The sequence below is a fragment of the Chryseobacterium sp. 2VB genome (genome assembly GCF_005503635.1).
GTDB classification, from domain to species: Bacteria; Bacteroidota; Bacteroidia; order Flavobacteriales; family Weeksellaceae; genus Chryseobacterium; species Chryseobacterium cupriresistens.
The window spans coordinates 1-57,671 of sequence record NZ_SCNC01000018.1; the positions used below are offsets into that span (position 1 = coordinate 1).

The window sequence follows — 57,671 nt, forward strand, 5'->3', positions numbered from 1 at the left end:
AGGATACGAAAGCAACAGGCATCCGGGTATTACAACCCTGTGGATTGGACTCAAATGTTTTAAAGATATAGCCAAAGCTTACAAAATCTTTAAAGATCTGTCCACACGATAGTCCAGAGGAGGGGAATGTTGAGTACCTATTTACTCATCGAGGTCGGTGCATTCCTAATCCCTACAACCTAACATCTACTGCCTGCAACCTCTCACCTATCTATCCTCCACAATCACTCTCCTATGCTCCCTGCCCCAGTTGATCATTTCCTGGATGATATTTCCAAAGGTTCGGCAGTATTCTGTGGGTTCATATTCTATTAAAACAGGAGTTTCGGGATAAACGGTGCGTTTTAGCAGTTTATTCAGTTCCATATCTTTCAGTTCTTTAGAAAGCATTCTGGTGGTAATTCCGGGAATACTCCTTTCAATTTCCCTGAAGCGTCTGTTCCCGTTACACAGTGAATTGATAACAGGAATACGCCATTTGCCTCCGATAAAATAAAGGGTATCCTGTAATGCCCTGAGTTCTTCATTCTGATCTCTTTCCATAATTGCAAAGTTAAGTGATATCACGAATGATACTGGTATACTCTGTGATACTGGTTACAAAAGTATACCATTTTGAAATAACTTTGTCAAAAAATTTACAATGAAAAAATTCAGTAACAAACTGGCTATCGTAACAGGAGGAAACAGCGGGATCGGATTCACTGCGGCAAAAGAACTTATTTCAGAAGGAGCAACCGTGATCATTACCGGAAGGCGAAAAGATGCTGTAGAAATAGCAGCCCGCTCACTTGGTGCCATTCCTTTTATCGCAGATCAGGCCAACCTTAACGATATTGATCTTTTAAAAGAAAATATTGAGAAACAATTCGGGAAAATAGACATCCTGTTTATCAATGCAGGAATTACAGGTACGTTGACTCCTATTGAAAAAATGGATACCGAAAATTTTGATCTGGTGATGAACATCAATTTCAGGGGAGCTTATTTTACTTTAAGCAAATTCATTCCATTATTAAATGATGGTGCTTCTGTCATCTTTTTATCTTCTATTGTGGCTTCTACCTATAAACCCAAAAGTTCCGCTTACCAGGCAAGCAAAGCAGCATTGAACTCCATTGCAAAAACAGCCGCCGCAGAATTAGCTCCAAGAGAAATCAGAGTAAATATGATAAGTCCTGGTCCTATACAAACCGAGATCATGAGTAAGGCGGGTCTGGATGAAGAAACGTTGAAAAATATTCAAAATCATCTTATAGATCAGATCCCATTAAAGAAAATGGGAACTGCTGAGGAAGTTGCGAAACTGGTTATTTATTTAGCCGACAACGATTCTTCCGGGTATGTCACCGGAACTGAAATTGTGATAGATGGTGGTATTACTTTATAAACAACAGATTTAATCAAATCCCGGTAATTGTGTTACCGGGATTTTTCTTGTAGATTTTCGGGGTTAAAAATTCCGGATTCGCCTTTTGATTTGTCCAGCTCGGACAGTTTTCCGTTTCACAGCATGTACTACCCGCCTACTTTTGATCCAGAAAAATAAAACAATACTCATTATGGATACCGTAAAGAAAAAAAGAAATCCCATTGCCATCGTATTTCTGGCTATACTAGGTATTTTCGGAGGGTTGCAGCTATTCAGTGCACCTTTGGAAGGGAGACCAGTTACAGGAAAAATTGAAGCCCCAAAGGAAGTGATCAGTATTCTTGAAAACTCATGTTTCAGCTGTCATTCCAATCAGCAGAATTTAAGCTGGTATGATAAACTTGCTCCTGTTTCCTGGGCTGTAAACAAAGATATCAAAAGAGCCAGAGAAGTCCTGAACTTCTCAGAATGGGAAAAGTTATCTCCTGCAGAACATCAGGGAAAGATGTATGCTATTCTCAATATGATGCAAAGTGGTAAAATGCCTCTCCATGAGTACACCCTTCTGCATCCCTCAGCCAGGATTACAGCAAAAGATATTGAAACGATCAAAAAGTATACACTTTCATTATCCTCAGTAGGCCTATCTGCTCAAAAAAAGATTGAGCCCCCTCAAGTCTCATCCAATGTAACTGTTCCGGCATCAGCAAAATTCCCGGTTTCTCCCAACGGGGTTCGATATACCGATGATTTTAAAAACTGGAAAGTAATCAGTATGAGTACGCTGTTTGATAACTCTATCCGCGTAATTTATGGAAATGATATTGCGGTAAAGGCTGTGGAAACAGAGAATTTTCACCCGTGGCCGGACGGAAGTGTAGTAGTAAAATCCGTATGGAAACAAGAAGAGCTTCCGGATGGGGAAATCAGACCCGGAAAGTTTATCAATGCGCAGTTTATGGTAAAAGATTCCAGACAATATAAAGATACTGAGGGTTGGGGATTTGCAAAATTTTCAGGAGATGATCTTCATCCGACAGGAAAAACGGCGTCCTTCGCCAAAGAATCCTGCATTGCCTGCCACAGACAACTCGCTGAAAAAACAGGATATCTATTTGATGTTCCCATGAAAGTAAACACTCAAAGACTCATTCAAAATTTACAGAAAAAATGAAAAATACAATCCTGATCTTATTGGTAAGCCTTGTTTCTCTTACCGCCTGCAGCAAAGAAAATAGTAATACGAATAATGGCCTTTCAAGGGTTGTTTTTGACCCGGGAAATCTCCAATTCATCTCCAATTCTTTAAACCCTAAGAAGAAAACGATGTCGGCATTGTACGGAAATGAAAAAGCACTGGAATCTTTATCACGGGAAAAGCAGGCACCTGAAGCAGGTGCTGTGATGAAACTGGTTACCTGGAAATACCATGACAATCCTCAGTATATTGGCGGAACCATCACCGGAGAACTGGTAAGTATCGAAACTGTTCAGGCAGACAGTGCCGGAAATGTCTCTTATGATCTTAAAAATGATCAGCCTGAGAATACTTTCTCAAACCCAAAAGAAAGAATACAGTATTTCATGAGCTACCGTCCTGTAGCGAGGCCATAATAAAATTTCTGTTTCACTATTTATCATAATATTTCCAATAAAAACATTAATTTAACCTTTTCAAATCAGCAGATTTCATGCAACAGCAAAAAATAAAAATCTCACCGGCCATCATCTGGATAAGCTCCATTTTCCTGGGAGTTCTATCTTCTGTACCCCAGCTGGCGTCTCATGAGTTCAACTGGAAAGAGGCCGCGGTAAACTCGGCCATTACAGCAGCATTTTCCGTCATCATGTGGTATATCAATATCTATATGCTGAACCGTACAGGAAAACGCAGACAGCATATCTCTTATTCCAGATTGATGGTGGTACTGGCTTTCGGGATGGTGATTATGTTTGGACTGGCATGGATTCAGCAGCTGATTCTGTCTCATATCAATTTTGGTCCTGTAATGCTGATGGTGGAAGTAAGGGGAATTTTAATCAACCTGGTTTGCTATATGTTTCTTACGCTGCTTCAGAACAACTATACAGGGCAGCAGATACAGCTTGAACTGGAAAAGATAAAGAGTGATAATCTGGGTGCTCAGTATGAATTATTAAAGCAGCAGATCAATCCGCATTTTCTTTTCAACAGTTTGAATACGTTAAAATTAATGGCAGAGACTCATGACGAAGAAACCGTTGATTTTATTGTAAAACTTTCTGATTTTTACCGTTTTACGCTGGAAAGCCGTAAGCTGGATCTGATCAGCGTTCAGGAAGAAATGAAAATCGTGGATTCTTATCTTTTTCTTCAGAAAGCCCGTTTTGGAGAAGGGATTAAGTTTACCAACGAACTTGGAAAAGAAACTGCTCAAACGCTTATTCCTCCTTTTACCCTTCAGCTATTGGTGGAGAACTGTATCAAACATAATATTGTTTCTCAAAGCAAACCTCTGCACATTACAATTTATAGTGCTGATGATAATATCGTGATCGAAAATCCTATACAGCGAAAAGTAACTCCTGAAGATTCTTTGGGAGTTGGGCTGGACAATATTAAAATGCGCTACAAACATTTATTGGAAAAGGATATTACCATTCATTCAGACGAAAAAACATTTCAGATAAAACTACCATTAATCCATGAATATAATCATTATTGAAGATGAATTCAGGGCGGCAAAATCCCTGCAGAATTTAATTTCAGACTTAAAACCGGAATCAAAGATACTGGGTGTTTACGACAGTATCGAAACAAGTATTGAAGGCTTAAAGGAGATCAAACCTGACCTTATTTTTATGGATATCCATCTTTCGGACGGACTCTCCTTTGAAATTTTCAAATCGGTGGAGATTACCTGCCCTGTGGTTTTCTGTACTGCCTTTGATCAGTATATGCTGGATGCTTTTAAAAGTAAAGGAGTTGATTATGTTTTAAAACCATTTTCCAGGGAAGATATTGCTGAAGCCCTGCGAAAAGTTGATGAACTGAAAAAATTCTTCCAGAAAAATGAACTTCCGGACCTGGAGTCTCTGATACAGAAAATCAGCCAGCCTGCTGCCGCAGGTAAGAGTAGTTTTCTGGTTTTTAAAAATCAGAAATACACCACCATTCCTACCGAAGACATTGCTTATTTTTATATTCATAATGAGATCACCCATCTGGTTACATTCACAAAGGAACAGTTTCCTCTTACCCAGCCTTTAGGGCAGGTGGCGGAACAGGTTTCCGATAAACAATTCTTCAGAGTCAACAGGCAATATCTCGTTAATTTTAAAGCGATTAAAGAAATGGAGCATTATTTTCAGCGTAAAATACTGGTAAAACTTACCGTTGAAACTCCCGAAAAACTTTTAATTAATAAAGAAAAAACGCATAGTTTCTTTACGTGGCTGGAGGACAGGTAGAGGAGAAAGGAAGCTGGAAGTACTTGAAGGCTTTATAATCAATAAAATTTTTATTTAAATATACTATAGCCCTGATTGAGATGATCAGGGTTTTCTATTGTTAATTTTTTAAGCTTCCTGGCTTATATTAAAAAATAAAAAGCTATTTCTTTTCACACTGCAAAAACTTCCAGCTTCCCGCTCCCATCTTAAAATACTTCCCCTCACAATTTCCGGATTCACCTCTTAATTTGTCCGGTTGAACCTGTTTTGTATTCTTTTGCCTTTATCAGGTGTCTACTTTTGAATCAAATTAAAAGACATGATACTAAAAAACTTAATTACAGTAAGCGCTTTTACCGCAGTATTATTTGCAGCCTCAGCATTTATTCATCAAAATAAAGATCAGAAGACAGCACAGCATTCCACTTCAGAAAATAATGGTTTCGCTGTTTTGGAACTCTTTACTTCAGAAGGCTGTTCAAGCTGTCCTCCTGCAGATGAACTAATGGGAAAAATCGAAAAGGAATACAAAGATGAGCCTGTTTACCTTCTCTCCTACCATGTTGATTACTGGAACCGACTCGGATGGAAGGACCGGTTCAGTACGGCTGAAAACTCTCAACGGCAACAGCAGTACAGCCGAATATTGAATTCACAGGTGTATACTCCACAGCTGGTAGTGAACGGAAAAACAGAATTTGTAGGATCTGATGAAAATAATATCAGAAATGCCATCCGAAAAGCTCTGATTACTTCTAAAAAAACACCTGTAGAGTTATCTGCCGCCATTTCTCAGCATAAAATTGATATTCAATATAAAACACCTTCCGCAGATCCTCAGAATATGTTGCTCATTAATCTGGTTGAAAAACATTCTTCCACAGAGGTGGGGAAAGGCGAAAATGAAGGACGCCATCTGCATCACTGGCAGATTGTCCACAAGCAAAACCTCATCTCATTGAATAAACAGCAGGAAGGAATCACAACATTTAAACTTCCGGAAGGCTTTTCTCCGGAAAACTGGGAAGTCATCGCCTTTATTCAGAATAGGAGAACGGGAGAAATCTCAGGATCAGCAAAAACAGCTTTTAAATAAAATACCACACAATTTAATTATCACTAAAAATTACAACAATGAAAACAAAAACTACAAAAATTATCTATTGGGCAGGAACTATTTTTATGTCATTATGGTTTGGAGCCAGCGGTTTCTTTGAACTGACAAAAAATCCGGTTGTATGGGATATTACGCGACAGCTTGGATATCCGCCTCATTTCATTTATATATTAGGAATTTTTAAAATCTCCGGAGTACTGGTTCTTTTGCTTCCCAATAAATTATTGAGACTAAAAGAATGGGTGTTTGCAGGAATGTTCTTTGATATTCTTTTTGCTTTCTTTTCAAAAATTGCGGTACTCGGTTTTCCGTCTACAGTAGATGCAATTGTTGCTTTTTCTGTGTTAACGGTAACTTACATCATGTTCAGAAAGCTGTATTCTCCTGAATTGGTATTTGGAGAAGCTTAATGATAAAACTCTAATTTTTTCTTATGTTTGAAACAGATCCTTCCATTGCCTGGGAGGATCTGTTGTTTATATATGATCAATAAATTGTGGTTAAAACCGAATAAATAAATGTTGATTATGAAAGCGGACTAAAGTCCGCTGCTATGGATGATTTATGTGTGGGATCGATTATGCTGTTTAGTTAACCACCCCGTCAAAAATTCTTTGAATTTTTGCCACCCCTCCGGAGGAATACTGAGCACGTATTTATTAATCCAGGTAACGTATTCCTTATCCCTAATCCTCTTTTTCTCTCACCTGCAACCTACGATCTGCTATCTGCAACCTATTCCCTAATTCATAAAACCTTCCGGAAACCATTCAAAGCCGGATGTTTTCTTTTTTGTGTAACCAAGGCCCGGCCAGGGTAAATGGTAAGCAAACGCTCTGATTCTGGTATCTGCCAATTGCTGAAGGAGTTTTTTTCTTGAAGCTGTTGCGATATCCAGATCAGTGTCCCCAAAACAGCCCCATTCAGGGTGTGGAAACAAGACAACATCAGAATGGATCAGATCAGCAATATAGATCAGCTTTTCATTTCCTGAAGAGATGGTTGTAACGGTTAATCCCGGTGTATGGCCAGGAGCTAACCGGAAACTAAAATAATCATACAATGTATGATTAAGGTCATAAAACTTCAGTTTGGGCTGAATCGTTTTCAAAATATTCTGAATTGCAGGAATAATCTGATTAAGAAATCCAGGTTGTGTTTTCAGTGCACTGTTGCTGAAATCTTTGATGGAAGCTTTCATCCAGAAATCATGTTCTGTTTTGGAGATGAAAATATCAGCATTGGGAAAAATAAACTGATTTTGTTTATCCACAACTCCGCCAATGTGATCCGGATGGGCGTGAGAGATGAAGACATCAGTAACATCTTTCGCGGAAAATCCTGCTTTTTGAAAGCTTTTCAATAAAAATCCGCTTCTTTCATCTGCAAAAATTCCCATTCCGGTATCCAATAAGATGAGTTTATTCTTTGTTTTAACCAATAGAATATTCATCGCCATATCGATATAATTTTCCGGTCTGAAATTGTTTTTAAGGATTGATTTCAATTCTGTAACATTTCCTCTGGGAGCGAATGAGTTCAGGTTTTCTTCGTGGATATATCCGTCCGTGAGAACAAATAGTTCAAGCTCACCAAGCCGCAGTTTTTTAAATCCGGAAAGATCATCTCCTGTTTTGACCGGACTTTTTTTCTGTTCTGCCAGTAAACCGGAAAAAGGAATCATACTTAATGTTCCTGCCAATAATCCGTTCTTTAATAATTCTCTTCTGTTCATAGTCGAACTCATTTTAAATATAAAACAAAAAAACTGAGCTTTTTCATTGTAAGAAGCTCAGTTTTTATCTAACATAGTCTTTAATTGTTCACCAGTTTCATTGAACCTTCATTGTATCTTTCCCCTACATTAGGGTATTTTTTCAGGATGGCATCAATGGTATCCAGATCTGATTGAGAAAGTTCAATATTGACGGCTGCAATGTTTTCTTCAAGATATTTGATTCGTTTTGTACCAGGAATCGGGATAATATCATCTCCCTGATTCAACACCCATGCTAAGGCAAGCTGGGTTCCTTTTACTCCTTTGGAAGCTGCCAACTCATTGATTTCGTTAGCCAGTTTGGTATTATTTTCAAGATATTCCTGCTGATAACGCGGTAATGATTTTCTGAAATCGTCATCACCCAGATTTTGTGCATCATAGATATTGGTGAAGAGTCCTCTTGCCAACGGTGAATAAGGAACCAAAGAAATCCCCAGTTCTCTGATGGCTGGTAAAATCTCATTTTCAACATCTTTCGTAAGGATAGAGTATTCTGACTGCAATGCTGCGATAGGGTGAATTTTATTAGCTTTTCTGATAGATTCTGCCGAAGCTTCAGACAATCCAAGATATTTCACTTTTCCTGCCTTTACCAATTCTGCCATTGCTCCTACCGTTTCTTCTACAGGAACATTCGGATCTACTCTATGCGCATAATACAAGTCGATTGTATCGATCTTTAATCTCTGAAGGCTTAAATCTACTGCCTGTCTTATCCATTCCGGAGAGCCGTCGAAATAAGTTCCCGGAGCACCGCTGTGGCTTGCTTTACCATCTTTAAACCTGAATCCGAATTTGGTCGCAATGAAGATCTTATCCCTGTTCGGTACTAAAACTTTAGAAATCAGTTTTTCATTTTCTCCATTGGCATACATATCTGCCGTATCCCAAAAGTTAACTCCTAAATCCAGAGCTCTGTGCAGGGTATTGATACTTTCCTGCTCGTCGGTAGGACCATATGCGAAACTCATTCCCATACATCCTAAACCAATTGCTGATAACTGTTCTTCTGTGTTTCCTAATTTTTTAAATTTCATGATAGGTATGATTTAATTTTACATGACAAAATTAGAACATCAGGAAGTCAACCCTGATATAGAATTCAAACTAAGAATTATAAAATTCAAACAACATCCATTCTTAAGGCATTGGGAGTAATTCCGGTTTGTTTTTTAAAATAATTGGTGAAATAAGCGGGTTCTTCAAAGCCTAATCCGTAGGCAATCTCAGCAATATTCCAATCCGTATGTTTCAGTAAGGCATTGGCTTCCTGAATAATCCTTCCCGTGATCTGCTGGCTGGTTGTTTTCCCTGTAATCTCTTTTACCGAACGGTTCAAAGAATTCACATGAATGGAAAGACTCCGGGCATAATCATTCGGGGTTTTTAATTTCAAAAAGGCCTCAGGGCTGTCGATAGGGAACTGTCTTTCCAACAATTCCATAAATAAAGAGGCAACCCTTTGTGAAGCATTCTGATAGGGTTCGAAACTTTCTGCCGGCTGCATTCTCATCGTCTCATGAATCATCAGATGAAGATATGCTCTCAGCATATCATACTTGTGAATATAATCCGACTGGATCTCCGTCATCATTTTGGTATAGATCTCAGCAAGTATTTTCTGCTGTTCTTCATTTACAAAGAAAACAGGTGTTCCTCCGATCTTGAACAGCGGAGAATCCTGAAGGTTTCCCATACGGCTTCCGTTATGCAGAAACTGATCTGTAAACAGGCAGAACCAGCCTTTCTGATCCTCATCATCCGCTTCCCAGGAATAGGGAATAATGGGATTGGAAAACAATAATGCAGGACGGTCTACTTTGATCCATTTATCAGCATAATGAAGCTTTCCTTTTCCTATAATTAATGAAATTTTATAATAATCTCTCCTGCTGTATGGGGTAAGAGGAGAACAGTATTCCCGTGAAAACACATTGAAGTGTCCCATTTTACTGACCCCGATACACTGCGATGCCAGATTGGGAGCATTTCTTTCATAAAAACCTTTAAGTGACTCGTGTGATTCCATAGATCAAAGTTATAAAAATCAAACAAATTAAATCACATCAGATATTGAAAAATAAATGGCTGACAAAAATGTCAGCCGTTATAAGTGATAGAGTTGATAATGGGTTTAATCCCAATCACCGTCATGTCCGTGACCGCGATGTTTATTTTGTTTTTTATAGTATTTCTCCTGATTTTTATAATACTTTTCCTGTTGTTTATGGTATTTTTTATAATCGTTTTTGTTTCTGCCATAGACGATTACCGGATTCTGACCTCTGTAATATTTCTTTTTAAAGAGGATATACTTTTCTCTACCCAGAATTCTTTCCAGCTCTGAATAACGGTCATTCCTCCATCTTCCAGGTTCTACTACGTAAACTCTGTTCCACGTATCATAATCACGGTACCTGTCATTCAACACATAAATCTGATTGGCCTGTGTTGTTGAAAGCACAAGATCAGTAATTACCCTTTGCCAGTTGATGTCCGAGATACTTCTTCTATAATCATTATAATAATCGGACTGGGCATAACTCAGACTAAATGTCCCAACCAATAATGCTGTTAATATTAATTTTTTCATTTCACACCACTTTAAAATTAAACATGAAGGGATAGTCAATTAAAGTGCCAATTCTTAAATATAAATACTAATATTTGTTAATAAAAATCATAAACCACTGATTTTCTTTGAAATATTTTCTGTTTTTTTTGTAAAATTTACAAACATTAACCATTCTAAAGTCATCCTCAGAACGTAAATAATTACCACCTATGAAATCTTTAAAAATATTAATAATCAATGAATTGTAGATTATTTTCAATATAATAAAACAGATCTATTTTAAGTTTCGGCTAAAGCCCTACGAGAAATTATATTGTATGGCGGGCTAAAGCCCACCTCTATTGATCCTGACATATGGATATTTAATGGTAATATCTTTTATCTTTTATCCTTTATCCTTTATCCTTTATCCATTTCTGTTATAAAATTTGTTAAGATTATTAAAAACTATTATCTGATATCATTTAATTTCGTAATTTTAATGAAGAGAATGTTTTTAAAGAATGGCCTCAAAATTATTTTTAATCAACCAAATCTTACATTGTTATGGAAAATATAAAGTTTCAGGTATCTCAATATCAGGATGAATTGCAGCTACTTATCGATGGGAAAAAGGCAGGTTATATGTCCATAGAGGTTGATGGAAGACTGCTTATTGTATTTTATACGAAACTTGATGAAGAGCGTGAGGGAAAAGGATATGCCAAACTATTGCTGGACGAGCTGGTACGCTATGCAGAAGAAAAAGATTTGCTTGTAGACCCGGAATGCGATTTTGTAAGACAGCAGTTTGAAAATCATCCCGCAAGGTATAAGGAAATCTGGCATGCCTGATCAGCTTTCCCACCAGGCTGTAAACTTTTGTTCTGACTGATTCAGATCTACCACCTCACCGATCATCGGGGTGAGGATATTCAATTGTTTTTCTTTTCCAAGGGTGGTTATCTTTTCTAAAGGTTCATTCCACGGATGAAGTGCAAGAGCAAATTTTGCAGCATGAACCGGGATGATACGCTGTGCTTTAAGATCAATAGCAGCCTGAATAACATCTTCCGGTAAGGTATGAATATACCGCCATGCCTCTCCATATTGTCCGTTTTCAAGGACAGCATAATCGAAAGGTCCGTATTGCTCGCCTATTGCTTTAAAATGGGAATCATAGCCGCTGTCTCCTCCCAGGAAAATTTTCTTAGTAGGTGTTATCAGTACGTAAGAACTCCAAAGCGTATCATTCTGTCTCACTTTTCTGCCGGAAAAGTGTCTGGCAGGAGTGAAAACAATTTTTATATCATTTTTCAGGGCAACTTCTGTTCCCCATTCTTCTTCAATAAGTTTGCTCTCAGGATAGCCCCATCTTTCCAGATGTGCCCCTACTCCTAAAGGAATAATGGCCATATCTGTTCTTTCTTCAATCGATTTTACCGTTGGGTAATCCAGATGATCAAAATGATCATGTGTAATGACCAGATAATCTATGCCGGGAATGTCTTCAGGTTTAAAAATATCTGAGCCTTTGAAAGCTTTATTAAAGTATTTGAAAGGTGAGCCGTAAAGGCTCAGAACAGGATCTATCAGAAATGAAACGCCATCTGTCTGCAGGTAATAAGAGGAATGCCCCAGCCAGATCAATACATCCTGATTTTTATCCAAATTTTTCAAATCGGTATGAAGAGCTGGAATTTCTTTCAAAGGTTTCAGCAGCGGATCTTTTTTTCCTAAAAAGAAATCATAAGTCACTTTTGACATTTTGTAGCCTTCTGTAAGGGAAGGTGTATGGCTGATATTCTGGAATTGTCTGTTTTTATAGAGTTTCGACTGCCTGATGCGCTTCAGCCTTTTTCCTTTTGGCACGCCGCCAAACGCCTTCATATTGATCACGATAAAAAAAGTTACCGTCAAAACAGCTATACACGTAATAATCCAATAAATCATTTGTACAAAATAAATATCAAATGTATTGACTTTTGTTTTTAAATGAAAATATATTCCATTTTACTCCATTTTTTAACTAAATTTATCATGTATTTTAAAAATTTATTATTCATTTAAGTCGGGATTAATTTTAAACTTTTTATTTTAGCACCCTAAAAAAACTCAGATACATTGAAAAATTATTCGGTAATATTTCTTCTCGCTATTTTTTCGTCTTGTGCCTCTGTAAAAAAACACAACGAACAGCGGGCTTCATGTATTCCACCGGAGCAACTTAAAGAGGATGTGGACTTTGCGTATTCAAAATTACAGCAAATGCACCCTCAATTATACTGGTATATTCCCAGAAAGGAACTGGAGCGTAAATTTGACAGTCTCAAGCAAACGATCACCGAATCTCTTACCCCACTTCAGTTTTATTTCAAACTTCAGCCTGTCATTGCCGGAATTCGTGAAGGACATCTTTCATTGAGAATTCCCAGAAAGAAATTCACGAAAGAAGAAATTAAAAGGCTGGAACATCAAAAAGGAATGTTCAGCCGTTTTGAATATTATATATCGGGAGACCGAATGTATATCATTCAAAACAAAGATTCTATTGAGCATATAAAGCCGGGAACTGAAATTTTATCCATCAATAATGTACCTGTATCTGATTATATAAAAAAGTACAGAAGTCTGATCAGCAGTGATGGTGATAATACCACTTTCCACCCGTATTTTTTAAAAGATCTGTTCTTTAATTTTTATACTGCCGAAAATGGATTTGACAGCAAAGCTACTCTTGAAACCCTATACCAGGGAGAAAAAAAGACGTATACCTTAACCAGAGAAACAAAATCTGACGCTGATCTTGAAAAGGATAAGGAAATGCAGAAAAAGACCCCGGAAAAGAAACTGAACGACTATGTAGCTTCCAGTAATTCTTATAACAGAAGTTTCCGGTTTCTGGATAAAGACAGTACTATTGCTTATATTAAGGTAAAAAGCTTCTCAAGGGATTACTCAGATAAGTTTTATAAAAAAGCTTTTGCCAGCATCAACCATTCAAAATCTTCCTACCTCATCATCGATGTCCGAAACAATTACGGCGGTTCATTATATGAAATCAATAATCTGTATTCGTATTTAGCTGATGAGCCGTTTACGCTGATAAAACCCTCTCAGCTAACTTCAAGAAATGCACCTTTACGCACCAATTATTTCAGAAAAAGTACTCCTTTAGAGTATGCTCTTAAAAGTATCGCTTATCCGAGTTTTTTTCTTGCGCAGACTTTCAGTACCTATAAAAAGGATGGAAAAGTATTCTACAAGATGAAAGCTGATAAACCTACAAAACCCAAAAAGGATGCCTTCCATGGAAAAATTTTTGTACTGATTAACGGAGGAAGTTTCTCGGCATCGTCTATTATTACCGCCAAACTTAAGAATGATAAAAGAGCAACGCTTGTGGGAGAAGAAACAGGTGGTGCCAATGACGGAACTGTGGCCGGATTTTATTCCTACCAGAAGCTGCCCAATTCTGAAATCAGATTTCCGATTGGGCTGCTTTTGGTGCAGCCTAATATTAATTTTTCAGATTCACGGAAAGGGGTTGTTCCGGACGTAACTATTACTGAAAATATGCAGGATATTATTGATCAAAAAGATCCGCAACTGGATTGGATAAAAAACGAAATTGCCAAAGAAAAAGAACATAAAGGGCAGTAATGAATATAGGTTTCGGCGGGCTTTCAGCCCGCCGAAAACCTCTTCTACCTTTTTAATTCTTCTAAAAGATTTTCAATATATTGGATGTATCTTCCATAATAGCGCTGATACCAGAACCTTCCAACAATATAAAGCAAAAATAAGCCTACGGTTACTGTACTAATTAACACTACTGCAATCTTCAGTTCACTCAAAGGTTTTGGCCACGGGATAAACTCCAGGACAATCAGGATTTCACATACCAGAAATGGGGCAAAACTGATATAGTATGAGAGGTAATACTGTTTGTTAAGATTAAGCTGCATCACGAGATCTTTCAAAGAATCATAAGTTTTAGGTGCGGGATTACTGATTTCATTGTACAATGTAAAGAACTTACTGAAAAAGAAAACGGTAACCAAAAGCATGGAGGCAATCAAAACTGTTATATACAACTGAAGTTTAAATGGTCTGCACACAGAGCACACCAGAAAAGCAAAGACAAAGATTCCTATCATCCACCAGAATTCCACACGCATGTTTTTACGTATCTTTTCCAGGGGGAGATGTAATTTATTCCTCTGTTCTATACTTATTTCAGGAGTTTCCTCCACAATATCTTCGTTCCAGGTATTTTTCAATTCATCGATATTCATTGGTTTACTGATTTTAATGTTGGTTGGTTTTTATTTGGCTTAAGATATCTTTAAGTTTATTTTTGGCCCGGTTCATTTTCACTCTTGCATTGCCCTCTGAAATCCCCATTTGTTCGGCAATCTGCTTTCCTGAAAAATCCTCCAGATAATAAAAAATAAAGGCCTTGTCGATAGGATTAAGCTGATGAATAGCCTGATACATTTCAGCCAGGCGCTCTTCTTTACGGTAATCATAGTCTTCCTGAATAATAATTTGGTTAGAAAAGTCTTCATGGGCGATAAAGCTTCTTCTCTTTTCTGATCTCAGGAAAATAATAGCTGTATTCAAAGCAATTCTGTATAGCCATGTTGAAAATTCACTTTCACCTCTGAAACCCGGAAATGCTTTCCAAAGCTGATAGGTAATCTCCTGAAAAAGATCATCGCGGTCATCCTTTTCAGTCATATACATTTTAGAAATCTTAAACAGAATTCCTTTATGCTTTTCAATCTGACTTATAAACTCTTGTTCTAATGAGGTCATGGGCATTTACTCTATAGAGTTAGTTTTCGTTTAAAAAAATTGTTACAGATTTTTACAAAAGAAATAAAAAAACCTGACAGAAAATACTGCCAGGTCTCATTGTGTGTTTTTTAAGCTTTTTACTATTTCCCCGGAATAGCATGAGTCGAAATAATTTTTTCTGACCTGACCAGTTAGGAGAAAAAAACAATCACCTGATATTTTTTCATATCAGGTGATTGTTTTTTGTGTATTTACTTCTTTTATTATTTAAAATCTAAGAAATCATCTTTTTCAAGATAATGGTTCAGAGCTGTGATAAGCTGAGAAGAGCTAATATCAGCACGCTGTCTGAAAGCAAGATCTACCACATCCTGAATATTTTCATCAGAACACATATAATGGAGCTTGTTATGAAAAACAAAATCAGGTAAGATTTCATTATCATCCCCACCAATATCCAAAGGATCTCCGATAAAAATTTTCATTCCGGGCTTAAATTCGTCTGCTGAAGAATAAACTGCATAATTATATTCCGGGTCGAAGGCTGCTTTCCTGTCCTGCTTGTTCTTTACAAGCTCCAGAAATTCTTCTATAGAATACATCTGATTTTTAAAATCATCCATGTAATATTTTTTTTACAACTCAATGTTCTAAAGATAGAAATTTTACAGAAGATACAGTCATTTCTAATTCAGTTTATTTAAAGCTCGCTGTAATGAACCGATATCCAGAAAATCAAATTTTGCTCCCACTATGATAATGATCAGCAGAACAACGGTCAGCAATAAAATGATAAAAAAATACATGGATACAAACCATATGACGGTATTCAGGATGTTTCCTTTAATTCCCATTTTATTCATGAAAAATTTCTGTGAACGTTCAAACCATGTTTTTTTCTTTTCACGTTTTGGTCTTACTTCAATTCCATTCAGTTCATCTACCCAACGCACTACATCATCAATGTATCTTCCGTACATATAATAGATCCAGTATCTGATAATGAAAGCAATCAACAAAAGGGTAATCAGAAGACTGATCCCGAAAATAGCCAGGTTATATTCCCTGTCAAAATGAAAATTGATCTGGATCAGAGACAAAAGAAATCCAAGCGGGATATAAGAAATATAATATGAGATATAAATTTCTTTCGAGATGAGAAGCTGCGTTTTGAGCGTAAACAGATCATAATTTGTATTGGTACTGTTTTTTCCAAGCAGCTTATACAATTTCAGGAAGCGGGAATAAAAATAAACAATAATAGCAACGGTCAGGATCGTGACAAATACTGAAATCGTTTTAATATTAGAATCCTTAGAGGCGAAAGGAAAACCTGTTAACAGCAAAGGCAGTGTTACAATCATCAGCCAGAATTCAGTTTCCATATTCACTTTCAGCATCTGCAGCGGAGAATGTATTTCCTTCTGTTTTTCCAGAGAAATTTCAGGGGATTCCTGTCCTGTATCTTTATTCCAAAGTTCTTTAAAATTTTCTAAATCCATAGTGTTATTTTTAATAGGAATCTGTTCCCTGTCTGGTAATGATCTCTTTCAGCTTTTCTTTTGCTCTCTTCAGCTTTACCCGTGTATTCACTTCAGTAATTCCCAGCTGTACAGCAATCTCTTTTCCGGAAAAACCCTCTAAAAAGAAAAATATGAGGGCTTTATCAATGGGGCTCAACTGATGGATGGCTTCATACATCCTCTTCATATTCATATCATCAGTATCATTATAAGGTTCCTGCCTGGCACTCAGCCCATCCACATTCTGATTTTGTATAAAACTACGTTTTTTTTCACTTCTCAAAAAAACAATGGCTGTGTTGAGCGCAGTTCTGTACAGCCATGTGGAGAAATCACTCCTCTTTTGAAAATCACCATATGATTTCCAGGCCTGGTAAATGATCTCCTGGTAGAGGTCATTCTGGTCGTCCTTATTATCCATATACATTTTAGAGATCTTGAAAATAACACCTTTGTGTTTTTCAATTTTCTCTAAAAATTCTTTTTCGGGTGAAGACATGATTTACACACTGATCCTTAGATGACATTTATAAAAAATGTCATCCTATTATAACACAAAACTCTAATTTCCGGTATTAAGTTAAAAAAATCCTCAACAAATCAAGGTGTTTATTGAGGATTTTTATTTTATGTTAAATACAGTTTCAGTCAGAATCAGAAAATATAATCTGTACTTAAAAAGTTAGAATCATGTTCTCTGACAATAGTATTCAACAGCTCTTTGTTGGAATCTGTCAGTTTTGCCGCCACCAGAGACCGGATGGAGAATGAACGGAGTGCATCAAAAACAGAAAGTGTTCCTTCCGCACTGTCTTTTCTTCCTGTAAATGGAAAAACATCGGGACCTCTTTGTGCCTGACAGTTGATATTGACACGGCTTACAAGATTTACAAAAGGATCAATCAGTCTTGCTACTTCGTGAGGATCTTCACTGAAAATACTTACCTGCATTCCGTGGGAGGCATTCACCTGATATTCTATAGGCTCTTCTATATCTTCGAAGGGAACAACAGGAATCACAGGACCAAACTGTTCTTCATGATAAAGTTTCATCTCACTGTTTACAGGATATACAACTGCCGGGAAAACAAAAGATTCATCTGTATAGCCTCCATCTTTATTCAGTACTGCAGCTCCTTTCTGTAAAGCATCATCAATACATTCTTTCAGATAAGCCGGTTTATTGACCTCCGGAAGTGGAGTTACTTTCACCTCTTTTTCCCATGGCAGCCCAGCCTTCAAAGCAGAGACAGCAGCACTTAATTTCTCTGTAAACTCCAATGCCACTTCTTTCTGAACAAATATCAGTTTCAATGCTGTACAACGCTGCCCGTTGAAAGAAAGTGCTCCTAAAATACACTCACTTACCGCTACATCAAGATTCGCATTTTTAGTAACGATGGCTGCATTTTTAGCATCCAGACTCAGGATGGCTCTTAAACGGTTCACTTTCGGGTGTAATTTTTTTAATCCGTTCGCCACTTTACTGGAACCGATAAAAGCCAGAACGTTCACTTTTCCGCTTTCCATAATCGGAGTGATGATTTCTGAACCTTTTCCATATAATGTATTCACCGTTCCTTTCGGGAAGGCTTCTTTGAAAGCGTTCAATAAAGGATAATGAGCAAGGACGCCATGTTTTGGAAGTTTAAACAGGATGGTATTTCCCATGATCAAAGCCGGAATCAATGTGGTAAAAATTTCATTGAGAGGATAATTGAAAGGTCCCATACTTAACACCACGCCAAGCGGAGCCCTTCTGATCTGTGCAATGGTTCCTTCTGCCTGTTGAAAGCGGGAAGATTCCCTGTCAAGATCTTTTAATGCATCAATGGTTTGGTTGATATAATCTACCGTACGGTCAAACTCTTTGGTAGAATCGGCCAGTGTCTTTCCGATTTCCCACATCAGTAGTCTGATAACCAGATCTCTCTGCTGGATCATCAGATATACGAATTTCTGCATGCATTTGATACGTCCTTCCACAGACATTGTCGGCCACTCGCCAAGTCCGTTATCATAGGCTTTTACACAAGCTTCGAGAACTTCCATCGCCTCGTTCGGACCAATATTCGGAATACTTCCCAGAAGTTTTCTTTCCAATCCGTTTTCTGTGGGGATGCATACCGGGGAATAAATTTCCGTGACATCTCCTTTCCACTCTACCAGTTCTCCATTCAAAAGATAGGTTCTCTGATGGATGACCGGAACTTTATATTCTTCCGGAATTTCGTTTTCTCCTTTAAAAATGCTGTGATGAAATGATGCTGTATTTTCTGAACTCATAAATCTTTCTATTTTTTTATGTGATAAGATTGAGATTGTCTCAAAATTTAAATTATTTGACTTTTGTCATTCTGACGAATGAAGAATCTTTATTGATTTTTATATGAGATTCTTCATTACATTTTATTTCATTCAGAATGACACCTTTGAAACAACCCTGTTTAATAATATAAAGGTAAAAGTAAATTGTGTTGAAAAAAATAATCTGACAATAGATTCGATCTATTTGAATTAAAATTAATCTTAGCTCCTGAAAAAAGAATAATTTAGCTTAAAAATAAATTTCATGTTTTCAAAATTAGTTTGCGGCACACTGCTATTCTTCTCTGCGGTGGGCTTTGCTCAAAAATCTAAAGCGATCAATACAGTTTTAATGGGCGGGAAAGAAGTTCATACTTATGCCAAATTGCCGGCACTGAATAAACCGGCTCCTAAATTTACCCTTACCGATGTGAATATGAATGACCAGACCCTGGACTCCTTCAAAGGAAGATACGTTATTCTGAATATCTTTCCGAGCGTAGACACCGGTGTTTGTTCTGCTTCTGTACATCATTTCAATGAAGAGGCTGGAAACCTTCCCAATACGGTAGTCCTTTGTATTTCCAAAGATCTGCCGTTTGCCCAGAAAAGATTCTGTGGCGCAGAAGGCATTAAAAACGTAATCATGCTTTCCGATTTCCGTTCAGACTTTGGCTGGAATTATGGTGTGGAACTGGTAGATTCTCCAATGAAAGGGCTTCTGAGCAGAGCAGTTGTGGTGATAGATCCTTCAGGTAATATTATCTATGAAGAACAAGTGCCGGATATTTCTCAGGAACCGAATTATGAAGCGGCTATTGCGGCTGTGAAATAATAAATGGCTTAAAAATAAAACTCAGCGAATTGCTGAGTTTTTTTATGTTATAATTGTTTTGTTGGAAAAACGCTAAGGCGAAAAATGACATTAAAAACTTTCTGTTGTAAGGCGCAAGGATTTTATCTCCGATAAAATTTCACACCACCACTGTCGTTGCGACCCGAAGGTGAAGCAATCTCAATATTCTCCCGCAGATTAGGCGGATTAAGCAGATAAATATAAAAAAGATCTGTGAGATTTGTGGGAAAGAATAACGTAATACTTACTGAAAACCTCACATTGAGCCAAAACGAAATGTTCTTGCAATTTCAAATAAAAAATGAAGCACAAAAACTTTATACTCTTGCAATTCTCCAACAAAAATTTTGCATATTTGTAGAAAATACGGGTCATGCAAAAAGAAAAACTACGCAATGCAAGAAAAGTAAAAGGCATCACGCAACAACAGATTGCAGATATCATCGCCACAGATGTCTCTAACTACAGCAGAAAAGAAAGTGGAGATGTAAGGATTTTCAATGATGAATGGGAAAAAATTGCCCGTTTTCTGGAAGTTCCCATAGAGGAAATCTTTGAAGAAGAGGAAGCAAAGCAGATCAATCATTTTGATAATATTACTGGAAGTAGTGGTTTTGGAAATAACATAAATGGTAATCTTTATTGTAACGTTCCAGAGTTCCTTCTAGAAAGCCAAAGAGATTATATAGAAATCTTGAAAAAAGAAAACCAGAGATTACAAGAGGAGCTAAATGCCCTTAAGAAAAAATAAAAAACTCAGCAAATTGCTGAGTTTTTTTACCGTAGTTGAAAACGCAAAGATCAAATTAAAGAAATACGGTGCTCAAGCGGGCAAAGAAGAATCAATCAAGATTGATTTTATGAAGCTGCCGTTTTACATCCCGCTTCATCAGTGGCGCAGCCACATCCCTTTGCTTCCTTATTTTAAAACGAATAATAATTAAAAGCTTTGCGTCAAAAAAACATTTTTGTTGGTAAACGCAGAGGCGCAAAATGATATTTAAAATATATTTTTTAAGGCGCAAGGATTTTATCTACGATAAAATTGAACGTTGGTTATTTTTAAAGGGTCATTCCAATAAAAAAATCTGTGTTATCTGTAAAATCTGTGGGAAAACAGACAACGCTCCACTTGCTGAAAAATCTTAATTTGTATTTACTTTTATATATTTATTCATCTATCAACAATATTATTCAAACCATGAGAATATTTTCTTTCTGAATTTAAAAATAATAAAACCAGATATGATCAATGATAAAACAGAAAACATAATACTTATCCAATTGAATTCTTCTGCTGCCTTCAGATTTCCGGGAATCCTTTTTTTATTTTTTACGAGTGTTTGAGAAGACAACTTCATTCTTTCTTTTAAAACAGGATTTTCTAAACCATATTTTTTGGCCTGCAGATAGCTTTTTTCAGCATCATATTTCTGGTTCATCAATAAAGCAATATTTCCAAGGTCAAATAAAAGCTGTGCTACAATTGGATCCTTAGGTTTTACAAAAGTCATTCTCTCATTCAGCTGATAAAAGATCTGCATTTTAAGCAATTGAAGATCATCCTTGCTTAATGTGGACTTAGGAGCTTTCCCATTCCCAAAATCTTTTCCAATAAGATCGGTGGATGAGATAGATTTGCCACTAATTTTAGCTTTTAAAATATTAAGGTGAATCCATTCAGATTTTAAGTGAGAATGAGGTTCTATCTTTACCGCGGTTTCAATCCATTTCAGAGCTTCTTTATTGTTTCCTATCAGCTCATAAGCTGTACCTATATTGGATGCTGTAGAGTATCTGCCAGGCTGTAAAGTTTCAATCCTCCTATATAGATCAATTGCTTCCTGATATCTCCCTAAAAGAATTAAGATATATCCTTCGTCCGACAAATAATCAACATCTTTTGTCTTATCATATCCTTTTTTCAGCTTCACCAAAAACTCTTCTAATTCTTCTTTACCACCAATCTGGTGTCCGTATGGAACTTCACCATCAAAATCAACATATAGTATCTCTTGATTGGCTAAAACCATTTTTTCTCCATTCAGGCAGGCAAAAGCAGATATTGAAAATAAAGTTCCGAAAAGTAGACTAAAAAGGTATTTTTTCATTTTTGTGTATATAAATTTCTAGTTTTTATTGAATTTTAAAAATAAAAAAACTTTACTATATTTTTAAATAGAAACTTTAATTTTATGTGGATGCCATTCAGAGCACAGGCCAAGGAAGCCAAAACTTAATTTTAAATTTCGGCTAAAGCCAATCATATTACGCACAAAAGAAAACAGGCTTCCTTCGACTATGCTCAGGAAAATAGCCCGTTCCTATTGATGTTGAGATTCTTCATTCCATTGCATTTCACTCAGAATGACAGTTTTCCTTATAAATATCAATTAAGATTCTACCACCATAGCTCCATCCTTCAAAATCAAATACTCCTGTCCCACTTCCTCAGAAATATTTTTCAAATCCTGCTCATCAAACACCTGAGGAATATAGCATTTCTCGTGGGCAAACAATCCGTAATGGATAGGCACCAGCTTTCTGGCGTGCAGAAGATGAACTGCAGCAAAGGCTTCTTTCAGATTGAGGGAAGCGGGAACTGGGCTGTATTCTAATCCAATGATCTCGAAATTTACTACTACTCCGTTTACGGGTAAGAAAGCGTAATCTATATTGGGATTTTCTTTTCCAAGCTTCCAGAACTGGTTGTGCCAGATGGTATCTCCTCCGTGAAAGATTTTAGTATCACCATCATCTACAATCCAGGAAGATTGTATTTCTCCCACTCCATCCATCGCAAATACCGGTTTGAAGGTGATATTGTTTTCTGTGAAGGTTTCATCAAGATTCAGGACGATCATTTCAACATCAGGTACAAGTTTTCTTACAATAGCTTCCAGTCCTGCGTAGACGATCAGTTTTCCATCTTTCTTTAAACATTTCCTGATGACACCTTTATCAAAATGGTCAAGGTGCATATGCGTAAACAGGATATAATCTGCCTGTACATGGTCTGAAAATTCTATGAGATTTTCTACAGCATCTCCCAAAACGGGTTTGTAATAAGAGAAATCTTCTACAGCATCTATTAAGATGGTTTTGTTATGTGAAGTGAGTTTTACACCTGCCCAGTTTAATTTTTGTATTTCCATATTCTTTTTTCAGCAAAGGAAGAAACTTACGGAAGGCCAGTCAATAAACAAAAGATAATTAATGAATAGGTATGTAGAAAGATAAACGCGATGTACGCAAAGAATATATTAATGATGGCTATTTTTTCGATCGCAAGGGCATTTCATTCAGCTAAAAAATTATACCATTGCTGAGCGACAGCGCCTTTGCGAACGTTGCGTTAAGGCTTACGAAGACAAGGCAATAAACAAAAGATAATTAATGAATAGGTATGTAGAAAGATAAACGCGATGTACGCAAAGAATATATTGATGATGACTAGTTTTTCGATCGCAAGGGCATTTCATTCAGCTAAAAAATTATACCATTGCTAAGCAACAGCACATTTGCGAACGTTGCGTTAAGGCTTACGAAGACAAGGCAATAAACAAAAGATAATTAATGAATAGGTATGTAGAAAGATAAACGCGATGTACGCAAAGAATATATTAATGATGTCTATTTTTTCGATCGCAAGGGCATTTCATTCAGCTAAAAAATTATACCATTGCTGAGCAACAGCGCCTTTGCGAACGTAAAATTAAAATGAAAAATCTTTGCGAGCGTTGCGTTAAAAATAACACTAATGAATACGCTTTCTGATCCGGCTTAAAGAAATAGGTGTAATGCCAATATAGGAGGCAAGGTATTTCAGAGGAATATTCTGAATGTAATGGGGTTTGTTCTTCAGCAGGTATTCATAAAGGTCCTGCGGAGTGTTTTTCAGCAGAAGCATTTCTCTTTTCATTGCAGCGTTGAGCTTTCTGCTCAGATAATAGTTCTGTACGAAACGGCAGTGTGGATTGACAGCAAACAGGTTTTTCACCTCATCCAGGGTGATTTCCCAGGCCAGTCCTTTGTTGATGGACTCGTAAACGGCATTAGAACTTTTTTCTTCAACAGTAAAAATATCGCCGGGAAAGTAGAATTCTGCACAGATCTCGGTATCGATATCTGAGGTGCTGCTGATGTAGTATTTACGGACAAGCCCATCTTCTACAAGATAGGCTTTGTTGTCAGTAAATATATTTTTCTTTGAAAATTCAACCTCAGCAAACTTCTCCCATACAGGATCACTATCCTCTACGTTCAGGTGTGAAAACAGTTTTTTGTTGATGGTTGCCAATGTTGAATTTTTATATTACAATAAGTTTTCGTCTACAAGGTTCGGAAGTGTTACTTTTAAGTTTGGTTCTGCTTCCATCGCTCTTTTAATGGCAAAAACAGCGCCTTCATTTCTTGCCCAGCTTCTTCTTGAGATTCCGTTGTTTACATCCCAGAAAAGCATGGATTTTAATCTTCTGTCGGCATCATCACTTCCGTCAAGAAGCATTCCGAAACCTCCGTTGATCACTTCTCCCCAGCCTACTCCGCCACCATTGTGAATGGAAACCCAGGTAGCTCCACGGAAACTGTCCCCAATCACGTTATGAATGGCCATGTCCGCTGTAAATCTTGATCCGTCATATATATTGGAAGTCTCTCTGTAAGGAGAATCTGTTCCTGAAACGTCATGGTGGTCTCTGCCTAAAACCACAGGTCCGATTTCTCCGTTTTTAATGGCTTTGTTGAAGGCTTCAGCAATTTTCATTCTTCCTTCTGCGTCTGCATAAAGGATTCTTGCCTGAGAACCTACCACCAGTTTGTTTTCCTGTGCACCCTTGATCCATTGGATATTGTCCTTCATCTGCTGCTGGATCTCTTCAGGAGAGTTCTTAACCATTTCCTCTAATACTGCACAGGCAATATCATCTGTCTTCTGAAGATCTTCCGGATTTCCACTGGAACATACCCAACGGAACGGCCCAAAACCATAATCAAAACACATAGGTCCCATGATATCCTGCACATAACTCGGATATTTGAATTCTCTTCCTAATGTCGGATTTTCTGCCATTACATCAGCTCCGGCTCTGGAAGCTTCCAGTAAGAAGGCATTTCCGTAATCGAAGAAATACGTTCCCTTTGCGGTATGTTTATTGATGGCTGCAGCATGTCTTCTCAACGTTTCCTGAACTTTTTCTTTGAACAACTCAGGGTTTTCAGCCATCATGGTATTAGATTCTTCAAAACTTTGCCCTACCGGATAGTAACCACCCGCCCATGGATTGTGAAGGGAAGTCTGATCTGATCCGATATCGATTCTTAAATCTTCCTGATCAAATTTCTCCCAAACCTCTACAACATTTCCAAGGTAAGCCAAAGACACTGTTTCTTTGTTCGCCTGTGCTTCTCTTACTCTTTTTACCAATGCATCAAGATCTTCATGAATCTCATTCACCCATTTCTGATCGTGACGGATTTTCGTGATCTTAGGATTCACTTCTGCACATACCGTAACGCAACCAGCAATGTTCCCTGCTTTTGGCTGAGCTCCACTCATTCCTCCTAATCCTGAAGTAACGAAAAGTCCTCCTTTCGGTTCTTTCTTGATTTTTCTGAAAGCATTTAACACAGTAATCGTCGTTCCGTGAACAATCCCCTGAGGGCCGATATACATATAACTTCCTGCCGTCATTTGCCCATACTGAGTAACACCTAATGCATTGAATTTCTCCCAATCATCCGATTTGGAATAGTTCGGGATCATCATACCATTCGTTACAACCACTCTTGGTGCATCTTTGTGAGAAGGGAATAATCCCATCGGATGTCCTGAATACATTACCAAGGTCTGTTCATTGCTCATTTCAGACAAATATTTCATGGTCAGCAGATACTGCGCCCAGTTGGAGAAAACCGCTCCGTTTCCACCATACGTAATCAGTTCGTGTGGATGCTGTGCTACTGCATAATCCAGGTTATTCTGAATCATCAGCATGATCGCTTTCGCCTGCTCAGATTTTCCGGGATAGTCTGTGATAGGCCTTGCCTTCATTTCATAATCCGGACGGAAACGGTACATATAAATCCTTCCGTAATCTTCAAGTTCCTGCTTGAATTCAGGAATCAGTTCTGCATGAAACTTAGGTTCGAAATAACGTAAAGCATTCTTCAATGCCAGTTTTTTCTCTTCTTCTCCTAAAATTTCTTTACGCTTCGGAGCATGGTTGATATTGGTCTCGTATGGTTTTGGTTGTGGCAGCTGATTAGGAATCCCCTGCTGTATCTGTTCTTGGAATGTCATATTACTATTTAAAGGTCTATGTTTTTAAACAATGTTTGAAGTTTTAAAGATATTCAAAATAGGAAATATAGGCAAGAGGCGTAGAGAAGAATGGTTTAAAGTTTAAGGTTTAAAGTTTAAAGTTTAAGGTTTAAGGTTTAAGGTTTAAGGTTTAAGGTTTAAGGTTTAAGGTTTAAGCAAAATTATGAAAACTGTAAATCGACTATCATTTGATATTAAATACTATATTTGAATAAATACCTCAATTCCCCTCCCCCGGAGGGGTGGATTTCAAAGTTAATAACTTTGAAAGACGGGGTGGTTAAAAACACAATCATGAAAGAAATCCTCACCGTCATCAACGGAATTCCTATCCGCAGGAATTTCGTTGAAAACCTGCCCTACAATCCCTATTTAAAAGCATTATCAAAAGAAAAACGTAAAGCCCGGATTTTGGGAGAAGTGATCTTCTGGAAAAAAGTCCGTGCAAAAAAATTCTATACCATTGATTTTGACAGACAAAGGATTATCGGAAATTATATCGTTGATTTTTATGTAAAAACGCTTGGCCTCATTATAGAAATAAACGGTTCAAGCCATGACGAAAAACAGATTTATGATGGGATAAGAGAGGAATATCTTGAATCTTTGGGGTTGTTGGTTTTTAGAATCAGTGATTTTGATATGAGGAATAATTTGAGTTGGGTGATGAAGGAATTGGAGGATTTTATTGTGCTGCACTATGGAACCACCCCGTCTTCAAAAATTTTTTAATTTTTGAATCCACCCCTCCGAGGGAGGGGAATTGCCCTTACCCATATTAGTTGTTATTTCACATAAAAAAACCTTACTGAAATTCAATAAGGCGGTTTTTTGTATTGTTAAAGTTTAGGTTAAAACATCATCGTTTTCTTCTTCATGGTCATCTTCATTATCGCTGAGACTCCAGTAATTGTTTTCTTCATCTTCTGCACCTATTTCTTCCATTTCATCATCGTCTTCGGCTCCCGGAATATCCAGGCCTTTATCGATTTTATCTTCATCAAAATCTTCATCCAGAATAGGATTTCCGTCGCCATCGAGCGAAATATGTTTTTCTCTCTTAAATATATCTTCATTAGGGCTATAATCCATCTGTTCTAATCTCTTGTTTTGCTCATTAATATTTTTCTCTGGTGCCATAGTATTTAAGATTTTAGGTTTATATTATCAGAACAAAAATAATTCCAAGTTATGATGATTGATGAGAATAAACGTCAGGATTTGCACAATGCGGCATTTTCTCATTTCGTGAAAAAGCGATGATATTTCCTGCTGCCAGTCTGGCCATTCCATTTCGGGCTTCAACAGTAGCGGAACCAATGTGAGGCAGTACACAGACACTGGAAAGCCCAAGAATAGGATCATCTGCAGACATTGGTTCCGGATTGGTTACATCCAGGCCTGCTCCCCAGATTTTTTTGTCAACGAGTGCCTGATACAGATCTTTTTGATTGTGAAACCCTCCTCTGGCTGTATTGATGAAAATCGAGTCCGGCTTCATTTGTTCAAATATTGAATAATTAAACAATTCTTTCTGTTCGGGGGTAAAATTAGCGTGTACACTCAATACATCCGAGCTTCTGATCAGTTCTTCGAAAGAAACATAAGCTGCTCCCAACTCGTTTTCTGCTTCTTCATTGTGATGGCGGTTGTGGTAAATGATGTTCATACCAAAAGCCTTTTTTGATTTTTCAGCCATTTCATACCCAATCCGGCCCAATCCAAAAATTCCCAGTGTTTTTCCATATAATTCCTGGCCCAGGGCATGTAGAGGATCAAATGTTCCCCAGTTATCATCTCTTACTTTCTGAAAATTATAGCTTGCTCTTCTGGCAACAGACTGCATCAGTAAAAAAGCAACATCTGAAGTAGCCCTGCTCAGAACATCTGGCGTATTTCCCACCGGAATGTGTCGTTGTGTCGCTTCTTTAATGTCAACGTGATCAAATCCTACGGAATAAAGAGCAATGGCCTTCACATTCGGGCAGGCTTCAAAGAAGTTCTTATCATATTTAAAATCTGCGCCAATACTTAAAATCGTATCTGTATTTTTACAGTAATTAAGCCATTCTTCATAAGAAAGGTTTTCTTTTTCCGGGATTATAATCTCCAGGCCTGCTTCTTCCAGCATTTTAATTCCTGTCTCGGGAATTTTTTTATTGATAAAAACTTTCATAGTACTGTGGTTTGGTTATTTTAAATAAAAAACCTCACTCGCAAAAAGTAAGGTTATTGAACTTTAATATTAAAAAATTATTTCTCTTCATCCGAATGGTCTTTGTTTTTCTCCCAGGCTTCAGAAGCAATTTCCTGAATTTCTGTCCAAACTTCTTTTGCAGATTTCTGAGCCTGCGCCATAAATCCTTGTTTGGTAGCTTCCTGATTCCTGCTTTTCATGTCATGAAGGTAATCTTTCACCTGCTGGGAATAGCTTTCTATACTGTATCCCGGGTTATTGTGCAGATTTTTCTGAAGATTACTAAAATCATGTGACGCCTTGAATCTGTTCGTGTCCATAATATTAAGATTTTAGTGATGGGGTTCTCATGTGAATCCAATTTTTATTCCGAAACAGATGTAAAATGTATTAAAAAAAGATTAAATCTTATTAATTATCGAATTTCAAAAACACAAACTATGGCTAAGAACAGATATTTGAGACCAGCAGTTTGACCAGTCCTTGTCTGTAATACATTATTGATTTGTATTTCCAAGCATCGGAACAAATTTATATGCTCCGAATTCTTCTTTTTCAAATTCTGTAGGGCCTACTTTGGTAAATCTGTATAAAACCTGTTCATCCGTTGGTCCCAATGGGATCACCATTATTCCACCGATGTTCAGTTGTTTTAAAAGTTCTGTGGGTAATGTAGAAGCGCCACAGGTTACGATGATTTTGTCAAAAGGAGCAAAAGTTGGAAGCCCGGCAAAACCATCTCCGAAACTCTGAAATTTTGGAAACAGATGAAGTTCTCTGAGTTTCTTTTTGGAAAAATCAAAAAGGTCTTTCTGCCTTTCCACCGTATATACATGAGCTTTCATCGCCATTAAAACTGCGGTCTGGTATCCACATCCTGTTCCGATCTCCAAAACTTTTTCACCTGGTTTTACCTTCAGCAATTCAGACTGTTCCGCTACCGTGGACGGATGGGAAATGGTCTGATGGGCGAGAATAGGAAATGCCCTGTCTTCATAGGCAAAATCTTCAAAAATACTTTCGATAAAAAGGTGTCTTGGAACTTCATTCATTGCCGAAAGTACATTTTCATCCGAAATACCAATTCTGTTTCGAAGGTAGTCTACTAAAATCTTTCTTTTTCCTTTATGTACAAACGAATCCTGCATTTGACAAAAGTAAGAAATTAGAAATTAGATTTCAAATCGGGACAAAGAATATCCCAAAAATAAAGCAGCCATTTTTTTGACTGCTGTGTTTTTATTATTAATTCCATTGTATCGGATAAGGCCCGTAAAAATCACTGAAGGTATTATCAGCACATCTTTTTCTCACAAAAAAGTTATAATTCACTGTTTTACTTAATCCTACATAAACAGCTTTTTGGCCTGCAAACACCAGATCTCCACTTGCAGGAGGAGCAAAACTTGTTGTCAAAACCGTTTCATATGCAGAAACTCCGTCATTTTCCCAGGTTACTGTAGCATCAAAAACAGAAGAATTCACAGAAGAGGTTGTTTTTGAATAGGTTGCATATTCTGGTTTTACGCAGGTGGTTGTAGTGCCTGCCAATACGGTAACAGGTCCTGCCCAATGGCTGCGCCCATTAGCTGTTCCACAATTTTTTCTCACATAAAGGTCATATTTGTTATCTTTATATAGAGGGAGATTATAGAAGTTCTTATTGGTGACCACTGTAGTTCCCTTTCCCAAAGAGAAACCCTGTTCCCCATACTGTACTTCATAATAGCCTTCTCCCATACTGATAAAGCTCCAGGAAATCCGATTATTTGTCTTTTCAAACATCAGATTTGTAGGAATACCACATTTGGCCTGTGGGTCATATGGACTATCTCCTATACATCCGGCAGTGCATAATCCGGAAAGGATTACAATCGAAATTATTCTCTTCATAGCTATTTTTCAGACCGTGAATTTACTGTAATTTCATTAATGAATAAACAGGTTCCATATTGAACATCTCCAAGTGAAAAGTCATGTATTTTATAAATGTACATTCACTATCTTTACAAAAATTTAATACAGCTATGTTAAAAGCAGGTTTGGTAGGTGCCGGACACTTGGGAAAAATACATTTAAAACTTCTTAATCAGTCAGATAGATATGAATTTGTAGGTTTCCATGATAAAGATGTTGAGAACGGAAAAAAATTAGAAGCCGAATTCGGATGTAAATATTTTGAAAATTTTGATGAATTGCTTGAGCAGATTGACATGCTTGACATTGTCACTCCAACTGTTTATCATTATGATTATGCTTTAAAAGCCATTGAAAAAGGCCTTCATTTCTTTATTGAAAAACCGGTAACCCAGACTCTTGAGCAGGCAGAAGAAATTCTTCGTTTGTGCCAGGAAAAAGGAATCAAAGCACAGGTAGGGCACGTTGAGCGATACAACCCGGCTTTTATTGCTACTAAGGAATACATCAGTACTCCAATGTTCATTGAAATCCACAGGCTGGCAGAATTTAACCCACGTGGTACGGATGTTTCTGTAGTATTGGACCTTATGATTCACGATCTTGATATTTTATTGAGTATTGCTAAATCTAAAGTAAAAAATATCCATGCAAGCGGTGTTTGTGTAGTCAGCAAAACTCCGGATATTGCCAACGCAAGAATAGAGTTCGAGAACGGATGTGTGGCCAACCTTACGACTTCCAGAATTTCTATGAAGGCGATGAGAAAAAGCAGATTCTTCCAGAAAGATGCTTACATTTCCGTTGACTTCCTTGAGAAAAAGGCTGAAGTGATCAGAATGAAAGATGCTCCTGAAAACCCTACTCCATTTGATATGATTATTGAAAATGCGGAAGGAGAAAAGAACCAGATCCTGTTTGAATATCCGAATATCCAGCCTAACAATGCTATTCTGGACGAATTAAATTCCTTCGCTGATGCGATTACTGGCGACAAAAATGTAGAAGTTTCTCTTGAAGATGGAACTGAAGCATTGAAAGTGGCATTAGAAATTATGAAACTGATCAGTTAAAAATACGCTGACTCTTAAGCGGCAATAGTACAAAGCTATCTTATAATCAGAATAATGGTTATGAGATAGCATTTTTTTTATCAACGCAAAGGTTCATTCTCAGCTCTGCAGTATATTGAATGAGCAAAGGTTAAATCGATTAAAAATCGATTTGATGAAGCGATAGTATTTATTCTGTTAATTTCTGCTTTGTATTTTTTAAGACTTTTAATGAAATAAAAACTTTTCATCAATAATTACGATTTATCAATAAAAAACCCTTTTCAAAACAAAAAAATAATATATTTGAAGAATAATTCAATAAAGCATTGAAAAATTTTGTTTTACATATATGGATATCCGGCAAACGCGATGATGTGAACTTTGATTCATCTCGTTTGATCACCATTCCGTATTATTTCTAATATTTTCCTATTATTTTAAACATTACAATCACTATGAAAAGAGCCATTCTATTATCCGCACTTTTATTGTCTCAATTTGGGACATCACAATTACTGAAGACTTCAGGACAAAAAATCGTTAATGATAAAGGTGAAAATATTCAATTGAAAGGCCTTGGGCTCGGCGGTTGGATGCTGCAGGAAGGATATATGCTGAAAACTGCTGATTTTGCAGGCCCTCAGTATAAGATTAAGGAGAAAATTGCAGAATTGATTGGTGAAGACGGAATGAATGAGTTCTACAAAGCTTACCTGAAAAATGGAATCACAAAGCAAGATATCGACTTTTTAGCCAAAGCAGGATTCAATTCGATAAGGTTGCCGATGCATTACAACCTTTACACCCTTCCTATTGAAAAAGAACCTGCAAAAGGAAAAGATACATGGCTGGAGGAAGGTTTTAAAATGACTGATGATCTTCTTCAATGGTGCACCGATAATAAAATATACCTTATTCTGGATCTGCATGCAGCTCCGGGAGGTCAGGGAAATGATGCGAACATCTCTGATAATGACAAATCTAAGCCTTCACTTTGGGCTAATGAAGAAAACCAGAGAAAAACGATTGCGCTTTGGAAAAAACTAGCTGAGCGGTATAAAGATAATCCATGGATTGGAGGGTATGACCTGATTAACGAACCCAATATCAATTTCACCGGGAAAAACCCGAATGGCACAGATGAAATGTCTAACGCTCCACTTTGGAAGCTTCAGAAAGACATCACTGCAGCTATTAGAGAAGTTGATAAAAAACATATTATTTTTATTGAAGGAAACGGATGGGGAAACAATTATAACGGGCTTCCGGCGATCTGGGATAATAATATGGCCTTCAGTTTTCATAAATACTGGAATTACAATGATGATCAAACCATTCAATTTGCGCTGGATCTCAGAGAGAAACACAATATGCCGATATGGCTTGGGGAAACTGGTGAGAATTCCAATGTATGGTTTACCGAGCTGATTCAGCTTTTGGGCAAGCATAATATAGGATACGCCTTCTGGCCGATGAAAAAGATTGATAATATCGCGGGAATTACCAATGTAAAAATCACGCCTGAATATGAAAAGCTGTTGGATTACTGGAAAAACGGAGGTGAAAAGCCTTCTAAAGAGTATGCCAAAAAAGCTTTATTACAGATTGCCGATAATTATAAACTGAACAATACGGAAATTAAAAGAGATGTAATTGATGCCATGTTCAGACAGGTTACAGAGGCTTCTACAAAACAATTCAGAAATCATCAGGCTCCGGGAAGAATATTTGCTTCAGAATATGATTTGGGAAGAATGGGGGCTGCGTATCTGGATAAGGATTTTATTAATCTCTGGGTAAGTGATCCGGCTAAAAGATCGGAGTGGAACTCCGGACAGCAGATGAGAAATGACGGGGTGGATATTTATCAATGTAATGATAAAGTTACCAATCAGTATTATGTAGGAAAAACAGAAACCGGAGAATGGCTTCAGTACACAGTTCAGTCCAAAGGAGACAAAAGTTATTCGATGGATATCAGATATTCTGCGGCCAACGATTCTAAAATAAGAATTGAAACGGCTTCAGGAAAAGTTTTAGCTACAGTATCATTGGCATCCACGGGTGGAAATGAAAACTGGAAAACGGTATCAGCAAAAAACATCAGCCTTCAAAAAGGGGAAAACAAGATCAGAATTGTCTTTGAAAATGATGGTGTTAATCTGAATTATTTTGAATTAAAATAGTAATAATTGTCTTAAATTGCAGCTCTCTTCCGGTCTTCAGAAGAGGGCTTTTTTAATGATCATATTATGAAAAAAACAGCATTCTTTTTCCTTTTGATTTCAGCATTTACCTTTGCCCAGACTTCTTTATTAGAACAGAAAATAAACTCAATCCTTAAGAACAAAAAAGCTACTGTGGGCGTTTCTGTCCTAGGTTTTGAAAATGGTTTTACATACAATAAAAACGCAGACAAAAAGCTGCCAATGCAAAGTGTATTCAAGTTTCACATTGCCGCAGCGGTTCTGAATGCCATAGACCAGGGAAAGCTTTCTCTGGATCAGAAAATTAAACTGGATCAGTCAAATTTACTCGAGAATACATGGTCGCCGCTTCGTGATCAATATGCCGGGAAGAATGCAGAAGTTCCGTTAAGTGAAGTGATTGAATATACGGTTGCCAAAAGTGATAACAACGGTTGTGATATTCTTCTCAGGTTATTGGGAGGTACCCAGACTGTTCAGAAATTCATGGATTCCAAAGGGGTACAAGGTTTTCAGATCAAATATAATGAAGAAGACATGCATAAAGACTGGAATGTTCAATATGAAAATTACAGTACTACAAAATCAGCAGTCGATATCCTCAAAAAATTCTATGACGGGAAGTTACTTTCCAAAAAATCTACAGATTATCTGATGAAAGTACTATGGTCTACTTCCACAGGATTGAATAAAATGGTGGAACAACTTCCCAAAAACACTCCCGTGGCAAGAAAAACGGGAGCTTCCGGGAAAAATAAAGCAGGTTTGACAGGTGCGGAAAATGAAATAGGAATCATTACTTTACCGAATGGAAAACATTATGCATTAGCCGTATTTGTCAGTAATTCAACGGAAACGGATGCAGTCAACTGCAGGATGATTTCAGATATTTCCAGAGAGGTTTGGGAATATTTTAATAAGTAAAATTTTAAGCTTATTTTTAAAGCGATTTAACATGAAAAAAATAATAATAACAACGGCTCTGTTTGCTTTCACATTCTTTTACGCTCAGAAGAATCAGAATTATTTAGAGATCAGCTACGGAAGTGTATGCTGTGGCCCTGCCTCTGATAAACCTGTGATGAGCTTTCTGAAAGAATTTAAGAACAAAAGCCAGATCAAAAGCCTGGAAGTCCTGATCCAAAAAGGCATGGGAAGAGAAGGTGAATATACATTGTATGTTGGCACCGACTTTCTTACAAAGAATCAGAAAAAACGATTGATAAGAGGTTTAACGGCTACTGTTTCCAACCAGAATAACAGTAAAAAAAACCAGAGTGTAGGAAATGTTACCTTTGACTCTACAGCTGTTGTCACACAATCGGATCTTACAGACGCAAAAAATTTAACTATCTATAAAAAATAAAGGAAAAATGATTAAAAACATTGTAGTTATCGGAGCGGGAACCATGGGGAATGGTATTGCACATACTTTCGCACAAAGCGGTTTTAAAGTAAATCTTGTAGATGTATCCCAGGAAGCTTTGGACAGAGGTTTAAAAACCATTACTACGAATCTTGACAGAATCATTGCAAAAGGAAACCTTACAGAGGAGCAAAAAGCTGAAACTCTAGGTAACATCACTACTTTTACAGCATTGAATGATGCTGCAGGTTCTGCAGATCTTATTGTAGAGGCAGCTACAGAAAACCTTGATCTTAAATTAAAGATCTTTGGTCAGATGGATGAACTGGCTCCTGCCAACTGTATCCTTGCAACTAATACTTCTTCTATTTCTATCACAAAAATTGCTGCGGCTACCAAAAGAGCTGATAAAGTAATCGGAATGCACTTTATGAATCCGGTTCCTATCATGAAACTGGTAGAAATTATCAAGGGATATTCTACTTCCAAAGAGACTTTTGATGCCATTTATGAAATGAGTAAAACTTTGGGTAAAGTTCCTGTCGAGGTAAATGATTATCCAGGTTTTGTGGCCAACAGAATTCTAATGCCAATGATCAATGAGTCTATCGAAACCCTTTATAACGGAGTGGCTGATGTAGAAGAAATTGATACGGTAATGAAACTGGGAATGGCTCATCCGATGGGTCCGCTTCAACTGGCAGACTTTATTGGTCTTGATGTATGCCTTGCCATTCTGAACGTAATGTATGACGGTTTCAAAAATCCTAAGTACGCTCCAAACCCATTGCTTGTGAATATGGTGACAGCCGGAAAACTGGGTGTAAAATCTGGAGAAGGGTTTTACGATTATTCTGAAAGCAAAAAAGCTGAAAAAGTTTCAAAAATGTTTTTGAAGTCATCTTAAATCAATAATTTTATTTATCTTTGAGAAAGTTAAAACATTAAAAAAATGAAATTACCAAAGTTTTTATTAGCAGATAATTCGGAATTTCCAGAGGATCTATTCGTAGTTCATACAGAATATCCAAGATTTATCCTAAACGTTGAGGAAGAAGAAGTTGAGTGGTTAGATGATCTTGAAGGTGATGATGAAGAAACGATGGCAGACGAGGCTACTAAAGTAGTAGAAGCAGCATTCAAATGGTGCGATGAAGAGTTGGCTAAGTACGACGAAGAAGAGGAAGATTAATAACACTCTAAACATAAAAAGGAACTCAATTGAGTTCCTTTTGTTTTTTATTCTGATTTTGTGAATTTCAATAGCAAAAGATTGTCTTTGTACAATTCTAAAGTATTTCCGGAAACCACATATTTGTTAGCTTTTCCCATCATATCCATAAAGTTCTGTTCTACCCCGATGTTGCTGCACATCATTTTCGTAGATCCCATCTGTCCCGCTGCAAAACTTCCTGTAGACGGATCTATTGTAGCTGTTCCGAAATAGTTGTTACATCCTGCATTTCCAGTGATCTTTTCTCCTTCAATATTTAATGTTGGAACTTTACCTTTTACCGTTTCAGCCAGTGTCCATTTTGTGCTGGCAAGAGCAGGCTGAGCTTTTCCTACTTTAGATGCAGACGGGCTTGTCATGGATCCACATGAAGCCAATACTGCCGCTGTACATATACTTAAAAAAAGATTTTTCATTTTTTTCTTTTTGAATTAACCCAAATTTACGGAAATTATATTATTTAAACGGGTTGCCGTGAATTTTATTATTCTTTAACATTTGATATTTTGAATATTTTTCCGAGCAAAAGATCTTATTATGCGGTCATAAGTTGGAAAACGCAAAGACGCAAATTTGTTAATATGCAAAGAGTTTAAGGCGCAAAGATTTTATCTCCGATAAAATTTTAATACTATACCCTTGTCATTCCGAGCAAAGCAAGGAATCTATACTATAATTGGTTTATAAAATATATTGAGACTCTTACGGAGTGATAAAGACTGTGGATAGATTGTTTTTATACAAAATTTCCATTTTAAACACGAATAACATTAATATTTTCACTAATATCACTAATGCAATTCAATAGGAACGGGCTTTAGCCCGTTTTTCTATCCACAAAAATTCATTTGGCTTTAGCCCAAGCCTAACAAAACAACAACGCAATAAAACAAAAAAACGGACTTAAACAAGTCCGTTTCTATTATGTTGAAATATATATTTTCAATGATTAAGATCTCAACTCAGCGTTGAATTCTTTCTGGAAAGCTTTGATCAGAGAATCCATTACCTCTGTAATCTCTTTTTCTTCCAGTGTTTTTTCTTCGTTTAACAGTTCGAAGCTCATGGCATAAGACTTCTTACCTTCAGGAAGATTTTTACCTTCATACACATCGAACAGATTAATGTTTTTAATGAATGGAGATTTGTTCTTCTTAGCCGTCTGGTATAAATCCTGATAGTTAACTGTTTTATCAATCAATAAAGCTAAGTCTCTTCTGATTTTGTTAAACTTCGGAATATCTTTGAATTTCAATTCATTTTTAGAACGTAACTCCTGAGCAAATTCCAGTTCAATTTCTGCATAGAAACATTCCTGATCAATATCAAAGTCTTTCAATAAGGCAGGCGCTACTTTTCCGATTCTTACCAATGCTTTACCATCCGCTTCATATACCAATGCATCAGAGAATCTGTCATCAGTTAGAGCTACTTCTTTGTAATCTACAGCCAATCTTTCCAATAAAACTTTTACATACGCTTTAAGGTTATAGAAGCTTACCGCAGATTTTGGCTGAAGCCAGTTTTCTGCAACGTCTCTTCCGGAAACCAGTAATGCCAGTTGTTTTCTTTCTTCGTATTTATCTTTTTTGTGATAAATTTTTCCTAATTCGAAGAATTTGATATCCTGATTTTTTCTGTTGATATTGTATACTGTATTCTGAAGAAGTCCTTCCAATAAAGACTTTCTCATGAATGCTAAATCTCCGCTTAAAGGATTCAATAGTTTTACAGCATCTGTTTCATCTTTTACAGAAGTTAAAGAGTTGTTCATTACTTCATTGAAACCAAGGCCTTGTAAAGTTCTTGCCCAGCTGTTTTCCAGTTCATCCTGATCGTTAGCACTTAGCTTAACAGGAGTAAATGAAATCTTCTGTGGAGCATCAATTTTATTGTATCCGTAGATTCTTAAAATCTCTTCAATCACGTCAATTTCTCTTGTTACATCTGCTCTGTATGCAGGAACTGAGATTTCGAAACCGTTTGGAATTTCATTTAAAACCTGAATTTCCAATGCTTTTAAGATTTCCTTTACTTTTTCTCTGTGGATTTTTGTTCCTAAAATCTGTTCAATTTTAGAGAATCTCAGGATCACATAGTTGTCTTCTATTTTCTTAGGATATTCTTCCAGTAAGTCACCTACCAATTTACCTTCAGCAATTTCCTGAATCATTTTAATAGCGTGAGTGATGGCTGTTCTGGTAAGATTCGGGTCCACTCCTCTCTCAAATCTGAAAGAAGCATCTGTATTCAAGCTATGCGCTTTTGCTCCTTTTCTCACTGCAATCGGGTTGAAGTAAGCACTTTCAAGGAAGATTGTTTTTGTAGTATCAGATACTCCTGAGTTCTCACCTCCAAATACTCCGGCAATACACATCGGCTTATCTTTACCGTCTTTGATCATGATTTCAGAGCCATTTAATGTTCTTTCAACACCATCTAAAGTCGTGAATTTCGTTCCCGGTTTTACTACACCTACTTTCACTTTTTTATCTGCAATTTTATCTGCATCAAATGCGTGAAGCGGCTGTCCGTATCCGTGAAGAATATAGTTGGTAATATCTACAACGTTATTAATCGGGCTTAATCCGATCGCTCTCAGTCTGTCTTTCAACCACGATGGTGATTCTGCAACTTTTACATCTTCAATAACCGCTCCGATATATCTTGGACACAATTCTGCATCTTCAATTTCCAGTTTAAAATCATGAGTTCCTTCATTATTCAAAACTTCAGAGGCTACTTTATTAAATTGTGACTTCAGTTGGTTCGTAGAAAGATAAGCGTGTAAATCTCTTGCAACACCATAGTGAGACATGGCATCTGTTCTGTTCGGTGTCAATCCGATTTCAAAAACCTCATCATTGGTCAACTCAAAATAGTCTGCAAAGTTTTTCCCTACTTCATATTTTGTTTCATCCAGCACCATAATTCCTCCGTGATCATCGCTAAGACCTAATTCGTCTTCTGCGCAGATCATTCCCTGAGAAACCTCACCTCTGATTTTGGCTTCTTTAATTTCAAAAAAGTTTCCGGTTTTGTCATAGATTTTTGTTCCGACAACGGCTACAGGAACAGTTTGCCCCGCTTCTACGTTAGGAGCTCCGCAAACAATGTTCAGCACTTTTCCGTTTCCAACGTCTACAGTTGTCTTCTTCAGTTTGTCAGCATTAGGATGTTTTTCGCAGGTAAGTACTTTACCTACAACAATTCCTTCCAGGCTGCCTCTTACACTTTCAAATTTATCTATCCCTTCAACCTCAAGACCTATATCTGTAAGGAATTCACCGATTCTTTCAGTTTTTGATTCCGTTTTTACAAAGTCCTTCAGCCAGTTGTTTGATATTTTCATTTGTTAATCTATCTACTTATTTAATTCGTCAGATGAGTTCTAGATTCCACCTGCTCTATTTTGAAACTTTTATTTGAAATCCCACCCCTTTTCCGGTGTGATTTTTCGAGCTACAAATGTCGTGTTTTTTTGAGAAATAGAGAAATTTACAAGCGATTTTAAGATAATAAATTTTCGTTAATCTTTGTGCTGCTGATTCGGGAATCTATTGATCCGACGGTCTTACCAGCTTCTTCAGGCTGTCAGAAAATAATACCAGGCCTGCAGCCATCATGATAATATCTTTCAATACGAGACGTCCTGCTCCTGACAGATACGGAAATCCATATTGAGGTGTCACTCCATCTCCGCCCAGATTGGGGACGTAAACTTCAGGAGTAGTGATCAGGAATGACAGGGTAACCAATGACATTAAAAATGTTAAAGCACCTCCAATTGTTCCAATTTTAGGAAACCAAATCCCCAATACTACCAAAACTCCTATTACAACGATCATTGTCCCTAAACCGTAGGAAAAGGCATATGTTCCGTTTTCCTTATGCCAGTCAATATTTTTCTGAACTACCTTTCCTTCCGGATTTTTGTACAAAGTATATTCTTTAACCGATTTTTGATCTTCATTAAGCACTTTATGGTTTGCATTTTTGTAAAAAAAACTCATCATAGGGCTGTTGGCAACGAAAGGGACAATTCCGTCAGCTTCATAATGAAAGGCTTTCAAGCCTCCAATCCAGGCCATAACGATGAAAATTGAAATTCTGAGGAAATTGAAAAAGTACGTATCCCATTGTAATAATTGGTGATAAAGTCTGCTGTTTTTCATGTGATTTATTTTTTACCAAAGGTATTCACATGCCTGCAGCACCAACATAGACATTTCAGGACATTACATGGACATTTTCGCCACCACGGAGATCCCCACTTTTTCTCTGTAATTTTTAGGAGAGCAGCCTACTGACTTTTTGAAATACCTGCTGAAATAAAATTCATCTTCAAATCCCAGTTCAGAAGCAATCTCCCTTACAGATCTGTAAGTTAAATGCAACAATTTTTTGGCTTCCAGAATAATTCTCTCATTGATAAGCTGAGTGGGTGTTTTGGAGAATTCTTTCTTTACTGCCTTGCTTAATGTACTATTGGTAATGTTCAGTTTATCGCTGTAAAATGACAGTTCTTTTTCTGTTTTAAAATACGTTTCCAGAAGTTTCTGAAATTCTGCAGCATTTTTATTAGAAAGCTTTTCATTAGAAATTATGCTGTTTTCAATACTGCTTTTCTGTTTGCTTCCAATGGCAAGAATGAGCTGGATATAGGTTTTGATAATGGATTCCGAAAACGGATGCTTTTCACCTTCTTCTTTTTTGATATGATTAAAAAGCTCAAGAATATAATTGAAGTTTTCTTCTGACAGCTCAACCCCGGGATTCAGATAGATATTATTGAAGAGAAGTCCGTTACAAGCCACTTCTTCTTTATGATATTCTATACAATAATAATCCCCATGAAAAAAAAGCACATGGATATCCTCATCAGAATGCGAAGCCAGCTTCACCTTTTGATAAGGGGAAAGAAAGAGAATATTATATCCACTGTAAGAATAATTAATGCTATCTACTGAGAAAACACCGGAACCTTTCCATAGAAACACGCTGTAATTTTCAGTTTTGAACTCTGCGGAAAAATCTGAGGTTTGGTAAGACTGTATTTTTATTTCCATGATGAGTTGATTTAAACACTAATGACGCTAATGATTCACAAATAACACTATTTATTTAATATTCTTTTGAATACGCCTTTCTCTTATTATACTTTTGCCTTGAAGCAAAAGTATACAAAAGTTCAAGACGGGAATCATCCGCTAAAAATTTGAATGTACTCCTAAAATTTCCAAACTCGCATGGATCGTCTGGTTCTTCTTCGGTTCAATAGTATATCCCATGCCCAGACAATGGAATTTTTTTGGCGGACTACATTTAAATTTTCTTAACGCTCCTGATTCCTAAGTCGATTAGACCCTACAAAAAAAGCCGGAAAATTCCGGCTTTTTATTTGTATACAAAATCAATATTACAATCCGATTACCGGCATTGATAACATTAAGATATTTTCGTTTTCTTCAAGACCATCAAGAGGTTCGATGATCCCCGGTCTGTTAGGCTGAGACATTTTCATGGTAATATCATCAGATCCTAAAATCGTCAGCATTTCTGTTAAGAATTTTGAGCTGAATCCGATATTGATATCTTCTCCGTTGTAATCACAAGGAATCTGCATGTCTGCTTTGTTGGCATATTCAGTATCTTCTGCATGAAGGTGAAGAATATTTCCGGAAAGCTTGAATCTCACCTGATTGGTAGATTTGTTGGACATGATAGACGCTCTTTTGATTGCTCCCAGCAACAGGTTTCTGTTGATGGTCAATACATTTGGATTTTCTTTTGGAATTACCGCAGTATAGTTCGGATATTTTCCGTCAATCAGTCTGCAGATCCAGATATGCTTACCAAAAGTAAACTTAGCCATATTCTCATTGAAGTCGATGGTAACGTCTTCATTGGAACTTGCCAGGATATTTTTGAAAATGTTAAGAGGCTTTTTAGGCATGATAAACTCCATCGGCTCAGCATTCATCAGGTCTGCTCTTTTGTACACCACCAATCTGTGGGAGTCTGTAGAAACGAAATTGGTTTCATTTTCTCCAAACTGGAAAAGCACTCCTGTCATTACCGGACGAAGAGAGTCGTTACTTGTAGCAAATAGTGTGTTTGTCAAAGCTTCAGACAAAACTCCTGCCGGCATCGTTACACTTTGGGAAGCGTCAAATTCCGGTAATTCAGGATAGTCATCAGCATTGTCTAATGCTACTGCGAAATTATCTTTTTCATCTAAAATCTCAAGCTGGCTTCCGGTACCTTCTGCATTGTCTTTTACAACAAATGTCAGAGGCTGTTCACCATATGTCTTGATAAAATCCTGAAAAATTTTAGCAGGAACAGCAAATTTACCTGTATCATCAGACTTTACTTCCAGGGAAGTAACAAGAGTTGTCTCGCCGTCAGATGCTGTAATGGTAACATTATTTCCGTCTAATTCAAAAAGATAGTTTTCTAAAATCGGTCTCGATTGAGAGCTTGATATTACGCCACTTACAGTTTGCAAAGCCTTCTGCAGTTCACCACTTGAAATAATAAATTTCATAGATTTATAAAATAAGTTTCTACAAATATAATAAATAGATACAACAAAGAAAAGAATAATATGGAGGAGTTTTTAACAAAGATCCTTAATTTGTTTTGAGCCTTGACATTATGCTTTGATTTCTGCGAAGATTCATTTTTTTATCAAAATACAAAGACTATCTTTGTGTGAAAAGTTCACAATCATGCAAAAACCTCCTATTCATAAAAGTTTTCTCAATGCTTTCAGGGGTGTTTTGATGATGATAAAAACGGAAAGGAATTTCCAGATTGAACTTCTGGCATTTTTTGTCAATCTCTTCCTTATTTTTTATTTCAACCTGAGCAGCACAGACACCACTTTGGTTATTATCGCCTCATTCGCTGTTTTAAGTGCTGAAATTTTTAATACCGCTATTGAAAAGATCTGTGATATCATTCAACCTGATTTCGACAAAAGAATTGGCTTTATTAAGGACATTGCAGCAGGTGCTGTAGTTCTTACAGCTATTGCAGCGGTGATTGTCGGAGTCTTGGTGTATGGGAAATATGTTTTCAGTTAAAATTGGGGAATTGTTGACAAATATTGTTTAACCACCCCGTCAAAAATTCTTTGAATTTTTGACACCCCTCCGAAGGAGGGGAATATCACGTCTTCAGTTCAAAGGTTGTGAAGGCAGGTTCTTTCACTTTTTGTTATTTTACAGCGATGAAAATATCTACTTCGGCATCTGAAGGATTTTGTGCTTTTTCTCCATACACTTCAAAATCGGCGGTAAATGTTCTGTTCAAATTCATTTCCCAGATTTTTATCCATTCGTTGATAACCAACCCTTTTGAAAGGTCTCCTTTTGTGGTAAATTTCAGATATTCTCCTCCATCAAAAGTATAGCCAACCATTCCTTCCGGGATGTTATCAAGGTTTTCGACTTTACATCCAAGAACCGTTGTATAAGGTTTTGTATGGTCTTTTTCGTAATCTGTATAGATGGAATAAATGGTATTGTCTATTTTATTTGGAATTGAATTGACAATATTCTCGCTGATCATTTTCTCCCATAATACCGGAATATCTTTTCCTGCCTGTCCATTTTCATTGGTTGTTCTTACAGAGATCCCGATCACCTTAAAAGGTTCTATTTTTACGTTATTCATTTATTGATTTTTTGTTAGCACAAAGATAAAAACAGGTTGTGACAAGGGTATGTCAGTAGTTTTTTTAAGTTTGGGCTAAAGCCAATGGATTTATTTATAAGATAAGTGGGCTAAAGCCCAATTCCATTGAATATTAAATTGGTCATATTAGTAGAAAAGCACCTATTAAGTCTAAAAGTTACTTCATTTGCGAAATCTGCGAGAGAACATTCAAGCTTAGATTCCTTGCCTTGCCCGGAATGACAAAGACCTCGTTGAAACTTTATATGAGACAGTGGGATTGCTTCGCTTTGCTCGCAATGACAGTATGGGGATGTTTTAAAAGATGAGAAACTATTTTCCGACATAGATAAATCCTTTTTTCCCGGATTTAAAGACTGTTTCTATTCTTTTATAATCATCTACTTCGTATTCATCTGCCTGAAGAATTTCTTCTTCTCTCACCTCAAAAAGTACTCCTTCTACCTGATCATTATCATTCCCTGAAAATTCAAGTACAGGATGGTATTTCTGACCGCTTTTCCGAAGTACTTCAGGATCTGTAATTTCAAGCATACTTAATTTATAGCCTGATAAGATATCTTTTTCACCTTGTAAAATTCTTCCAAAAGTTTCAAGCTGTACCTGCTCTTTCTGCAGGGTTCCATAAGAAAATAAATTAGGCATTACAGATACTTTTCAATGATTGGAATTGCGATTTCGGCCATCATTCCATAGCCTTTTTCATTAGGATGCACACCGTCTGCAGAAAGCAGAATTTCTTTATCATCCAGGAAAGCAGAATAAAAATCTATATATCCCAATGAGTCTTCTGCTGCAATATTTTTCAAAATTTGATTGTAAACAACCACATCCTCGTTGATTCTTTTCTTCCCGGAGCTGACTACTACTCCATCTATTTTTTGAGAGAAAGGAAGAATGCTCACAAGATAAATAGTATTGGAAAACTGCCTGGCATGGGCAATAGCTTCTTTGATATTACTCCTGAATTTACCAGGTTCTACAATTTGTACTCCATCTTTTACCGCAAGATCATTGGCTCCATAACTCAGAAAAACGATATTTCCATCAGCAGAATTTCTTGCAGCCAGTTCATGAGGAATTCTTTTGAGTAATCCTTCTGTGGTTTCTCCTCCTATTCCGAGATTGAACAGGATCAGTTCATCTCCGTTTCCTTCATGAAATTTCTGCAGGGCATATCTTTTCAGAATATCTACCCAGCCGCCAAAAACTCCGTCATATTCTCCGTAGGTAATGCTGTCACCGAAGAACAGCCCATAAATAATTTTCTTCATTCAACTTTATTGTTTCCTGTTTTGTTGAAGTAAAAATAGTGAGAAAAATTCTTAATATCTTTCAAATTGCATAGTTTTTAACGCAAAAGACGCAAAGTTTTTATATTAATTTTTTCGTTCGCAAGGGCTTTTCACTCAGCAATAGACGTATTTATATCCTTGTTGAATGAAGTGAATTGAACCATTAAGGTTTTGTAAGAGATGAAGAATTATTAAGGCAACAGCTAAAGCTATTATGAAGCAGAATGCCTTATCCATCATCGATGAATCTTAACTTTCCTTATAATCTTTATTATTCTTAATGGTTAATAATATATTCTGTTTTTTTGACGCAAAGGCTTTTATTGTGAGTATGTTGATTCAAGGAAGCAAAGAAGGAATCAACAAGTTGATTGGATGAAGCTATCTATAAGATATCAACATTTAAAAATCTCCCCTCATTACTCATTACTCATTACTCATTACTCATTACATCATTCTAATATCAGCGTAATATTCGTATGTAATTTTATAATTTCAATCAGGATTTCAAAAAGCGTTTGTCCTTTTCCTTCAGTCAATTCATTTAATTTCTGTTGAATGAGTTCTGTGTTGAAGGGTTTTCCCTGTCGGATTTTGTTTTCATAGAATTCAGGGTGGCATTAAAACCAAAGTCTTCTTTTGACTTTTCTGATTCTTTCCAGATGATTTCAATTTCTTCTTTGCCTTCGATTACTCCAAAACCACCATAGAGAATATCATCAAAGCCATCCAGAGTTCCTACTTTCCAGTCTGTATCCTTCATGAGAACGTTGGAAGCTTCTTCATAGAAGCCTCCTAGAGACGAAAAATGACCGCCATGGATGACGATCATTTTTCTTGTATTGTTATTTGAAGTATTCAACACCGTTTTTGAATATATTGTGATAATTCGCGGTTGGTATGTTCTTCATGAGACCTTCTGCAAAACGCTCCGGGTGGCCCATTCTTCCGTAGATTTTTCCACATGGACTTGTGACTCCTTCAATTCCGAATAAAGAGTTATTAGGATTGAAAGGCATTCCGTGTGCGATGTTTCCGTCAAGATCAATGTATTGGGTTGCAATCTGCCCGTTTTCATACAATTTCTTAATCTCTTCTTCTGAAGCCATGAAACGTCCTTCTCCGTGGGAAATCGGAATTGTGAAAGTCTGGTCTTTCATTCCTTTTAACCAAGGGCTTTCGTCATTCACCACTTTTACAGTAACCATCTGAGAGATGTGTCTTCTGATTGCGTTGTGAGCTAATGTCGGAGAGTTTTCGTCCAGATCCTTGATTCTTCCGTAAGGCAGCAATCCTGATTTCACAAGCGCCTGGAATCCGTTACAGATCCCGATGATCATCCCGTCTCTGTCTAGTAATTCATGAACTGCATTTTTCATTTTCTCGTTTTTCAGAACGTTGACAATGAATTTTGCAGAACCATCCGGCTCATCACCTGCAGAGAAACCTCCTGAGAAGGCCAGAATCTGAGAAGTTCTGATCTCTTCTACCCATGCATCAATGCTTTCATCCAATAACTGGTGATTGATATTGATTAAAGGCAAGCTGCTAACTACGGCACCTTCTTTCTGGAATGCATTCAGCGTGTCATACTCACAGTTAGTTCCCGGGAATACAGGAGCAAATACTTTCGGCTGTGCAATTCCGTGTTTTTTAATGATGATATTTCTTGGATGGATTGAGTTTGATTTTTCATCAATTTCAACCGTGATCTTTTCTTTTTCTACTGTCGGGAAGAGATTCTCGAAAGTACCAGTAAAACTGGATTCGAGATTTGAAATTTGAAATTTGAAATTGTTGATGCTCAAAATTTCATCCTCAACTACTTTTCCAATCAACTGAAGGTTTACAGAGCTTAATTCTTCTTTAGCTTCAATGATTAAGCTACCGATATTTTTAGCTAATAAAACAGCTTCGTCAGCATTGATTTCAGCTCCTAATCTGTTTCCGAAACTCATTTTTGCTAAAGCTACTGCCAAACCTCCTTCTTTCACTGTTTTTACAGAAACAATTTTTCCTGCTTTGATGTTTTCGAAAATGAATTCAAAAACTTCTTTTAAAGCAGTATAGTTTGGAAGTCCGCTTTCCTGAGCAATGTGATTGAAGAAATACAGTTTGTTCCCTGCACTTTTCAATTCAGGAGAGATGATATTTTCTTTATCTCCGTTGGCACATGCAAAAGAAATCAAAGTCGGCGGAACATTCAGATCCTGATACGTTCCACTCATGGAATCTTTTCCTCCGATCGCTGCAAGACCTAAATTGATCTGTGCATCATAAGCTCCTAAAAGTGAAGCCAAAGGTTTACCCCATTTTTCAGGGTTCTGTCCCAATTTTTCAAAATATTCCTGGAAGCTTAGTCGGATGTTTTTATAATCACCTCCCATCGCTACAATCTTCGCTACACTCTCTACTACGGCGTAAGATGATCCTAACAGTGAGTTTTGTTTTGAGATTTCAGCATCGAATCCCCAGCTTGCCAGAGAAACGGTTTTAATATCTTTTGCTCCTAAGATCGGTAGTGTCTGCACACTTCCTTCCATAAGGGTCTGCTGATATTTCCCTCCTAAAGGCATTGCAACTGTAGTAGCACCAATTGAAGAGTCGAACATTTCAAGCAATCCTTTCTGGGAAGCTACATTTTTATCTTTTAAGATGTTCAGAAAGTTTTCTGCTGTGAAAACTTTTGTTTCTTCTTTTACTTCTTCAAGGTGAGTGATTTTCACTTCCTGAGATTTTGAACATCCGTTGGTATCTAAGAAAGCTCTTGAAAGGTCTACAATTTTGTCTCCTTTCCAGAACATCTGCATTCTTCCGGAATCTGTCACTTTTGCTACTTCTACGGCAACAATGTTTTCAGCTTCACAGAATCTGATAAATTTTTCTTTATCCTGAGGATCAACTACTACAGCCATTCTTTCCTGAGATTCGGAAATAGCCAGCTCGGTTCCGTTTAATCCTTCGTATTTTAATGGTAATACATCAAGGTTTACTTCTAAAGAGTCTGCAATTTCACCGATTGCTACAGAGACACCTCCTGCTCCGAAGTCGTTTGATTTTTTGATCAGCTTTGTTACCTCAGGATTTCTGAATAGCCTCTGGATTTTACGCTCTTCTACAGCATTTCCTTTCTGAACTTCAGAGCTCATCGTGTGGATAGAAGTTTCGTCCTGCTCTTTTGAACTTCCGCTTGCTCCTCCTACTCCGTCACGACCTGTTGCTCCTCCTAAGATAATGATTGAATCACCGTTAGCAGGTTTCTCACGTCTTACCCAATCTACAGGAACAGCTCCGGTAACGAAACCAACTTCCATTCTTTTAGCTTTATAGCCTTCGTCATAGATTTCAGAAACCATTGTCGTAGCAAGACCAATCTGGTTACCGTAAGAAGAATACCCGTTGGCAGCCTGTTTCGTAATGGTTTTCTGAGGTAATTTTCCTGGTAATGTTTGGTCAACCGGCTCCAAGACATCTGCAGCACCTGTTAATCTCATTGCCTGGAAAACAAAAGATCTTCCGGATAACGGATCTCTGATAGCACCTCCCAAGCAAGTTGATGCTCCACCGAAAGGTTCAATTTCCGTAGGGTGATTGTGTGTTTCGTTTTTGAATAATAAATACCAAGGTTCTTTTTTACCGTCATATTCTGCTTCGATCTGAATGGTACATGCATTGATCTCATCAGAGATAACAAGATTATCCAGGTTTCCTGTTTTATGGAAATATTTACCGCATACTGTGGCAAGGTCCATTAAGGAAATTGGCTTCAGCTCACGGCCTAAGAATTTTCTTTTTTCGATATAATCATTGAAAATAGTTTCCAATGTGTGTTTGAACTGACCTTCAAACTGAATGTCTGACAATTCTGTCTCGAAAGTAGTGTGACGACAGTGGTCGCTCCAATAGGTGTCTAATACTTTTAATTCTGTTTCCGTAGGATTTCTCTCTTCAGTTTTGAAATATTCCTGAATGAATTTCAGGTCATCCAATCCTAATGCAAAGCCGTGATTATTATAGAAGTTCTCAAGTTCTGCATCATTGAAATTGATAAAATTTTCGTGGATGATTACTTTTGACGGGGTTTCATCTGCAGGAATATCCAGAATGGATAAGTCTTTTTCCTGAGATTCCACTTTGTTGATCAGAAGGTCTTTGATTTTAATCAAATCAGCTTCAGAAACTCCTTCAAATTCGATTAATTTTCCACTTCTTACTTTTGATTTTTCATTTTCAGTCAGTAAAGCGATACACTGCTGTGCAGAATCTGCTCTCTGATCATACTGACCAGGCAAAAATTCCATTCCGAAATGAATAGCTTTTGCAGGGTTTTCTGTGTGTAAAATATCAGTAACAGGGTCTACGAAAGTGTTGTTCACCACTTTCTCAAATTCTCCGTCATTCAGGTTGAAAATATCATACACATTGTATACTTTCACACTTTGAACTGCCGGAACCACCGCTTTTACTTCATCAAAAATTTTTGGACTTTCAACATCGAAAATTCCTCTTTTTTCTACGAAAATTCTTTTGTTATTAGACATTAGATGTCAGATTTTTAATATTAGATTTATTTTTTATTTTCAAATTTATTTCTTGCTATCTCTATTGAACGATGCAATTTTTCAAGCAAAACTTTTTCTGAAGGTAAGATAAGTAAATATTCTGCTACTTTTATATTATCCCCTTCCAGATTCATGAGTTCTATATGTTCGGAATTTTTCCCGGAACAAAGTATTAAACCAATGGGAGGGTTTTCACCTTCTACTTTTTCATATTTATTAAGGTATGAGAGATAAAGCTCCATCTGCCCTTTATGGCTGGCTTCAAATTCACCTAATTTCAATTCGATAACGACTAAAGACTTTAATTTCCTATGATAGAAAAGCAAATCCAGATAGTAGTCTCTATTATCTATTGTGATTCTTTTTTGTCTTGAAAGAAATGCAAAATCACTTCCCAACTCAGAAATGAATTTTTGAAGTTCTACGATAATGGCTTCTTCTAAATCTTTTTCAGAAAAGGTATCTTTCAATTCCAAAAAATCAAGAAAATAGGGATCTTTAAAAACCAAATCAGGGTTTAAAAGATTATTTTCAGACCATTTTTTCAGTTCTTTATCTATTATTTCCTCAGGCTTTTTACTTATTGCTGTTCGTTCAAAAAGCAGAGAATTGATTTTCTCTCTTAAGACTCTGACACTCCAATTTTCAATTTTACAAACTTCAAGATAAAAGTTTCTTTTAGTATCTTGTGAAATAGGAATAAGAAGCAGAAAGTGAGTCCATGATAATTGTCGCATCGCTGATGCGACAATATTAAAATCACTAAAAACAGACGCAAACTGCATCATTTTTCGGATATTTTTCTCAGAAAATGAATTTCCAAATTCTAACTTAAGTTGTTGAGAGATTTGTACAATAACTTCTTTACCATACTCTGCCCTCTTATTATCTAAAACATCTTCATTTATTCTTTTTCCTATCTCCCAGTACAAAACCACCATTGCCGAGTTTACCTGAGCAGCGACCTGACTTCTTGTCTTGTCTACCAGCTCCTTAAGATCGGACATTAATTGTTGATAATTTTGATTCTGTAACATTATTAAAAATTAGATGTCAGATTTTTAATATTAGATTTATTTTTCTTTTTTACTTTTTCTGAGTTAAAGTTTTTTTCTTTAAACCCATCTATATTGGAAATTTTTGAAAGAGATTTTCCCTCCAATCATTATTCTGTACAAATTTAAAGGAATAAGTCATATGTTCTTCAAATTTGAACTGCCGAATTTCCAATTTTATATTATTTATTGATAAATTTATTCGGATTGTCCTTATGTTCTTTCTGAAAATCCTCAGCATTTTTTATTTCTTCTTTCAGCCAGTTTTCAAAAGGAACTTTCTTTTCATTAAAATCCTCAATGGCATAAAATGTTTTTCCATCTTCTGAAACCAGAAACTTGAAGCGGTACAGCATATCCAAGTCCTTTTTCCTGTAATTATAGGTATTCACCTGATAATACGGAAAGTTTTCTTTTGGTCTTTCCACAATTTCAAAAAACAGATTCTTTTCTTTTTCAGACAGTTTATTATAAAAGTTCACATAATAAAGATCTGACAGTTTTTTCTTCTGCTTTTCAAAGAACTGAAGGATATTCTTCTCCTTTTCATTGTACTGAAACGGGTTCGGGTAGTATTTCCCGTCTATTTCAACATCCTTTTCTGATGGTTTTGTTAATGGCTGAACTGTTTCTCCTTTGACATTCATTACTCCCCATTTTCCGCCTACAATGGATCTGTGCTCCTCATTTGTTTTTTCCCAATCACAGCCGTCACAAAATGCAGCATAACCGTAATTGAAGGGGAATGCAAAATCATGCTCAGCTTCAATGACAATTTTTCCGTTTCGGTCTGCAAATCCTACTTTTCCATTTTTAACCAGTCTTCTTACCCCTTCAGAGAAATAATCTGCTCCATTGTCAAAAAGGAAAGGCTGATACAGGAATTTTCCATTTCTATCATACACATAGCCCCATGCATTTTTCTCCGGTTCTTCGCCTTCTTTAGTTCCGTCAAAAAGAATGGTTTCTCCTTCTACAGGATCTCCATCTTTTAGGAATGAAAAGACTTTGAACTGCGCAGGAACAATTATTTTTCCTACTTTATCTTTTACTCCTACTAAAGAATCTTTGGATTTGAAATAATGTAAATCTTCTTTAGTCTGAGAAAAAGAAATGACTGGTGTTAATATAATGGTTAGTAGTAGTTTTTTCATATTAGTTGGAGTGGGAAATAAAATATGCAGCCGAAAAGACTGCATATTGTTTTATACTTTAAGATCAGCTTCTAATCCTATTAAATCTTTGTTTTGGTCTATAATCGGCTGCACTTCATTTTTGATGAATTCCTCAGTCTGGATCGGCGCGAAACCAATAAAGTTTTTAGGATCTAAAACTTCTTTCAGTTTTGATTTGTCTAGTTTTAAAGAATCATCATTTAAGATTCTCTCGATAAGGTCGTTTTCTTTTCCTTCTTCTTTCACTTTCTTGGAAGCTTCCATAGAGTGAACCCTGATCACCTCGTGGATTTCCTGACGGTCACCACCCGCTTTTACCTCTTCCATGATGATGTATTCTGTCGCCATGAAAGGAAGCTCTTCCATAATATGTTTGTTGATTCTGTTTGGATAAACAACAATTCCGTTCAGAATATTGTTCCAGATCAAAAGAATAGCATCAACAGCTAAAAATGCCTGAGGAATGGTTAATCTCTTGTTGGCAGAGTCGTCCAATGTTCTTTCAAACCATTGTGTAGAGGCCACCATTGCAGAACTTGTTGTCAGAGACATTACATATTTTGCCAATGCTCCGATTCTTTCGCTTCTCATGGGATTACGTTTGTAAGCCATTGCCGATGAACCTATCTGATTTTTCTCGAATGGTTCTTCAATTTCCTTAAGGTTTTGAAGTAAACGTAAATCGTTTGTGAATTTATGCGCAGACTGTGCAATATTTCCTAATAAAGCAACTACTTTCGCATCAATTTTTCTATCGTAAGTCTGTCCGGAAACTCCGAAAACTTTATCGAAGCCGAATCTTTTTGAAAGTTCTTTATCTAGGTGTTTTACTTTGGAATAATCACCGTTGAAAAGCTCAAGGAAACTGGCAGCAGTTCCTGTAGTTCCTTTTACTCCTCTGAAACGAAGGGTTTCAAGGAAGAAATCCAGTTCTTCGATGTCAAGAACCAAACTCTGTAACCAAAGGGTAGCTCTTTTCCCAACTGTTGTCAGCTGAGCCGGCTGGAAGTGTGTGAATCCTAAAGTCGGAAGGTCTTTATACTGAATAGCAAAGTCTGCTAAGTTCTTCATGACGTTAACCAACTTTTTCTTTAAGATTAAAAGTCCGTCACGGATTTGGATTAAGTCTGTATTGTCTCCTACAAAAGCTGAAGTAGCTCCAAGGTGGATAATTCCTTTTGCTGAAGGCGCCACATCACCATAGGCGTGAACGTGAGCCATTACATCATGACGGAATTTTTTTTCGTACTCTGCTGCTTTCTCATAATCGATGTTTTCAGCATTAGCTTTTAACTCAGCGATCTGCTCGTCTGTAATTTCAAGTCCAAGGTCTTTTTCGATTTCAGCAAGAGCTATCCAAAGCTTTCTCCAATTCTGGAATTTGTTATTGTGTGAGAAGTTAAATAACATTTCTTCACTGGAGTAGCGCTCTTCCAATGGATTTTTGTAGGAATTCATTCGTTCTTTTACTTTTTAGATGTACAAAAATACGCTTTTTCAGTGAGAGATGAAAATCCTGTTTTTATGATTTTTCAACCATATTCTGAATCAAATAAAAGATTTTCATCTATACTTTTGTCTTAAAACAAAAGTATACAAAAGTTCAAGACTGGAATTATCCGCTAAAAATTTAAATGTACTCCTAAAATTTCCAAACTCGCATGGATAATTCGGTTCTGCTTCGGTTCTGAAAAAGCCCCATGCTCAGACAGTGGAAATTTTTTAACGGATTACATTCAAATTTTCTTAACGCTCCTGATTCCTAAGTCGGACATTAATGAGTAACATACTACTTTTTAAATGACTGCTGGCTAATACCACCAATATAAAATACACAGACTAAAAAAAAGTAAAACAAATAACCTGTGAAATATTTAATATGATTTTCATCTATACTTTTGTCTTGAAATCGAAGATTCGACGTAGTCAAACAAAAGTATACAAAAGTTCAAGACGGGAATCATCCGCTAAAAATTTAAATGTACTCCTAAAATTTCCAAACTCGCATGGATCATCCGGTTCTGCTTCGGTTCTGAGTAAGTCCCATGCTCAGACAGTGGAAATTTTTTAACGGATTACATTGAAATTTTCTTGACGCTTCTGATTCCTAAGTCGGGCATTAATAAGTAACATACTACTTTTTAAATGACTACTGGCTAATACCATCAATACATAAAAGACACAGATTAAAAAAAAGTAAAACAAATAACCTGTGAAATATTTAATATGATTTTCATCTATACTTTTGTCTTGAAATCAAAGATTCGACGTAGTCAAACAAAAGTATACAAAAGTTCAAGACGGAATCATCCGCTAAAAATTTCAATGTACTCCTAAAATTTCCAAACTCGCATGGATCATCCGGTTCCGCTTCGGTTCTGAGCAAGTCCCATGCTCAGACAGTGGAAATTTTTTAACGGATTACATTGAAATTTTCTTAACGTTCCTGATTCCTAAGTCGTACATTAGTACATACTACTTTTTAAATGACTGGCGGTTAATACCATGAATAAATAAGTGACATATACAAAAAAGAAGTAAAACAATAACTTGGGAAATATTTAATATGATTTTCATTTATACTTTTGTCTTGAAACAAAAGTATGCAAAAGTTCAAGACTGGAATTATCCGCTAAAAATTTAAATGGAATCCTAAAATTTCCAAACTCGCATGGATCATCCGGTTCCGCTTCGGTTCTGAGCAAGTCCCATGCTTAGACAGTGGAAATTTTTTAACGGATTACATTGAAATTTTCTTGACGCTTCTGATTCCTAAGTCAGATATAAGTAGCATGTTAATTTTTAATACTAGAAACTAATACTATCTCTTGTTCTATTTATAACCATGTTCTAGGCGAGACTAGCTGCCGAACCTTTTCTTTTTAATATATCGCAGATAGAAATATAGGATTATAGAAATTAGAATTGCAATGACCATTTTCAGATATACACGAAGAGGAATGTTGTGACTACTGGCTAATACCATTAATAAATAAAAGACACAGATTAAAAAAGAAGTAAAACAAATAATTTGTAAAATATTTAATATGATTTTCATTTATACTTTTGTCTTGAAATCAAAGATTCGACGTAGTCAAACAAAAGTATGCAAAAGTTCAAGATGGGGAATCATCCGCTAAAAATTTAAATGGAATCCTAAAATTTCCAAACTCGCATGGATCATTCGGTTCTGCTTCGGTTCTGAGCAAGTCCCATGCTTAGACAGTGGAAATTTTTTAACGGATTACATTGAAATTTTCTTAACGCTCCTGATTCCTAAGTCAATTGGTGAGAGCACATAAAAAAAAGCTATCTCATTTCTGAGACAGCCTGTTCTTTACCTTATTTTCATGAATGAAATTAATCAATAATAAGTCCGCATGGTGACCCTACCGGAATACATTTTCTTTCCAGTGAGCACCAGAAGTATCCTGCAAGACACATCGGGATACCTCCCTGAACTGTTTTCAATTCTCTTTTTGAAAGTTTTCTTAGATTTTTCATAATAACATTTTTTTGATTTTTCTCCTACTCTATATGCTTTTCGGATTACGCTTTAATTTGGTAATACAATATAGAAATTTTTCAGATAAAAAAATATAAACTATTCATTTTATACAATTTACAAAGACAATTTGTTTATTAACTTTTGATGATCATTATATATCAATATAGTTTTTCAAAACAGGGAAAATAAAAAACCTCTGCTATTGCAGAGGCTTCGTTTTATTTGTGGACACGAGCGAGACGCTCGCGCCAGCAGGGGAGTAAAAGCCACTGCAAGAACAGTGGCTTTATGTTTTATTTTCGGACACGAGCGAGACGCTCGCCAATCCTTTAGAAGCAATTTAATGACTCCTTATCCCTTCCGCGCATGATATAATACATCTATTGTCAAATTTTTCATTCTTCAAACTTTTATATATGCAGTCAAAATCTATTTCCTGAATATTATCTTTTAAATAAGTTAGTACATATTTAGAACTCTTGTTATGAAAAATTTTCTTGATAGAATTTATAAAATAAAGAAGATCATTTTTTGAAAATCCAGAGAGTTTATAGCTGTTATTTTCAGAGTCAATTGCTAAAACATATGTATCGCAAAAGGAAGAATTAAATAAAGCAACTAGTTTATCACGATCATATTCTACTTTATCCTTTTTAAGATTAAATTTTAAAATTTTAAAATTTTCATCCAAATAAATTGAAGTAGTTTTTACTGTGTCAAATTGCATGTTTATTAATTCGGGATTATAGTATTTATTTTTATTATTCTTATCTTGAATGGTTAAAATACCATCTTCAATTAAATTCATTTTGAACTTTTCATTTACAGTTTGGGAAAAAGATAAGCTTGATATAAAAATTGTAAATACTAGTATATAGAATGACTTGAACATAATTATTAATTATTTAATTATTTGAAATTTACTCATTTGTTTTAGTATAAAGTTTTCTTGCCAATCCATAGCTGTCTTAGATTGGAAAGTATTTCTATTTGCTGGAGCTTGACAATTAATAGTGCCAGAATCTCCAACTCCTTGAGATCTTGCCTGTGCTGGATTCATAGCAGTATTATAGGCATGACCCATTTCATGAGCAAAAGCTCCTGAGAACGGAGTTACCTTCTTAAAATCTAAAGTTGTTGTGATTGAATGAATTCCAAAATATTGGGAATTACCATTTGTGTCTTTTGTAGAGGTAAAGGCAGTTGCTGTAAAGGCTCCTCCATAAGATGAAGCTTCTCCAGATTTAACTACAACATCAATATCATGAGTTACACCGTTTGCATCTTTATACTGCAAATTATTGGCTAAATTAAAATTACCTGGATCCACACCTTTAAAATTATCTATAACAGATTGAATCCCTTTTTCAAGGGCAATACTTTTATCTAAATTTCCTTGAGCTTCATTCAAACCTTTTACAATGGTCTCATATTTGTTATAATCTTTTTTAGAATCAAAATCTTTCTTTGTTAGATTTTTATTACCTTTATACTGTGAATTTAACAATGATTCTCGTTGTTTTACGTCTTTCTCAAGTTTTTTTCTATTCTCTGTTTCTCCATTAACGATTTCCATTCCATTGGGATCAATAAAAATTACTGGGTTATTTCCTGTATATACATATGGTGCAGAATCTGCATACTTTTCTGCCAACGGATCAACAACTCCCCATCTTCCCAAGTCTGGCATATACATTCTTGCTCCATAATCATACATTCCCGTCTCCTGAAGTTCTTTACCATTGTACTTATACTGATAAGCATTCTGCGTTGTAGCTGTATAATTATGCAATAATCCAAAAGGATAATAAGTATTGACTTCTACAATTTCTCCCGGTTTCCATTCTCCAAGGCAACCAAATTTAGGCGAACATGTTGATGTATTATATCTCCTTGGCTGGATAATACCATCTCCATTTGTATCGGTATAACTTAATCTTACATTTCCCAAATGATCTGTAAAATTATAGACATACTTGTTGAGAAGCGTATCATAATATCCTTCAGAAGTAGGAATTATTCTCAATTTCAATTCAGGAATCTCATTAGGATCAGGAATGAAAGTGCCTTCTCCATTCCAGGATTCTCTTAAAAATGTAGTTTTATACTGAAAGCCATCCAGATAATGGGTCTCCAGATCTCCAAAAAGCTTCTTTACTTTTACCCCGTCTGCTCTGTAAAGATAGCTTGTCAATTTTGAGTTTTGGGTAATCTTATCTGGTAAATTTAAATAATTATATTCAATAGAGGAAATCCCTTTATCCAAATGTTTGGTCATGTTTCCATTCCCGCTGAGATTGCCATTATCATACTCAATAGGATTAGGAACT

The 57,671-nt window shown here is 36.5% G+C and carries 56 protein-coding genes (1 of these 56 running past the window's edge); 19 read left to right on the forward strand and 37 right to left on the reverse strand.

The genetic code is table 11. The features are described 5' to 3' along the window. Window positions 1-207: 207 nt before the first annotated feature. Entirely contained in the window at window positions 208-543 is a 336-nt protein-coding gene (locus tag FFS26_RS15850) for a winged helix-turn-helix transcriptional regulator (protein ID WP_110010401.1), read from the reverse strand. A gap of 100 nt (window positions 544-643) precedes the next feature. Between FFS26_RS15850 and FFS26_RS15855 the strand changes: the two genes are divergently transcribed. The 7 genes from FFS26_RS15855 (at window position 644) to FFS26_RS15885 (ending at window position 6,331) form a co-directional block, all read left to right on the forward strand. After that, complete coding sequence (locus FFS26_RS15855) at window positions 644-1,390, forward strand: SDR family oxidoreductase (protein ID WP_171006331.1); 747 nt, start codon at window positions 644-646, stop codon at window positions 1,388-1,390. Window positions 1,391-1,562: 172 nt separating this feature from the next. After that, window positions 1,563-2,546: a heme-binding domain-containing protein gene (locus FFS26_RS15860; RefSeq protein WP_137905523.1), complete on the forward strand. Its 984-nt coding sequence runs from the start codon at window positions 1,563-1,565 to the stop codon at window positions 2,544-2,546. Further along, window positions 2,543-2,986, forward strand: coding sequence for a hypothetical protein (locus FFS26_RS15865; RefSeq protein ID WP_137905524.1), 444 nt, complete (start codon window positions 2,543-2,545; stop codon window positions 2,984-2,986). Before FFS26_RS15860 ends, FFS26_RS15865 begins: the two co-directional genes overlap by 4 nt. A 77-nt stretch (window positions 2,987-3,063) precedes the next feature. Further along, window positions 3,064-4,077, forward strand: coding sequence for a sensor histidine kinase (locus tag FFS26_RS15870; protein WP_137905525.1), 1,014 nt, complete (start codon window positions 3,064-3,066; stop codon window positions 4,075-4,077). Continuing rightward, window positions 4,058-4,822 (forward strand): LytR/AlgR family response regulator transcription factor, encoded by a 765-nt coding sequence (locus FFS26_RS15875; RefSeq protein WP_110010405.1) that lies wholly within the window; start codon window positions 4,058-4,060, stop codon window positions 4,820-4,822. The genes FFS26_RS15870 and FFS26_RS15875 overlap by 20 nt, the downstream gene beginning before the upstream one ends. 301 nt (window positions 4,823-5,123) lie before the next feature. After that, window positions 5,124-5,900, forward strand: a complete 777-nt coding sequence (locus FFS26_RS15880) for a DUF1223 domain-containing protein (RefSeq protein WP_137905526.1) — start codon at window positions 5,124-5,126, stop codon at window positions 5,898-5,900. A 38-nt stretch (window positions 5,901-5,938) separates the two neighbouring features. Continuing rightward, window positions 5,939-6,331, forward strand: coding sequence for a DoxX family protein (locus FFS26_RS15885; RefSeq protein ID WP_110010407.1), 393 nt, complete (start codon window positions 5,939-5,941; stop codon window positions 6,329-6,331). Between the two features lie 332 nt (window positions 6,332-6,663). Here FFS26_RS15885 and FFS26_RS15890 read toward each other — a convergent pair whose 3' ends face one another. From FFS26_RS15890 to FFS26_RS15905, 4 genes are all read right to left on the reverse strand, one after another. Further along, window positions 6,664-7,656 carry an MBL fold metallo-hydrolase gene (locus FFS26_RS15890; protein WP_137905527.1) on the reverse strand — a complete coding sequence of 331 codons (993 nt, stop codon included), beginning with the start codon at window positions 7,654-7,656 and terminating at the stop codon, window positions 6,664-6,666. 80 nt (window positions 7,657-7,736) lie between these two features. After that, window positions 7,737-8,738 carry an aldo/keto reductase gene (locus tag FFS26_RS15895; protein WP_137905528.1) on the reverse strand — a complete coding sequence of 334 codons (1,002 nt, stop codon included), beginning with the start codon at window positions 8,736-8,738 and terminating at the stop codon, window positions 7,737-7,739. Window positions 8,739-8,824: 86 nt separating this feature from the next. Further along, the gene (locus FFS26_RS15900) at window positions 8,825-9,730 is read right to left on the reverse strand and encodes a helix-turn-helix domain-containing protein (protein WP_137905529.1); all 906 of its coding nucleotides are present in this window, start codon (window positions 9,728-9,730) and stop codon (window positions 8,825-8,827) included. 105 nt (window positions 9,731-9,835) lie between these two features. Continuing rightward, on the reverse strand, window positions 9,836-10,294 hold the full coding sequence (locus FFS26_RS15905) for a hypothetical protein (protein WP_137905530.1): 459 nt from the start codon (window positions 10,292-10,294) through the stop codon (window positions 9,836-9,838). Window positions 10,295-10,822: 528 nt separating this feature from the next. Between FFS26_RS15905 and FFS26_RS15910 the strand changes: the two genes are divergently transcribed. Continuing rightward, complete coding sequence (locus FFS26_RS15910) at window positions 10,823-11,110, forward strand: GNAT family N-acetyltransferase (RefSeq protein WP_047433564.1); 288 nt, start codon at window positions 10,823-10,825, stop codon at window positions 11,108-11,110. On the opposite strand, the gene FFS26_RS15915 is transcribed toward FFS26_RS15910, so the two are convergent. Continuing rightward, window positions 11,111-12,208, reverse strand: a complete 1,098-nt coding sequence (locus tag FFS26_RS15915) for an MBL fold metallo-hydrolase (protein WP_137905531.1) — start codon at window positions 12,206-12,208, stop codon at window positions 11,111-11,113. A gap of 171 nt (window positions 12,209-12,379) precedes the next feature. On the opposite strand from FFS26_RS15915, the gene FFS26_RS15920 reads away from it, so the two are divergent. Beyond that, window positions 12,380-13,918 (forward strand): S41 family peptidase, encoded by a 1,539-nt coding sequence (locus tag FFS26_RS15920; RefSeq protein ID WP_137905532.1) that lies wholly within the window; start codon window positions 12,380-12,382, stop codon window positions 13,916-13,918. 44 nt (window positions 13,919-13,962) lie between these two features. Here the strand turns inward: FFS26_RS15920 and FFS26_RS15925 are convergent, their stop codons facing one another. The 6 genes from FFS26_RS15925 to FFS26_RS15950 all read right to left on the reverse strand — a co-directional run bounded on the left by FFS26_RS15925 (window position 13,963) and on the right by FFS26_RS15950 (window position 18,867). Beyond that, entirely contained in the window at window positions 13,963-14,553 is a 591-nt protein-coding gene (locus FFS26_RS15925) for a hypothetical protein (RefSeq protein ID WP_137905533.1), read from the reverse strand. 13 nt (window positions 14,554-14,566) lie between these two features. Continuing rightward, a complete protein-coding gene (locus FFS26_RS15930; RefSeq protein WP_110010415.1) occupies window positions 14,567-15,076 on the reverse strand; it encodes an RNA polymerase sigma factor in 510 nt (169 codons plus the stop codon). A 245-nt stretch (window positions 15,077-15,321) separates the two neighbouring features. After that, window positions 15,322-15,681, reverse strand: coding sequence for a hypothetical protein (locus FFS26_RS15935; RefSeq protein ID WP_110010416.1), 360 nt, complete (start codon window positions 15,679-15,681; stop codon window positions 15,322-15,324). A gap of 63 nt (window positions 15,682-15,744) precedes the next feature. Then, window positions 15,745-16,560 (reverse strand): hypothetical protein, encoded by an 816-nt coding sequence (locus FFS26_RS15940; protein ID WP_137905534.1) that lies wholly within the window; start codon window positions 16,558-16,560, stop codon window positions 15,745-15,747. 10 nt (window positions 16,561-16,570) lie between these two features. Then, the gene (locus FFS26_RS15945) at window positions 16,571-17,080 is read right to left on the reverse strand and encodes an RNA polymerase sigma factor (RefSeq protein ID WP_137905535.1); all 510 of its coding nucleotides are present in this window, start codon (window positions 17,078-17,080) and stop codon (window positions 16,571-16,573) included. 155 nt (window positions 17,081-17,235) lie between these two features. Then, a complete protein-coding gene (locus FFS26_RS15950) occupies window positions 17,236-18,867 on the reverse strand; it encodes an NADP-dependent glyceraldehyde-3-phosphate dehydrogenase (RefSeq protein WP_120231606.1) in 1,632 nt (543 codons plus the stop codon). Window positions 18,868-19,153: 286 nt separating this feature from the next. Between FFS26_RS15950 and tpx the strand changes: the two genes are divergently transcribed. Next, entirely contained in the window at window positions 19,154-19,723 is a 570-nt protein-coding gene (gene tpx / locus FFS26_RS15955) for a thiol peroxidase (protein ID WP_171006332.1), read from the forward strand. A gap of 394 nt (window positions 19,724-20,117) precedes the next feature. Beyond that, complete coding sequence (locus FFS26_RS15960) at window positions 20,118-20,495, forward strand: helix-turn-helix domain-containing protein (protein WP_137905536.1); 378 nt, start codon at window positions 20,118-20,120, stop codon at window positions 20,493-20,495. 439 nt (window positions 20,496-20,934) lie between these two features. Here the strand turns inward: FFS26_RS15960 and FFS26_RS15965 are convergent, their stop codons facing one another. The 4 genes from FFS26_RS15965 to FFS26_RS15980 all read right to left on the reverse strand — a co-directional run bounded on the left by FFS26_RS15965 (window position 20,935) and on the right by FFS26_RS15980 (window position 26,045). After that, window positions 20,935-21,855: a tetratricopeptide repeat protein gene (locus FFS26_RS15965; protein ID WP_137905537.1), complete on the reverse strand. Its 921-nt coding sequence runs from the start codon at window positions 21,853-21,855 to the stop codon at window positions 20,935-20,937. A gap of 282 nt (window positions 21,856-22,137) precedes the next feature. Then, window positions 22,138-22,899: an MBL fold metallo-hydrolase gene (locus FFS26_RS15970; RefSeq protein WP_137905538.1), complete on the reverse strand. Its 762-nt coding sequence runs from the start codon at window positions 22,897-22,899 to the stop codon at window positions 22,138-22,140. Window positions 22,900-23,501: 602 nt separating this feature from the next. Then, window positions 23,502-24,044, reverse strand: a complete 543-nt coding sequence (locus FFS26_RS15975) for a Crp/Fnr family transcriptional regulator (protein ID WP_137905539.1) — start codon at window positions 24,042-24,044, stop codon at window positions 23,502-23,504. A gap of 15 nt (window positions 24,045-24,059) precedes the next feature. Further along, complete coding sequence (locus FFS26_RS15980; protein ID WP_137905540.1) at window positions 24,060-26,045, reverse strand: urocanate hydratase; 1,986 nt, start codon at window positions 26,043-26,045, stop codon at window positions 24,060-24,062. A 315-nt stretch (window positions 26,046-26,360) separates the two neighbouring features. Here FFS26_RS15980 and FFS26_RS15985 point away from each other — a divergent pair, with 315 nt between their 5' ends. Next, window positions 26,361-26,798: an endonuclease domain-containing protein gene (locus FFS26_RS15985; protein WP_137905541.1), complete on the forward strand. Its 438-nt coding sequence runs from the start codon at window positions 26,361-26,363 to the stop codon at window positions 26,796-26,798. Window positions 26,799-26,912: 114 nt separating this feature from the next. Here the strand turns inward: FFS26_RS15985 and FFS26_RS15990 are convergent, their stop codons facing one another. The 5 genes from FFS26_RS15990 to FFS26_RS16010 form a co-directional block, all read right to left on the reverse strand. Further along, the gene (locus FFS26_RS15990) at window positions 26,913-27,206 is read right to left on the reverse strand and encodes a hypothetical protein (protein ID WP_110011071.1); all 294 of its coding nucleotides are present in this window, start codon (window positions 27,204-27,206) and stop codon (window positions 26,913-26,915) included. A 49-nt stretch (window positions 27,207-27,255) separates the two neighbouring features. Further along, window positions 27,256-28,242: a 2-hydroxyacid dehydrogenase gene (locus tag FFS26_RS15995; protein WP_137905542.1), complete on the reverse strand. Its 987-nt coding sequence runs from the start codon at window positions 28,240-28,242 to the stop codon at window positions 27,256-27,258. Window positions 28,243-28,319: 77 nt separating this feature from the next. Then, window positions 28,320-28,583 (reverse strand): prevent-host-death protein, encoded by a 264-nt coding sequence (locus FFS26_RS16000; RefSeq protein ID WP_110011069.1) that lies wholly within the window; start codon window positions 28,581-28,583, stop codon window positions 28,320-28,322. A 177-nt stretch (window positions 28,584-28,760) separates the two neighbouring features. Beyond that, complete coding sequence (locus FFS26_RS16005; protein ID WP_110011068.1) at window positions 28,761-29,411, reverse strand: protein-L-isoaspartate(D-aspartate) O-methyltransferase; 651 nt, start codon at window positions 29,409-29,411, stop codon at window positions 28,761-28,763. Window positions 29,412-29,508: 97 nt separating this feature from the next. Then, entirely contained in the window at window positions 29,509-30,156 is a 648-nt protein-coding gene (locus tag FFS26_RS16010; RefSeq protein WP_137905543.1) for a hypothetical protein, read from the reverse strand. Between the two features lie 134 nt (window positions 30,157-30,290). Between FFS26_RS16010 and FFS26_RS16015 the strand changes: the two genes are divergently transcribed. The 6 genes from FFS26_RS16015 to FFS26_RS16040 all read left to right on the forward strand — a co-directional run bounded on the left by FFS26_RS16015 (window position 30,291) and on the right by FFS26_RS16040 (window position 36,000). Next, window positions 30,291-31,253 carry a Gfo/Idh/MocA family protein gene (locus tag FFS26_RS16015; RefSeq protein ID WP_137905544.1) on the forward strand — a complete coding sequence of 321 codons (963 nt, stop codon included), beginning with the start codon at window positions 30,291-30,293 and terminating at the stop codon, window positions 31,251-31,253. Between the two features lie 437 nt (window positions 31,254-31,690). Beyond that, entirely contained in the window at window positions 31,691-33,421 is a 1,731-nt protein-coding gene (locus FFS26_RS16020) for a cellulase family glycosylhydrolase (protein ID WP_137905545.1), read from the forward strand. 66 nt (window positions 33,422-33,487) lie between these two features. Further along, window positions 33,488-34,366: a CGA/CIA family class A beta-lactamase gene (gene bla-A / locus FFS26_RS16025; RefSeq protein ID WP_137905546.1), complete on the forward strand. Its 879-nt coding sequence runs from the start codon at window positions 33,488-33,490 to the stop codon at window positions 34,364-34,366. A gap of 31 nt (window positions 34,367-34,397) precedes the next feature. Then, complete coding sequence (locus FFS26_RS16030; RefSeq protein ID WP_110011064.1) at window positions 34,398-34,808, forward strand: hypothetical protein; 411 nt, start codon at window positions 34,398-34,400, stop codon at window positions 34,806-34,808. Between the two features lie 10 nt (window positions 34,809-34,818). Continuing rightward, the gene (locus tag FFS26_RS16035; RefSeq protein ID WP_171006333.1) at window positions 34,819-35,715 is read left to right on the forward strand and encodes a 3-hydroxybutyryl-CoA dehydrogenase; all 897 of its coding nucleotides are present in this window, start codon (window positions 34,819-34,821) and stop codon (window positions 35,713-35,715) included. Between the two features lie 45 nt (window positions 35,716-35,760). After that, window positions 35,761-36,000, forward strand: a complete 240-nt coding sequence (locus FFS26_RS16040; RefSeq protein ID WP_002977986.1) for a hypothetical protein — start codon at window positions 35,761-35,763, stop codon at window positions 35,998-36,000. Between the two features lie 47 nt (window positions 36,001-36,047). On the opposite strand, the gene FFS26_RS16045 is transcribed toward FFS26_RS16040, so the two are convergent. The 5 genes from FFS26_RS16045 to dnaN form a co-directional block, all read right to left on the reverse strand. After that, window positions 36,048-36,458, reverse strand: a complete 411-nt coding sequence (locus tag FFS26_RS16045; protein WP_062671854.1) for an META domain-containing protein — start codon at window positions 36,456-36,458, stop codon at window positions 36,048-36,050. 533 nt (window positions 36,459-36,991) lie between these two features. After that, window positions 36,992-39,394, reverse strand: coding sequence for a phenylalanine--tRNA ligase subunit beta (pheT, locus tag FFS26_RS16050; protein WP_137905548.1), 2,403 nt, complete (start codon window positions 39,392-39,394; stop codon window positions 36,992-36,994). Window positions 39,395-39,599: 205 nt separating this feature from the next. Beyond that, a complete protein-coding gene (locus FFS26_RS16055; protein WP_110011062.1) occupies window positions 39,600-40,217 on the reverse strand; it encodes a DUF417 family protein in 618 nt (205 codons plus the stop codon). 63 nt (window positions 40,218-40,280) lie between these two features. Further along, on the reverse strand, window positions 40,281-41,111 hold the full coding sequence (locus FFS26_RS16060) for an AraC family transcriptional regulator (protein WP_137905549.1): 831 nt from the start codon (window positions 41,109-41,111) through the stop codon (window positions 40,281-40,283). A 350-nt stretch (window positions 41,112-41,461) separates the two neighbouring features. Beyond that, window positions 41,462-42,592, reverse strand: coding sequence for a DNA polymerase III subunit beta (gene dnaN / locus FFS26_RS16065; protein WP_034699704.1), 1,131 nt, complete (start codon window positions 42,590-42,592; stop codon window positions 41,462-41,464). Between the two features lie 184 nt (window positions 42,593-42,776). Between dnaN and FFS26_RS16070 the strand changes: the two genes are divergently transcribed. After that, on the forward strand, window positions 42,777-43,133 hold the full coding sequence (locus tag FFS26_RS16070) for a diacylglycerol kinase family protein (protein ID WP_137905550.1): 357 nt from the start codon (window positions 42,777-42,779) through the stop codon (window positions 43,131-43,133). A gap of 133 nt (window positions 43,134-43,266) precedes the next feature. On the opposite strand, the gene FFS26_RS16075 is transcribed toward FFS26_RS16070, so the two are convergent. The 11 genes from FFS26_RS16075 to FFS26_RS16120 form a co-directional block, all read right to left on the reverse strand. Beyond that, the gene (locus FFS26_RS16075; RefSeq protein ID WP_137905551.1) at window positions 43,267-43,725 is read right to left on the reverse strand and encodes a GyrI-like domain-containing protein; all 459 of its coding nucleotides are present in this window, start codon (window positions 43,723-43,725) and stop codon (window positions 43,267-43,269) included. Between the two features lie 333 nt (window positions 43,726-44,058). Continuing rightward, window positions 44,059-44,391, reverse strand: coding sequence for a gamma-glutamylcyclotransferase family protein (locus FFS26_RS16080; protein WP_110011058.1), 333 nt, complete (start codon window positions 44,389-44,391; stop codon window positions 44,059-44,061). Continuing rightward, the gene (locus FFS26_RS16085; protein WP_137905552.1) at window positions 44,391-45,020 is read right to left on the reverse strand and encodes an SGNH/GDSL hydrolase family protein; all 630 of its coding nucleotides are present in this window, start codon (window positions 45,018-45,020) and stop codon (window positions 44,391-44,393) included. Before FFS26_RS16085 ends, FFS26_RS16080 begins: the two co-directional genes overlap by 1 nt. A 565-nt stretch (window positions 45,021-45,585) precedes the next feature. Beyond that, complete coding sequence (locus FFS26_RS16090; protein ID WP_228449444.1) at window positions 45,586-45,906, reverse strand: ribonuclease inhibitor; 321 nt, start codon at window positions 45,904-45,906, stop codon at window positions 45,586-45,588. Next, window positions 45,887-49,582, reverse strand: a complete 3,696-nt coding sequence (locus FFS26_RS16095; protein ID WP_137905553.1) for a phosphoribosylformylglycinamidine synthase — start codon at window positions 49,580-49,582, stop codon at window positions 45,887-45,889. Before FFS26_RS16095 ends, FFS26_RS16090 begins: the two co-directional genes overlap by 20 nt. 26 nt (window positions 49,583-49,608) lie before the next feature. Further along, entirely contained in the window at window positions 49,609-50,640 is a 1,032-nt protein-coding gene (locus FFS26_RS16100) for a YhcG family protein (protein WP_137905554.1), read from the reverse strand. Window positions 50,641-50,840: 200 nt separating this feature from the next. After that, window positions 50,841-51,812 (reverse strand): WG repeat-containing protein, encoded by a 972-nt coding sequence (locus FFS26_RS16105; protein ID WP_228449445.1) that lies wholly within the window; start codon window positions 51,810-51,812, stop codon window positions 50,841-50,843. 51 nt (window positions 51,813-51,863) lie between these two features. Continuing rightward, window positions 51,864-53,291, reverse strand: coding sequence for an adenylosuccinate lyase (purB, locus tag FFS26_RS16110; RefSeq protein WP_047421604.1), 1,428 nt, complete (start codon window positions 53,289-53,291; stop codon window positions 51,864-51,866). Window positions 53,292-55,193: 1,902 nt separating this feature from the next. Beyond that, entirely contained in the window at window positions 55,194-55,337 is a 144-nt protein-coding gene (locus FFS26_RS22570; RefSeq protein WP_156121528.1) for a bacteriocin-like protein, read from the reverse strand. 344 nt (window positions 55,338-55,681) lie between these two features. Then, window positions 55,682-56,149 carry a hypothetical protein gene (locus tag FFS26_RS16115; RefSeq protein WP_137905556.1) on the reverse strand — a complete coding sequence of 156 codons (468 nt, stop codon included), beginning with the start codon at window positions 56,147-56,149 and terminating at the stop codon, window positions 55,682-55,684. Window positions 56,150-56,242: 93 nt separating this feature from the next. Next, window positions 56,243-57,671, reverse strand: partial view of a DUF6443 domain-containing protein gene (locus tag FFS26_RS16120; protein WP_137905557.1) — the 3' end only. Its footprint extends 2,096 nt past the window's final position; 1,429 of the gene's 3,525 nt are visible here — the last part of the coding sequence; the start codon falls outside the window, past its right edge; the stop codon is at window positions 56,243-56,245.

Coding starts and splice junctions, on each gene's coding strand:
- FFS26_RS15850 (WP_110010401.1), bottom strand. CDS start 543: ATGGAAAGAGATCAGAATGAAGAACTCAGGGCATTACAGGATACCCTT.
- FFS26_RS15855 (WP_171006331.1), top strand. CDS start 644: ATGAAAAAATTCAGTAACAAACTGGCTATCGTAACAGGAGGAAACAGC.
- FFS26_RS15860 (WP_137905523.1), top strand. CDS start 1,563: ATGGATACCGTAAAGAAAAAAAGAAATCCCATTGCCATCGTATTTCTG.
- FFS26_RS15865 (WP_137905524.1), top strand. CDS start 2,543: ATGAAAAATACAATCCTGATCTTATTGGTAAGCCTTGTTTCTCTTACC.
- FFS26_RS15870 (WP_137905525.1), top strand. CDS start 3,064: ATGCAACAGCAAAAAATAAAAATCTCACCGGCCATCATCTGGATAAGC.
- FFS26_RS15875 (WP_110010405.1), top strand. CDS start 4,058: ATGAATATAATCATTATTGAAGATGAATTCAGGGCGGCAAAATCCCTG.
- FFS26_RS15880 (WP_137905526.1), top strand. CDS start 5,124: ATGATACTAAAAAACTTAATTACAGTAAGCGCTTTTACCGCAGTATTA.
- FFS26_RS15885 (WP_110010407.1), top strand. CDS start 5,939: ATGAAAACAAAAACTACAAAAATTATCTATTGGGCAGGAACTATTTTT.
- FFS26_RS15890 (WP_137905527.1), bottom strand. CDS start 7,656: ATGAACAGAAGAGAATTATTAAAGAACGGATTATTGGCAGGAACATTA.
- FFS26_RS15895 (WP_137905528.1), bottom strand. CDS start 8,738: ATGAAATTTAAAAAATTAGGAAACACAGAAGAACAGTTATCAGCAATT.
- FFS26_RS15900 (WP_137905529.1), bottom strand. CDS start 9,730: ATGGAATCACACGAGTCACTTAAAGGTTTTTATGAAAGAAATGCTCCC.
- FFS26_RS15905 (WP_137905530.1), bottom strand. CDS start 10,294: ATGAAAAAATTAATATTAACAGCATTATTGGTTGGGACATTTAGTCTG.
- FFS26_RS15910 (WP_047433564.1), top strand. CDS start 10,823: ATGGAAAATATAAAGTTTCAGGTATCTCAATATCAGGATGAATTGCAG.
- FFS26_RS15915 (WP_137905531.1), bottom strand. CDS start 12,208: ATGATTTATTGGATTATTACGTGTATAGCTGTTTTGACGGTAACTTTT.
- FFS26_RS15925 (WP_137905533.1), bottom strand. CDS start 14,553: ATGAATATCGATGAATTGAAAAATACCTGGAACGAAGATATTGTGGAG.
- FFS26_RS15930 (WP_110010415.1), bottom strand. CDS start 15,076: ATGACCTCATTAGAACAAGAGTTTATAAGTCAGATTGAAAAGCATAAA.
- FFS26_RS15935 (WP_110010416.1), bottom strand. CDS start 15,681: ATGGATGATTTTAAAAATCAGATGTATTCTATAGAAGAATTTCTGGAG.
- FFS26_RS15940 (WP_137905534.1), bottom strand. CDS start 16,560: ATGGATTTAGAAAATTTTAAAGAACTTTGGAATAAAGATACAGGACAG.
- FFS26_RS15945 (WP_137905535.1), bottom strand. CDS start 17,080: ATGTCTTCACCCGAAAAAGAATTTTTAGAGAAAATTGAAAAACACAAA.
- FFS26_RS15950 (WP_120231606.1), bottom strand. CDS start 18,867: ATGAGTTCAGAAAATACAGCATCATTTCATCACAGCATTTTTAAAGGA.
- tpx (WP_171006332.1), top strand. CDS start 19,154: ATGTTTTCAAAATTAGTTTGCGGCACACTGCTATTCTTCTCTGCGGTG.
- FFS26_RS15960 (WP_137905536.1), top strand. CDS start 20,118: ATGCAAAAAGAAAAACTACGCAATGCAAGAAAAGTAAAAGGCATCACG.
- FFS26_RS15965 (WP_137905537.1), bottom strand. CDS start 21,855: ATGAAAAAATACCTTTTTAGTCTACTTTTCGGAACTTTATTTTCAATA.
- FFS26_RS15970 (WP_137905538.1), bottom strand. CDS start 22,899: ATGGAAATACAAAAATTAAACTGGGCAGGTGTAAAACTCACTTCACAT.
- FFS26_RS15980 (WP_137905540.1), bottom strand. CDS start 26,045: ATGACATTCCAAGAACAGATACAGCAGGGGATTCCTAATCAGCTGCCA.
- FFS26_RS15985 (WP_137905541.1), top strand. CDS start 26,361: ATGAAAGAAATCCTCACCGTCATCAACGGAATTCCTATCCGCAGGAAT.
- FFS26_RS15990 (WP_110011071.1), bottom strand. CDS start 27,206: ATGGCACCAGAGAAAAATATTAATGAGCAAAACAAGAGATTAGAACAG.
- FFS26_RS15995 (WP_137905542.1), bottom strand. CDS start 28,242: ATGAAAGTTTTTATCAATAAAAAAATTCCCGAGACAGGAATTAAAATG.
- FFS26_RS16000 (WP_110011069.1), bottom strand. CDS start 28,583: ATGGACACGAACAGATTCAAGGCGTCACATGATTTTAGTAATCTTCAG.
- FFS26_RS16005 (WP_110011068.1), bottom strand. CDS start 29,411: ATGCAGGATTCGTTTGTACATAAAGGAAAAAGAAAGATTTTAGTAGAC.
- FFS26_RS16010 (WP_137905543.1), bottom strand. CDS start 30,156: ATGAAGAGAATAATTTCGATTGTAATCCTTTCCGGATTATGCACTGCC.
- FFS26_RS16015 (WP_137905544.1), top strand. CDS start 30,291: ATGTTAAAAGCAGGTTTGGTAGGTGCCGGACACTTGGGAAAAATACAT.
- FFS26_RS16020 (WP_137905545.1), top strand. CDS start 31,691: ATGAAAAGAGCCATTCTATTATCCGCACTTTTATTGTCTCAATTTGGG.
- bla-A (WP_137905546.1), top strand. CDS start 33,488: ATGAAAAAAACAGCATTCTTTTTCCTTTTGATTTCAGCATTTACCTTT.
- FFS26_RS16030 (WP_110011064.1), top strand. CDS start 34,398: ATGAAAAAAATAATAATAACAACGGCTCTGTTTGCTTTCACATTCTTT.
- FFS26_RS16040 (WP_002977986.1), top strand. CDS start 35,761: ATGAAATTACCAAAGTTTTTATTAGCAGATAATTCGGAATTTCCAGAG.
- FFS26_RS16045 (WP_062671854.1), bottom strand. CDS start 36,458: ATGAAAAATCTTTTTTTAAGTATATGTACAGCGGCAGTATTGGCTTCA.
- pheT (WP_137905548.1), bottom strand. CDS start 39,394: ATGAAAATATCAAACAACTGGCTGAAGGACTTTGTAAAAACGGAATCA.
- FFS26_RS16055 (WP_110011062.1), bottom strand. CDS start 40,217: ATGAAAAACAGCAGACTTTATCACCAATTATTACAATGGGATACGTAC.
- FFS26_RS16060 (WP_137905549.1), bottom strand. CDS start 41,111: ATGGAAATAAAAATACAGTCTTACCAAACCTCAGATTTTTCCGCAGAG.
- dnaN (WP_034699704.1), bottom strand. CDS start 42,592: ATGAAATTTATTATTTCAAGTGGTGAACTGCAGAAGGCTTTGCAAACT.
- FFS26_RS16070 (WP_137905550.1), top strand. CDS start 42,777: ATGCAAAAACCTCCTATTCATAAAAGTTTTCTCAATGCTTTCAGGGGT.
- FFS26_RS16075 (WP_137905551.1), bottom strand. CDS start 43,725: ATGAATAACGTAAAAATAGAACCTTTTAAGGTGATCGGGATCTCTGTA.
- FFS26_RS16080 (WP_110011058.1), bottom strand. CDS start 44,391: ATGCCTAATTTATTTTCTTATGGAACCCTGCAGAAAGAGCAGGTACAG.
- FFS26_RS16085 (WP_137905552.1), bottom strand. CDS start 45,020: ATGAAGAAAATTATTTATGGGCTGTTCTTCGGTGACAGCATTACCTAC.
- FFS26_RS16095 (WP_137905553.1), bottom strand. CDS start 49,582: ATGTCTAATAACAAAAGAATTTTCGTAGAAAAAAGAGGAATTTTCGAT.
- FFS26_RS16100 (WP_137905554.1), bottom strand. CDS start 50,640: ATGTTACAGAATCAAAATTATCAACAATTAATGTCCGATCTTAAGGAG.
- FFS26_RS16105 (WP_228449445.1), bottom strand. CDS start 51,812: ATGAAAAAACTACTACTAACCATTATATTAACACCAGTCATTTCTTTT.
- purB (WP_047421604.1), bottom strand. CDS start 53,291: ATGAATTCCTACAAAAATCCATTGGAAGAGCGCTACTCCAGTGAAGAA.
- FFS26_RS22570 (WP_156121528.1), bottom strand. CDS start 55,337: ATGAAAAATCTAAGAAAACTTTCAAAAAGAGAATTGAAAACAGTTCAG.
- FFS26_RS16115 (WP_137905556.1), bottom strand. CDS start 56,149: ATGAATTTAATTGAAGATGGTATTTTAACCATTCAAGATAAGAATAAT.